50 protein-coding genes and 2 pseudogenes (2 of these 52 running past the window's edge) are annotated in these 57,549 nt (G+C 69.8%); 29 read left to right on the top strand and 23 right to left on the bottom strand.

Annotated elements, in window-relative coordinates; all coding sequences use genetic code 11:
* Positions 1-836, bottom strand: the 5' portion of a protein-coding gene (locus tag CLV67_RS38765; RefSeq protein WP_170154173.1) for an alpha-ketoacid dehydrogenase subunit beta. The gene continues 154 nt to the left of window position 1, outside the view; the window shows 836 of its 990 coding nt (coding positions 1-836); the start codon lies at positions 834-836; the stop codon falls past the left edge of the window.
* Complete coding sequence (gene pdhA, locus CLV67_RS38760) at positions 833-1,972, bottom strand: pyruvate dehydrogenase (acetyl-transferring) E1 component subunit alpha (RefSeq protein WP_106327725.1); 1,140 nt, start codon at positions 1,970-1,972, stop codon at positions 833-835. Before pdhA ends, CLV67_RS38765 begins: the two co-directional genes overlap by 4 nt.
* Positions 1,973-2,371: 399 nt before the next feature.
* On the opposite strand from pdhA, the gene CLV67_RS51365 reads away from it, so the two are divergent.
* Positions 2,372-3,676, top strand: a complete 1,305-nt coding sequence (locus CLV67_RS51365) for a hypothetical protein (RefSeq protein WP_146169463.1) — start codon at positions 2,372-2,374, stop codon at positions 3,674-3,676.
* A 14-nt stretch (positions 3,677-3,690) separates the two neighbouring features.
* On the opposite strand, the gene CLV67_RS38740 is transcribed toward CLV67_RS51365, so the two are convergent.
* From CLV67_RS38740 to CLV67_RS38730, 3 genes are read right to left on the bottom strand one after another with little or no spacing between them, the layout of a single operon-like run.
* Complete coding sequence (locus tag CLV67_RS38740; RefSeq protein WP_106327717.1) at positions 3,691-4,893, bottom strand: hypothetical protein; 1,203 nt, start codon at positions 4,891-4,893, stop codon at positions 3,691-3,693.
* 33 nt (positions 4,894-4,926) lie between these two features.
* Positions 4,927-6,591 carry a GTPase gene (locus CLV67_RS38735; RefSeq protein WP_106327715.1) on the bottom strand — a complete coding sequence of 555 codons (1,665 nt, stop codon included), beginning with the start codon at positions 6,589-6,591 and terminating at the stop codon, positions 4,927-4,929.
* Positions 6,588-8,390, bottom strand: coding sequence for a GTPase domain-containing protein (locus CLV67_RS38730; RefSeq protein ID WP_146169462.1), 1,803 nt, complete (start codon positions 8,388-8,390; stop codon positions 6,588-6,590). The genes CLV67_RS38735 and CLV67_RS38730 overlap by 4 nt, the downstream gene beginning before the upstream one ends.
* A gap of 289 nt (positions 8,391-8,679) precedes the next feature.
* Between CLV67_RS38730 and dnaK the strand changes: the two genes are divergently transcribed.
* The 4 genes from dnaK to CLV67_RS38710 all read left to right on the top strand — a co-directional run bounded on the left by dnaK (position 8,680) and on the right by CLV67_RS38710 (position 12,883).
* Positions 8,680-10,524, top strand: coding sequence for a molecular chaperone DnaK (dnaK, locus tag CLV67_RS38725; RefSeq protein ID WP_106327713.1), 1,845 nt, complete (start codon positions 8,680-8,682; stop codon positions 10,522-10,524).
* Positions 10,521-11,135 (top strand): nucleotide exchange factor GrpE, encoded by a 615-nt coding sequence (gene grpE / locus CLV67_RS38720; protein WP_106327711.1) that lies wholly within the window; start codon positions 10,521-10,523, stop codon positions 11,133-11,135. The genes dnaK and grpE overlap by 4 nt, the downstream gene beginning before the upstream one ends.
* A gap of 74 nt (positions 11,136-11,209) precedes the next feature.
* A complete protein-coding gene (dnaJ, locus tag CLV67_RS38715) occupies positions 11,210-12,418 on the top strand; it encodes a molecular chaperone DnaJ (RefSeq protein WP_106327709.1) in 1,209 nt (402 codons plus the stop codon).
* 21 nt (positions 12,419-12,439) lie between these two features.
* Positions 12,440-12,883, top strand: coding sequence for a heat shock protein transcriptional repressor HspR (locus tag CLV67_RS38710; protein WP_106327707.1), 444 nt, complete (start codon positions 12,440-12,442; stop codon positions 12,881-12,883).
* A 68-nt stretch (positions 12,884-12,951) separates the two neighbouring features.
* Here CLV67_RS38710 and CLV67_RS38705 read toward each other — a convergent pair whose 3' ends face one another.
* The 4 genes from CLV67_RS38705 to CLV67_RS38690 form a co-directional block, all read right to left on the bottom strand.
* On the bottom strand, positions 12,952-13,398 hold the full coding sequence (locus CLV67_RS38705; protein WP_106327705.1) for a hypothetical protein: 447 nt from the start codon (positions 13,396-13,398) through the stop codon (positions 12,952-12,954).
* A 184-nt stretch (positions 13,399-13,582) separates the two neighbouring features.
* Complete coding sequence (locus tag CLV67_RS38700; protein WP_239166505.1) at positions 13,583-14,734, bottom strand: cation:proton antiporter; 1,152 nt, start codon at positions 14,732-14,734, stop codon at positions 13,583-13,585.
* Positions 14,735-14,799: 65 nt separating this feature from the next.
* Positions 14,800-15,297 (bottom strand): cation:proton antiporter regulatory subunit, encoded by a 498-nt coding sequence (locus CLV67_RS38695; protein ID WP_106327701.1) that lies wholly within the window; start codon positions 15,295-15,297, stop codon positions 14,800-14,802.
* 10 nt (positions 15,298-15,307) lie between these two features.
* Positions 15,308-16,531, bottom strand: coding sequence for a sugar efflux transporter (locus CLV67_RS38690; RefSeq protein ID WP_106327699.1), 1,224 nt, complete (start codon positions 16,529-16,531; stop codon positions 15,308-15,310).
* A 147-nt stretch (positions 16,532-16,678) separates the two neighbouring features.
* Between CLV67_RS38690 and clpB the strand changes: the two genes are divergently transcribed.
* From clpB to CLV67_RS38665, 6 genes are all read left to right on the top strand, one after another.
* A complete protein-coding gene (gene clpB, locus CLV67_RS38685) occupies positions 16,679-19,258 on the top strand; it encodes an ATP-dependent chaperone ClpB (RefSeq protein ID WP_106327697.1) in 2,580 nt (859 codons plus the stop codon).
* 668 nt (positions 19,259-19,926) lie between these two features.
* Positions 19,927-20,946 carry a DUF3824 domain-containing protein gene (locus tag CLV67_RS38680; RefSeq protein WP_106327695.1) on the top strand — a complete coding sequence of 340 codons (1,020 nt, stop codon included), beginning with the start codon at positions 19,927-19,929 and terminating at the stop codon, positions 20,944-20,946.
* A 99-nt stretch (positions 20,947-21,045) separates the two neighbouring features.
* Positions 21,046-21,762 (top strand): hypothetical protein, encoded by a 717-nt coding sequence (locus CLV67_RS38675; protein ID WP_106327693.1) that lies wholly within the window; start codon positions 21,046-21,048, stop codon positions 21,760-21,762.
* Positions 21,763-22,133: 371 nt separating this feature from the next.
* Positions 22,134-22,502 (top strand): hypothetical protein, encoded by a 369-nt coding sequence (locus CLV67_RS51355; RefSeq protein WP_146169460.1) that lies wholly within the window; start codon positions 22,134-22,136, stop codon positions 22,500-22,502.
* Positions 22,503-22,559: 57 nt separating this feature from the next.
* Positions 22,560-22,937 (top strand): ArsR/SmtB family transcription factor, encoded by a 378-nt coding sequence (locus tag CLV67_RS38670; RefSeq protein ID WP_014440216.1) that lies wholly within the window; start codon positions 22,560-22,562, stop codon positions 22,935-22,937.
* A gap of 104 nt (positions 22,938-23,041) precedes the next feature.
* On the top strand, positions 23,042-23,716 hold the full coding sequence (locus CLV67_RS38665) for a class II aldolase/adducin family protein (RefSeq protein ID WP_106327691.1): 675 nt from the start codon (positions 23,042-23,044) through the stop codon (positions 23,714-23,716).
* Positions 23,717-24,017: 301 nt separating this feature from the next.
* Here CLV67_RS38665 and CLV67_RS38660 read toward each other — a convergent pair.
* The 3 genes and pseudogenes from CLV67_RS38660 to CLV67_RS38650 all read right to left on the bottom strand — a co-directional run.
* Positions 24,018-24,794: pseudogene (locus CLV67_RS38660) on the bottom strand (DedA family protein); the annotation flags it as partial.
* A 75-nt stretch (positions 24,795-24,869) separates the two neighbouring features.
* Positions 24,870-27,367, bottom strand: a pseudogene (locus CLV67_RS38655) (polynucleotide kinase-phosphatase).
* Positions 27,364-28,719 carry a 3' terminal RNA ribose 2'-O-methyltransferase Hen1 gene (locus CLV67_RS38650; RefSeq protein ID WP_106327689.1) on the bottom strand — a complete coding sequence of 452 codons (1,356 nt, stop codon included), beginning with the start codon at positions 28,717-28,719 and terminating at the stop codon, positions 27,364-27,366. The pseudogene CLV67_RS38655 and the gene CLV67_RS38650 overlap by 4 nt, the downstream one beginning before the upstream one ends.
* Positions 28,720-28,810: 91 nt before the next feature.
* Here CLV67_RS38650 and CLV67_RS38645 point away from each other — a divergent pair, with 91 nt between their 5' ends.
* Positions 28,811-29,299, top strand: coding sequence for a SigE family RNA polymerase sigma factor (locus CLV67_RS38645; protein ID WP_307833877.1), 489 nt, complete (start codon positions 28,811-28,813; stop codon positions 29,297-29,299).
* The gene (locus CLV67_RS38640) at positions 29,296-30,309 is read left to right on the top strand and encodes an LCP family protein (RefSeq protein WP_106327687.1); all 1,014 of its coding nucleotides are present in this window, start codon (positions 29,296-29,298) and stop codon (positions 30,307-30,309) included. The genes CLV67_RS38645 and CLV67_RS38640 overlap by 4 nt, the downstream gene beginning before the upstream one ends.
* A gap of 4 nt (positions 30,310-30,313) precedes the next feature.
* Here CLV67_RS38640 and CLV67_RS38635 read toward each other — a convergent pair whose 3' ends face one another.
* Positions 30,314-30,496 (bottom strand): hypothetical protein, encoded by a 183-nt coding sequence (locus tag CLV67_RS38635; RefSeq protein ID WP_106327685.1) that lies wholly within the window; start codon positions 30,494-30,496, stop codon positions 30,314-30,316.
* A gap of 347 nt (positions 30,497-30,843) precedes the next feature.
* Between CLV67_RS38635 and fbaA the strand changes: the two genes are divergently transcribed.
* Entirely contained in the window at positions 30,844-31,869 is a 1,026-nt protein-coding gene (fbaA, locus tag CLV67_RS38630; protein WP_106327683.1) for a class II fructose-bisphosphate aldolase, read from the top strand.
* 117 nt (positions 31,870-31,986) lie between these two features.
* On the top strand, positions 31,987-32,502 hold the full coding sequence (locus CLV67_RS38625) for a hypothetical protein (RefSeq protein ID WP_106327915.1): 516 nt from the start codon (positions 31,987-31,989) through the stop codon (positions 32,500-32,502).
* A gap of 10 nt (positions 32,503-32,512) precedes the next feature.
* On the opposite strand, the gene CLV67_RS52880 is transcribed toward CLV67_RS38625, so the two are convergent.
* The 3 genes from CLV67_RS52880 to CLV67_RS38610 are packed head-to-tail and all read right to left on the bottom strand — an operon-like array spanning position 32,513 to position 34,477.
* Positions 32,513-32,824: a hypothetical protein gene (locus CLV67_RS52880; RefSeq protein WP_203737251.1), complete on the bottom strand. Its 312-nt coding sequence runs from the start codon at positions 32,822-32,824 to the stop codon at positions 32,513-32,515.
* Between the two features lie 39 nt (positions 32,825-32,863).
* Complete coding sequence (locus tag CLV67_RS38615) at positions 32,864-33,262, bottom strand: hypothetical protein (protein ID WP_106327681.1); 399 nt, start codon at positions 33,260-33,262, stop codon at positions 32,864-32,866.
* 27 nt (positions 33,263-33,289) lie between these two features.
* Complete coding sequence (locus CLV67_RS38610) at positions 33,290-34,477, bottom strand: SLOG cluster 4 domain-containing protein (RefSeq protein WP_106327913.1); 1,188 nt, start codon at positions 34,475-34,477, stop codon at positions 33,290-33,292.
* Between the two features lie 57 nt (positions 34,478-34,534).
* Here CLV67_RS38610 and CLV67_RS38605 point away from each other — a divergent pair, with 57 nt between their 5' ends.
* On the top strand, positions 34,535-35,524 hold the full coding sequence (locus CLV67_RS38605) for an ADP-ribosylglycohydrolase family protein (protein ID WP_106327679.1): 990 nt from the start codon (positions 34,535-34,537) through the stop codon (positions 35,522-35,524).
* Between the two features lie 64 nt (positions 35,525-35,588).
* A complete protein-coding gene (locus CLV67_RS38600) occupies positions 35,589-36,011 on the top strand; it encodes a DUF3151 domain-containing protein (protein ID WP_106327677.1) in 423 nt (140 codons plus the stop codon).
* A 72-nt stretch (positions 36,012-36,083) separates the two neighbouring features.
* Here CLV67_RS38600 and CLV67_RS38595 read toward each other — a convergent pair whose 3' ends face one another.
* The 3 genes from CLV67_RS38595 to CLV67_RS38585 all read right to left on the bottom strand — a co-directional run bounded on the left by CLV67_RS38595 (position 36,084) and on the right by CLV67_RS38585 (position 40,305).
* Positions 36,084-37,829 carry a MinD/ParA family ATP-binding protein gene (locus CLV67_RS38595; protein ID WP_106327675.1) on the bottom strand — a complete coding sequence of 582 codons (1,746 nt, stop codon included), beginning with the start codon at positions 37,827-37,829 and terminating at the stop codon, positions 36,084-36,086.
* Between the two features lie 230 nt (positions 37,830-38,059).
* Positions 38,060-39,013, bottom strand: coding sequence for a diacylglycerol kinase family protein (locus CLV67_RS38590; RefSeq protein ID WP_106327673.1), 954 nt, complete (start codon positions 39,011-39,013; stop codon positions 38,060-38,062).
* A complete protein-coding gene (locus CLV67_RS38585) occupies positions 39,013-40,305 on the bottom strand; it encodes an adenylosuccinate synthase (protein WP_106327671.1) in 1,293 nt (430 codons plus the stop codon). The genes CLV67_RS38590 and CLV67_RS38585 overlap by 1 nt, the downstream gene beginning before the upstream one ends.
* 91 nt (positions 40,306-40,396) lie before the next feature.
* Between CLV67_RS38585 and purD the strand changes: the two genes are divergently transcribed.
* Positions 40,397-41,638, top strand: a complete 1,242-nt coding sequence (gene purD, locus CLV67_RS38580) for a phosphoribosylamine--glycine ligase (RefSeq protein WP_106327669.1) — start codon at positions 40,397-40,399, stop codon at positions 41,636-41,638.
* On the opposite strand, the gene CLV67_RS38575 is transcribed toward purD, so the two are convergent.
* Positions 41,628-42,209, bottom strand: coding sequence for a hypothetical protein (locus tag CLV67_RS38575; protein ID WP_106327667.1), 582 nt, complete (start codon positions 42,207-42,209; stop codon positions 41,628-41,630). The two genes, purD and CLV67_RS38575, sit on opposite strands and share 11 nt — an antisense overlap.
* Positions 42,210-42,387: 178 nt before the next feature.
* On the opposite strand from CLV67_RS38575, the gene CLV67_RS38570 reads away from it, so the two are divergent.
* Positions 42,388-43,536 (top strand): sensor histidine kinase, encoded by a 1,149-nt coding sequence (locus CLV67_RS38570; RefSeq protein WP_106327665.1) that lies wholly within the window; start codon positions 42,388-42,390, stop codon positions 43,534-43,536.
* A gap of 367 nt (positions 43,537-43,903) precedes the next feature.
* Positions 43,904-44,548, top strand: a complete 645-nt coding sequence (locus CLV67_RS38565; RefSeq protein ID WP_106327664.1) for a response regulator — start codon at positions 43,904-43,906, stop codon at positions 44,546-44,548.
* An 808-nt stretch (positions 44,549-45,356) separates the two neighbouring features.
* Here the strand turns inward: CLV67_RS38565 and CLV67_RS38560 are convergent.
* On the bottom strand, positions 45,357-45,809 hold the full coding sequence (locus tag CLV67_RS38560) for an SCP2 sterol-binding domain-containing protein (protein ID WP_106327662.1): 453 nt from the start codon (positions 45,807-45,809) through the stop codon (positions 45,357-45,359).
* A 127-nt stretch (positions 45,810-45,936) separates the two neighbouring features.
* Between CLV67_RS38560 and CLV67_RS38555 the strand changes: the two genes are divergently transcribed.
* From CLV67_RS38555 to purB, 3 genes are read left to right on the top strand one after another with little or no spacing between them, the layout of a single operon-like run.
* Positions 45,937-46,467 (top strand): ArsR/SmtB family transcription factor, encoded by a 531-nt coding sequence (locus CLV67_RS38555; RefSeq protein WP_106327660.1) that lies wholly within the window; start codon positions 45,937-45,939, stop codon positions 46,465-46,467.
* The gene (locus CLV67_RS38550; RefSeq protein ID WP_106327658.1) at positions 46,464-47,708 is read left to right on the top strand and encodes an MFS transporter; all 1,245 of its coding nucleotides are present in this window, start codon (positions 46,464-46,466) and stop codon (positions 47,706-47,708) included. Before CLV67_RS38555 ends, CLV67_RS38550 begins: the two co-directional genes overlap by 4 nt.
* A complete protein-coding gene (purB, locus tag CLV67_RS38545) occupies positions 47,705-49,126 on the top strand; it encodes an adenylosuccinate lyase (protein ID WP_106327656.1) in 1,422 nt (473 codons plus the stop codon). Before CLV67_RS38550 ends, purB begins: the two co-directional genes overlap by 4 nt.
* A 6-nt stretch (positions 49,127-49,132) precedes the next feature.
* On the opposite strand, the gene CLV67_RS38540 is transcribed toward purB, so the two are convergent.
* A complete protein-coding gene (locus CLV67_RS38540; protein WP_106327654.1) occupies positions 49,133-49,810 on the bottom strand; it encodes a S1 family peptidase in 678 nt (225 codons plus the stop codon).
* Between the two features lie 235 nt (positions 49,811-50,045).
* On the opposite strand from CLV67_RS38540, the gene purS reads away from it, so the two are divergent.
* Genes purS through purL form a run of 3 tightly spaced genes read left to right on the top strand, consistent with a single transcriptional unit; the run spans position 50,046 to position 53,469 of the window.
* Positions 50,046-50,300 (top strand): phosphoribosylformylglycinamidine synthase subunit PurS, encoded by a 255-nt coding sequence (gene purS, locus CLV67_RS38535; RefSeq protein ID WP_106327911.1) that lies wholly within the window; start codon positions 50,046-50,048, stop codon positions 50,298-50,300.
* Complete coding sequence (purQ, locus tag CLV67_RS38530; protein ID WP_106327652.1) at positions 50,297-50,998, top strand: phosphoribosylformylglycinamidine synthase subunit PurQ; 702 nt, start codon at positions 50,297-50,299, stop codon at positions 50,996-50,998. Before purS ends, purQ begins: the two co-directional genes overlap by 4 nt.
* 32 nt (positions 50,999-51,030) lie before the next feature.
* The gene (gene purL / locus CLV67_RS38525; RefSeq protein ID WP_239166507.1) at positions 51,031-53,469 is read left to right on the top strand and encodes a phosphoribosylformylglycinamidine synthase subunit PurL; all 2,439 of its coding nucleotides are present in this window, start codon (positions 51,031-51,033) and stop codon (positions 53,467-53,469) included.
* A gap of 60 nt (positions 53,470-53,529) precedes the next feature.
* Here the strand turns inward: purL and CLV67_RS38520 are convergent, their stop codons facing one another.
* Positions 53,530-55,107, bottom strand: a complete 1,578-nt coding sequence (locus CLV67_RS38520) for a carboxypeptidase-like regulatory domain-containing protein (protein WP_106327648.1) — start codon at positions 55,105-55,107, stop codon at positions 53,530-53,532.
* Between the two features lie 316 nt (positions 55,108-55,423).
* On the opposite strand from CLV67_RS38520, the gene CLV67_RS38515 reads away from it, so the two are divergent.
* From CLV67_RS38515 to purM, 3 genes are all read left to right on the top strand, one after another.
* Positions 55,424-55,783, top strand: a complete 360-nt coding sequence (locus tag CLV67_RS38515; protein WP_106327646.1) for a sterol carrier family protein — start codon at positions 55,424-55,426, stop codon at positions 55,781-55,783.
* Positions 55,784-55,883: 100 nt separating this feature from the next.
* The gene (purF, locus tag CLV67_RS38510; RefSeq protein WP_106327644.1) at positions 55,884-57,494 is read left to right on the top strand and encodes an amidophosphoribosyltransferase; all 1,611 of its coding nucleotides are present in this window, start codon (positions 55,884-55,886) and stop codon (positions 57,492-57,494) included.
* Positions 57,495-57,528: 34 nt separating this feature from the next.
* Positions 57,529-57,549, top strand: the start of a protein-coding gene (gene purM, locus CLV67_RS38505; protein ID WP_106327642.1) for a phosphoribosylformylglycinamidine cyclo-ligase. The gene runs 1,131 nt beyond the window's last position; only the first 21 of its 1,152 coding nucleotides appear in the window; its start codon is at positions 57,529-57,531; the stop codon falls past the right edge of the window.

Genomic DNA, 57,549 nt, shown 5'->3' with positions numbered 1-57,549 from the left:
GCGGCGATCTCGGCGCCGAGACCACCGTTGCCCTGTGCCTCGTGCACGATCACGGCGCGGCCGGTCCGCTTGACGGACTCGAAGATCACCGGGTAGTCGATCGGGGAGAGCGAGCGCAGGTCGATGACCTCCAGCTCACGGCCGTCCTCGGCCGCCGCGGTGGCGGCGTCGAGAGCCACCCGGACCATCGGGCCGTACGCGAGCAGCGTCGCGTCCGTGCCCGGCCGGAGCACCTTGGCCGAGTGCAGCGGGTACGCCTGGTCGAGCGGGGCGTCGAGGTCGACCTCGCCCTTCTCCCAGTAGCGCCGCTTCGGCTCGAAGAAGATCACCGGATCGTCGGAGGCGATGGCCTGCTGGAGCATCGTGTATGCGTCGGCCGGGTTGGAGCAGCTCACGACCTTGAGGCCGGGGGTGTGCGCGAAATACGCCTCGGGCGACTCGGAGTGGTGCTCGACCGCGCCGATGCCGCCACCGAACGGGATCCGGATGGTGATCGGCAGCCGCAGCTTGCCCCGGGAGCGGTAGTGCATCTTCGCGACCTGGGAGACGATCTGGTTGTACGCCGGGAACACGAAACCGTCGAACTGGATCTCGCAGACCGGCCGGAACCCGCGGATGGCCAGGCCGACCGCGGTGCCGACGATGCCGGCCTCGGCCAGCGGGGTGTCGATGACCCGGTCGTCGCCGAAGTCCTTCTGCAGGGCGTCGGTGATCCGGAACACGCCTCCGAGCTTGCCGACGTCCTCGCCCATGATCACGACCTTGGGGTCGTTCTCCAGAGCGCGGCGCAGGCCGTGGTTTAGGGCCTTGCCCAGGGTGGTCGTCTCAGCCATCAGTGCCCACTCCCCTCGAAGGACGCCTGGTACTCGGTGAAGGCGGCGCGCTGCGCGTCGATCTCCGGCGAGCCGTTGGGATAGACGTGATCGAAAAGGGTCACGGGTTGTGGATCAGGCATCGCCAGCACCCGCTCTCGCAGGTCGAGGGCCTGCTTCTGCGCGTCCGCGTCGACCTCGGTGAAGAAGTCCTTCTTGGCGATCTTCTGCTTGGTGAGGAAGGCCTTGAGCCGGCTGATCGGGTCCTTCGCCTTCCAGGACTCGACCTCACTCGCGATGCGGTAGCGGGTCGGGTCGTCGGAGCTGGTGTGCGCGCCCATCCGGTAGGTGTACGCCTCGATCAGGGTCGGCCCCTGGCCGTTGCGGGCATTGTCCAGTGCCGACCGGGTCACCGCGTACGTGGCCAGCACGTCGTTGCCGTCCACCCGGATGCCGGGGAAGCCGTAGCCGCCGGCCCGCTGGTAGAGCGGCACGCGGGTCTGGCGCTCCAGGGGCTCGGAGATCGCGTACTGGTTGTTCTGGCAGAAGAAGACGATCGGGGCGTTGAACACGCCCGACCAGACGAACGACTCGTTGACCTCGCCCTGGCTGGTCGCGCCGTCACCGAAGTAGGCGATCACGGCCTCACCCTCGGGCGTGCCGGTCTTGCCGTCCATCGTGACGCCCATGGCGTAGCCGGTCGCGTGCAGCGTCTGCGAGCCGATCACGATCGTGTACTGGTTGAACTTGAATTCGTTCGGGTCCCAGCCGCCCTGATCGACACCGCGGAACAGGCCGAACGGCATGATCGGGTCGATTCCCCGGCAGTAGAGGACCCCGTGCTCGCGGTAGGTCGGGAAGGCCATGTCCTGCGGGCGCAGCGCCCGGCCGGAACCGACCTGCGCCGCCTCCTGGCCCAGCAGGCTGGCCCAGATGCCCAGTTCACCCTGTCGTTGCAGAGCGACCGCCTCGGTGTCGAGGCGGCGGACGGTGACCAGATCCCGATAGAGGTCGCGATACTCCTCATCGGTGAAATCGACGGAGTACGTCGTCCCGTCGGCGGTCGTGACGCTGTCGACACGCTCGCCGTCGGGGGTCAGTAGTTGGACGAAGCCGCCGGCCGGGACATCGGTCCCCGCCACGCTCTCGCCTTTCGCCATCCGTGTCTCCTGTTTCCTCGTTGCGCCCGCGGCGGGTGTTGCCCGGCCACGCGGCTGACCTCTTCAAGGTGCCGCGCCTGGCCCGGGTCTGGGTTGCCGCGCGGCATACTCCGGCTGTCGCCGGGACGGCTGCCCTGGCCCCGCTGATCGGCGGTGGCGGCAGCGGCAGTGCCGTCGTCCCCATCCTGACAGAGAGAGTGAGCGGCGTTACAGCCTGCGTAGATCACGAATCCAGATTTCTGCGGTACATCGTTAAGGGTATTTGTCTGATTTAGATGCTTTTGTGCCAGCGATCCGGACGAATAGCCCACACGCGCCGCTGCCGAAAGCGCCATGCCTCGTTCATCCCCAATGACCGGAACGGATCCAAGTTGATCTTTTGGTTTGGGGGATCCACGCGTGCCGCACCTGCCCGACGACGACTATGCGCCGCCCCCCAAGGTGCTGCGCAAGCGCCTCAACGGGGTGTACCGCGAGGATCTGGGCTTCTCCGGCCCCACCCGGCGGTACGTGCTCACGGTCGCCATGCTCGTCGGCCTCGCCTCGGTGCCGACCCTCGCCGTCCTCACCACCGGATCCAGCGAGATCACCGGCGACGACCGGCCGGGGGCCATGGAGGTGCCGTTCCTCCCGCCACCCTCCACCGGTCCGGTGCGGCCCGCGCCCATCGATCCGGATCCCGCCCCAGCACCGTCGACGTCCCTTTCAAAATCACCACCACGTGGGTACGGCCAAAGCACCCGCGAACCCACGCCGGCCGGCCCGTCAGCCCCCGGGAGTGCCGAGAACCCTGACTCTGCCTCGCCCGGGAAGGGCTCGCCCTCCTCGACCAGTCCGGTGCCGTCCCGGACCAGCGCCACCTCTCGTCCGGCTCCGCCTCGCAAACCCACCGGCACCCGCACCGTGCCGCCTCGCGACGCCGCCTCACACCGGCCCGTGTCGCCCGGGGGCCCGCCCCCACACCGGCCCGACACGTCGCGCGATTCCGCTCCGGACCGTCATGTGGCGCCCCGGATTCCGGTCGTGCCGGATCTGCCGGTCGTGCCGGAGGAGGACCGGATTCCCGAGCCGGTGCTGCCCGGCGACTTCCCGACCGTGCCCGGCCTGCCCGAGGTGCCGGACGAGCCCGATTCCGACCGTCGTGAATCCGACCCGAACGGTTCCGGACGTCCGGAAAGGGGTACCCGCGACCGAGATGGGCGCAATGATCGCGCTCATTCCAACAATTCGGACGAGCCACCGGTGCAACCTCGTCGACGGAAACCCGCCTGCGAGAACGCCACCGCACCGCACGAGCGGTCCGGCCGGCGTCATACCGACCCCACGACCAGCAGCTCACGCCCGGCCGGGGACCCGCCCCGGCGCGACACCGAGTCGTCCCGTTCCGCAGTTCACGAAAGCCGGTCATCGGACCGGCCCCGGCACAGTCGGAGGTCAGCAGTGGCCGATCGCCCGTACAACATCCGCTCGTCCCGGATCCTGGAGCAGAATCATGGCGGAGGCGACCTCAACGTCGTGCGCCGGCTGTTGACCGACTCCAACTCCGAGGAGAACCGGCTCGCGAACCGGCCCTACCGCGGCCAGCACCGTGCCGAGCACACGAACTACCCGGACGAGCGCGGTGCCTCCTACGACCGCAGCTCCCGGGTCGGCCGGCACCACGCCGAACCCAACCCGGACGCCCCCTACATCAATCGCCGCTGACCCCACAGCCGGGGTCACTCGTCTCGGTTGGCCTCGAGCCAGGCGTCGATGGCGGCCGAGTCGCTCGGGTCGACACCCTCGGCGATGAGCTGCGCCACCGCCGCCGTGGCCGGGCTGCGTCGTTCGCCGGTGGTGTAGAGCCGGGCGAACTCCGGGATCAGCTCCTCCATCGCGGTCTCGATCTCCTGTGCCGCGGCCTCGGGCAGGCCGCGCCGCCGGGTCGCATACGCCGACCAGGCGCGGACCACCCGCGGCATCATGGCCGCGTCGTCCAGGTCGAGGACGGCCCGCCGGTGCACCCAGTCGAGCAGGAACAGTCCCGCGACGGCCGGGCTCCAGCGCAGCGGATCACCGCCGGGCAGGGTCATCGCGTGATCCAGCACGAGGCCGAGGCAGAAGTCGAGGGAGGCGCCGTCCGGCGTGACGGTCGAACCGGTGGGCAGCTCGAACCGGACCGCTTCCGGCGCGGCCAGGAAGTCCCGGACCAGGTCGGTGCCGTCCGGTCCGGCCGGTTCGGCGAGCGGCGGCGTGGTCACCGCCGGCAGCAGTGAGATCCGGGCCGCCGCCAGCGCCCGGTCGGTGGCCAGCGAACCGTCCGCCGGCAGATCGCCGAGCTCATCGGTGACCCGCAGGTGCCGGCCCACCTCGTCGCGGAGACGGCCCGGGTCCTCACTGCGGAACCAGGTCAGCTCATCGCCGGCACAGATCTCGCGCACCTGATCGAGCAGGGTGCCGGCCGAGGTGGCGACGAAAACGTCCTTGGTGATGCCGATGTTGTGGTCGACGAGAGCCACCACCGCGTGGTCCGGCCCGCCGTCGGAACCGTCGTCGTAGGCGAAGGTGACCAGGTAGGACGTCTGATCGCCGTAGACATCGCCGTACGCCCAGCAGCCGGTGGGCCGGACCCGCCCGAGCTGGGCGGCCCAGACCGGCGCGTCCGGGGCGTGACCCACCACGGCCGCGCCGTCGGCGTCCGGGACCAGCGCGGCGAACACCTCGCGGATGGTCGTGGTGGCCGGGCTGTCCGGATCGGTGGTCGCCGTGAGGAACCGGCCCACGAAGTCGCGGACCGCCTCGGCACGGTCGTCGAGGGCCACCGCGTAGACGCTGCCGAGCAGCGCGGTACCGAGCATCTCGGCGTCGAGCGCGCAGCCGAGTTTCGTGACGTCACGGGCTGCGTGCAGCACGGCGTCGTACACCGTTCGGGGCGCGGACATGCCGCGAGCCTACGCCCGCGGCACCCAGTGGACCTACTCCGAACGCACGACGCTGAGCGCTTCCCTCGCCTGGGCGTAGGCGTTGAGGACCTCCCGCACCGGAGCCACCACGTGCGCACGCCCGACCTCGGTGACCGACGCCCGCAAACGCTGTTCGGCCCGGCGTCGTGCCCGTCGCGCGCCGGCTTCGATGACCGGCTTGAGGATCAGCCACAGCAGCAGACCACCGGCCAGACCGGCGAGGAGCAGCAGGGTTGGCAACGGGACGACACCGACCTCGGGGTTGTCGAGTTCGGGCAGGCCGAGAGCGGACAGCGCGTACCCCAGGATGAGCCAGCCGAGTCCGGCCGCCGCGGTCGCGAGCAGCACCCACTGCAGGATGCCGACCACCCGCCACCAGACCGGTGGCTTCTCCAGGCCGAGGTCGGTCTGCGCGACGGCCCGGTCGAGCGCGTCCGGCAGGTCGGCGGCCTTGGATCGGGCCGCGCTGTTGAGCGCCGGGGACCACACCTCCGGCAGCGGTGCCGCGGCGCGGGACGCCACGGCGCGCACCGACAGGCCCACCGCCGACTTCTGCGCGGCGTCGGCCTCCGGCACCGAGGTACGCGGAACGACATCCGTGGACACCGAGTCGGTCTTGATCGGCTCGGCGAGGTGCAGCCGGCGCAGCGGGTCGGGCCGCAGCTTCCGCAGCCCCCGCACCAGCGGCCAGCCGGTCGCCGCCGCGGCCCGGTGCCGGTATGAGCCCGCGGTCGAGTCGGCCACGGCCGGCACTCCGGCGGAGTCGGCGAGCGCGTCGCACAGCTGCCGCACGGTCGTCCGGTCGACCTCGTCCTCGGCGGCCGGTGGCCCGATCATGGAGCCGAGTTCCTCGCCCACCAAGTCCAGGTCGGCGCTGAGCCGGCGCAGCGCGGCCTGCCGGTTCGCCACCGTGCCCTCCAGGGCGGTCCGCAGCTCGCTGAGCATGCCCGGCTGCTTGGCCGAGGTGGCGATGACGGGTGTCCCGGTGAGCCCGTCCTCGGTCAGGAGACGGGTCAGGTCGGCCAGGACCACCTCGGTGTCGCCGGGGCTGAGCCGGTCGGCCTGGTTGAGGACCACGATGGTGACCCCGGCGTGCGAGGCGAACTGGGAGAGGTACGCCTGGTGCAGCACCCGGTCGCCGTACTTCTGCGGATCGACCACCCAGACGATCTGGTCGACCAGGCCGAGCAGCCGGTCCACCTCGAGCTGATGAGCGCGTTCGATCGAGTCGAAGTCGGGCAGGTCGAGCAGGACCAGCCCACGCAGCGAGGCCTCGTCGTCGCCGTCCAGAGCGCTCTCCCGGACGAACCGCTGCCGCGGCAGCACGCCGACCCAGTCGAGCAGACGGTTCGCCGGTTCCAGCGGGCCCCAGACGACGGCGTGTGCTGTGCCGGTGGTCGGACGGCGTACGCCGACCGGCGACAGCTTGAACCGGGCCAGCGCGTTGAACAGGCTCGACTTGCCGCTGCCGGTGCTGCCGGCGAGCGCGACCACGGTGTGGTCGAGGGAGAGCGTGAGCCGGCCGCTGGCGCGTTCGACGAGCGTGTGGGCGGCCACCAGCTCGCCGTCGGGCAGGTAGGGGTCGGCCACCCGCAGGAACCGGGCCAGCGCCTCCAGCCGGCGGGTCAGGGAGTCCGCGTCGACAGAGTCGTTGCGTTCCTTCTGTACCAAGTTCATGACCCGGACCCGGTCAAAGCGAGTTCCTTCCTGGCGTTCTCCACCTCAGCGGCGGCTTGGCGCAGAAGCGTGCCATGCGACGTCTCGAGGCGTACCGGCGAGGTCCGTTCGGTGAATCGGGCGGTCTCGGCGGCGAACAGTTTCTCGACCCGGTCGAGCAGCTCGGTGCGGGCCTTGGTGGCGAGGGTGCGGATGGCCTGGTCGCCGAAGACGGCTTCGAGGACCTTCTGTGCGGCGACGGCACTGCCGGCGCCGGCAGCGACCTCCAGGCCGGTGGGGATGAAGGCGGTCGCGGTGAAGACCGCGATCATGACGGCGAGTCCGGCCCCGTTCACCGCGTACGCGGCACCGCGTGCCACCGCGCGCTTGTCGGACGCCTCGGAGCGGACGAGTTCGAGAACCCATTGCTGCCAGTCGCGGACCAGGCGGTCGGCGCGCTGCGGCAGGTCGGCGGACGCGTGCTGGAGGTCCGGTTCGAGCAGGGCGGCTCCGGCCGGGTGGGCCTGCCACGCGGCGTATGCCTGTTCGGCAGCGTCCGCAGCGACCCCGCGCAGGAGCGTGACCAGCTGGGACTCGAGCGCCACGCGCAGGTTCTGGCCGGGTGCGGCGCGCCCGCTGAGGGCGGCGAAGAACCGGTCGCGCAGGTGTCCCACCCGGGATTCGAGGTTACGGATCAGGTCACCGGTGCCGACGTACTCCTGCCAGCGGGCCAGGACCTCGCCGCGGAGCAGCCGGCCGTCGCGGAGTCCCTCCTCGACGGTGGTCCGGGCGGTGCGGTAGGCGGCTTCGACCCGCTCGTCGAGTCCCTGTGCGGTGCGGATCTGTTCGTCGGCGGCTTCGGCGAGCCCGTCGAGCGCCGGGCCGAGAGCGTTGAGCGCGCCGTCGAGGGTCTGGCGGACGACCGTGTTGCGGGCGCCGGCGTCCCCGGCCAGCTGGGCGAACCAGATCCGCATCGGCCCGATCGCCGAGTCGGGCAGGAGGCCGCGCTGATCCAATTCGGTCTCGGGCAGCACGAATAGCGGCGCGTTGCCGAGGTCTTTGGCGGTCAGCATCTCACCCAGGTGGGCGGCGATCTCGGCGACGGCGTCGACGGGGGTCCGGTCGAGGACCAGCGCGATCACCGTGCCGCGCAGCTTGGCGGTGGTCAGCAGTTCCCATGGGACGGCGTCGGCGTACCGCGCCGCCGTGGTGACGAAGAGCCACAGGTCGGCTGCCGCCAGCAACTGGGCGGCGAGTTTGCGGTTCTGGTCGACCACCGAGTCGACGTCGGGGGCGTCCAGCAGGGCCAGTCCCGGTCCGATCGTCGGTGTGGCGACCACCTGGAGGACGTCCGCCGCGGTGCTGGACTCGCCGGTGCGGGTCAGGCCGGGCAGCAGTCCGCCTCGGCCGAACCACTGGACGTCGTCGGGGTGGGTCACCAGCACCGGTGACCGTGTGGTCGGCCGGAGCACGCCGGCCGTACTCACCGGGGCTTGAACCAGGCTGTTGACCAGGGTCGACTTACCGGCTCCGGTGGACCCGCCGACGACCACCAGCAAGGGTGCGTCAAGGCGTGCCAGGCGTGGGAGCAGATAGTCCTCGAGCTGGGCGGTCAGGGCCGAACCGACTCGCCGGGCCTCGTCCGCGGAGGGGAGGACCAGGGGGTACGAGACCGCGCCGAGCGCCGAGCGCAATCGGCTCAGGGCCGTCGCCAGACGTCCGACAGCGGGTGGCGCTTCGACCGGTTCGGGGCGGTTTCCGTGGTTTTCCGGACGGATCGGGCTCGCCCCCGTACGCTCTGGTAGGCCACCTGTGGCCATGCTGACCTGGTTCTTCTCATCCGATTGGGCGGGGACGGCGGATAGGGCCGACGGACCGACCGCGTCTCCGTGCGTCGTCACGGGTAAAGCGTGCCTGATCTATGCATCCAGGACAACGGGTGCCGGTATGCCGTGACCTGACAGGTATGTGTCGGTGCGCTCTCTCAGCACCGCCTTGCGCCCGGGTGGCTCAACTTCGATTTGACGGTGTGCGAGGCCGTGGCATCATTGAGTCTGTTCCACTCAACCTTCGTACGCGAAACCAAGCTGTGAGAAGCGAGGACCACCCATGGCACGTGCGGTCGGCATCGACCTCGGCACCACGAACTCCTGCGTCAGCGTTCTGGAAGGAGGCGAGCCCACCGTCATCGCCAACGCGGAGGGCTCACGGACGACTCCGTCGATCGTCGCCTTCGCCCGCAACGGCGAGGTGCTCGTCGGTGAGGTCGCCAAGCGTCAGGCGGTGACGAACCCCGACCGGACCATCCGCTCGGTCAAGCGGGAGATCGGCACCAGCTGGTCGATGGACATCGACGGCAAGCAGTACAACCCGCAGGAGATCTCCGCGCGGGTGCTGATGAAGCTGAAGCGGGACGCCGAGGCGTACCTGGGTGAGCAGATCACCGACGCCGTCATCACCGTCCCGGCGTACTTTAACGACGCGCAGCGCACCGCGACCAAGGAGGCCGGCGAGGTCGCGGGTCTCAACGTTCTGCGCATCGTCAACGAGCCCACCGCCGCCGCCCTGGCGTACGGGCTCGACAAGGGCTCCAAGGAGCAGACCGTCCTGGTCTTCGACCTCGGCGGCGGCACCTTCGACGTCTCGCTGCTCGAGCTCGGCGACGGCGTCATCGAGGTCAAGTCGACCTCCGGTGACAACCACCTGGGCGGCGACGACTGGGACCAGCGGGTCATCGACCACCTGGTCAAGACCTTCCGCGGCGAGCACGGCATCGACCTCTCCCAGGACAAGATGGCCCTGCAGCGTCTGCGCGAGGCGGCCGAGAAGGCCAAGATCGAGCTGTCCGCCGCGAGCACGACCAGCATCAACCTGCCCTACATCACCGCGGGGGCGAACGGCCCGCTGCACCTGGACACGTCGCTGAGCCGCGCCGAGTTCCAGCGGATGACGCAGGACCTGCTGGACCGTTGCAAGGGCCCGTTCGAGGCCGCGATCAACGACGCCGGCGTCAAGCTCTCCGACATCGACCACGTCATCCTGGTCGGCGGCTCGACGCGTATGCCGGCCGTCACCGAGCTGGTGCAGAGCCTGATCGGCCGCGAGCCGAACAAGGGCGTGAACCCGGACGAGGTCGTGGCCGTCGGCGCCGCGCTCCAGGCCGGTGTCCTCAAGGGCGAGGTCAAGGACGTCCTGCTGCTCGATGTCACCCCGCTGTCGCTGGGCATCGAGACCAAGGGCGGCATCATGCACAAGCTGGTGGAGCGCAACACCACCATCCCGGCGCACCGCTCCGAGGTCTACACCACGGCCGACGACAACCAGCCCTCCGTGCTGATCCAGGTCTACCAGGGTGAGCGCGAGATGGCGGCGAGCAACAAGAAGCTCGGCACCTTCGAGCTCAGCGGCATCGCCCCGGCGCCCCGCGGCGTCCCGCAGATCGAGGTCTCCTTCGACATCGACGCGAACGGCATCGTGCACGTGTCCGCCAAGGACCTGGGCACGGGCAAGGAGCAGAAGATGACGATCACCGGTGGCTCCGCGCTGCCGAAGGAAGACATCGAGCGCATGATGCGCGACGCTCAGGAGCACGCGGACGACGACAAGAAGCGTCGCGAGGACGCGGAGACCCGCAACCTGGCCGAGCAGTTGCAGTGGCAGACCGAGAAGTTCCTGGCGGAGAGCGGCGACAAGCTCCCCGAGGACAGCAAGAACAAGATCGGTGAGGCCCTCGGCGAGCTGCGTGGCGCGCTGGGCGGCACGGACATCGAGAAGATCAAGTCGGCCCACGAGCGTCTGTCGCAGGTCTCCCAGGAGGCCGGTTCGGCGCTCTACTCGCAGGGTGAGGCGCCGCAGGCGGCTGCGGGCGGCGCTCCCGGCGGTGCGACCGGTGGCCCGGCCGCCGGCGGTGACGACGTGGTCGACGCCGAGATCGTGGAGGACGACAAGAAGTGAGTGCCAAGGACGACGACAACGACGGCCTCGAGGCCGAGCGGGAAGTCATCCAGGGCGAGATCGATTCGACGGCCGAGGAGACTCCCGCCGAGGAGCCGGTGCTGAAGAAGGCCGGCGCACACCGTGCACCCGAGGAGGACGAGGCCTCGGCGGCCGGGGACGGCAAGTCCGCCCTCGGTGCCGAGTTGGAGGCCCTGCGCAACGAGCTGGAGGAGCGGACCCACGACCTCCAGCGCGTGACGGCGGAGTACGCCAACTACCGCAAGCGGGTCGATCGCGACCGGGGTGCCGCGGCCGAGCAGACCACCGGCAAGGTGCTCACCGACCTGCTGCCGGTCCTGGACGACATCGACCGGGCCCGGGAGCACGGTGACCTGGTGGGCCCGTTCGCCTCGGTGGCCGAGCAGCTCACCGCGGTGACCGGCAAGCTGGGTCTGGCGGCCTTCGGGGAGAAGGGTGACCCCTTCGACCCCAATCGCCACGAGGCGGTCGCGCACCAGACGTCCGCGGACGTCGACGAGCCGACCTGCGTCGAGGTGATGCGCCGTGGCTACACACTGGGCGAGCGTCTGCTGCGCCCGGCAATGGTCGCGGTCGCCGATCCGGAGTGAGATCAGTGACCTGTGCCCCGCTCGCCGATCACCGGCGGGCGGGGCGTCGCAGACAAGTCGAGGAGGTGGACTGAATGAGCTCGAAGGACTGGCTCGAGAAGGACTTCTACGCCGTGCTCGGTGTAACCCGGTCCGCCTCCCCCGACGAGATCAAGAAGGCGTACCGGAAGCTCGCCCGCGATCTCCATCCCGACCGGAATCCCGGTAACAAGGAGGCGGAGGAGAAGTTCAAGGCCGCCTCCGAGGCCTATGACGTGCTCGCCGACGACAAGAAGCGCAAAGAGTACGACGAGATGCGCTCGCTGTTCGGCTCGGGCGCGTTCCGGCGCGGAGCCCGTACCGGCGGCGGTGGTACCCAGTTCGACCCGTCGGACCTGTTCGGCGGCTTCGCCGGCGCGGCCGGCGGAGCGGGGGCGGACCGGCGGTTCGGTGGCTCGGGCTTCTCCGACATCTTCAGCTCGATCTTCTCCGGTGGGCAGGCGGGTGGGCCCGGACCGGCCGGCGCCGCCCGGCGCGGGCCGCAGCGCGGGCGCGACGTGGAGACCGAGGTGACCCTCGACTTCGCGCAGGCCGTCCGCGGGACGACGCTGCCGCTGTCCCTGCGGACGCCGGGTGCCTGCGACACCTGCCGGGGCAGTGGCGCCAAACCGGGTACGACACCGCGGTCGTGCGCGAAGTGCCACGGCACCGGCCTGATCTCCAGCAACCAGGGTTCGTTCAGCTTCTCCGAGCCGTGCCGTGACTGTCAGGGCTCGGGCAGCATCGTGGACGAGAAGTGCCCGGAGTGCCGCGGCACCGGCGGGGTCACCAAGACCCGCACGATCAACGTCAGGTTCCCGGCGGGTGTGGCCGACGGCCAGCGGATCCGGCTCAGCGGCCGGGGCGAGCCGGGTGACCGCAACGGGCCGGCCGGCGACCTGTACGTGCAGGTCAAGGTCCGTCCCGACGACCTGTTCGGGCGCAGCGGCGACGACCTGACCCTGACCGTGCCGATCACGATCGCCGAGGCCGTACTCGGTACCGACCTCAAGGTGCCCACCCTGGACGGCCCGGTCACGCTGCGGGTGCCTCCGGGTACACCGAGCGGCCGGAAACTGCGGGCCCGCGGCAAGGGCGTGGTCCGCAAGGAGGGCCAGGCGGGCGACCTGATCGTCACGGTGGACGTGCAGATCCCGGCCGGGGTGACCGGCGAGGCGCGTGACGTGCTGGAGAAATTCGCGAAACTCACCCCGCCGCCGGCGCGGGAACGCATCGACGCCCGACTGCGCCGGGCTGCCGGTTAGGACCCTCCCGGGAGGTGGCACATGTATGAAGAGATCAGCATCTCGATGGAACAGGCCTCCGACGCGAAGGTTTTGATCATCTCGGTGGCCGCCCGGCTGGCCGGGATGCACCCACAGACGCTCCGGCAGTACGACCGGCTCGGGCTGGTGCAGCCCGGCCGGGCCGGCGGAGGTGGCAGGCGGTACAGCGAACGTGACGTGGCCCTGCTCCGCGAGGTGCAGCGGCTCAGCCAGGAGGACGGCGTCAACCTGGCCGGCATCAAGCGCATCATCGGCCTGGAGCAGCTGGTCAGCGACCTGCAGCAGCGGGTGGCCGAGCTGGAGCAGGAACTCGAGTCGGCGTACACCCGGATGGCCCAGATGGAGGCGATGAGCAGCCCGTACGCGGGCCGCGATCTCGTCCGTCAGGAGACCCACTCGACGGCTCTGGTGGTGTGGCGGCCGCGCAGGTCGCCGGACAGATAACGAACGGCGGCCCCTCATGAGGGGCCGCCGTCACTACGTGTAGTTATTGCCGCATCACTCCGGGTGACTCAGCGGCGATTGAACAGGCCCAGCCGGCGCGGGTAGCGCACCAGGCCGCCCTCCATCCAGTCGTGGTGGTCGAAGAGCTCCGGCCGGGTCATGAGGACCCGGCAGTTGTGCGCCCAGATCTGCATCGGCTCGTCGCCGACCTCCTCCGCGCGCTCGACGTACTTCTTGAGCCGGCGCTTGCGCTGCCCGCTCGCGTTCTGCCGCAGACCGTCCGCAGCGTAGATGTACATGCAGTGCTGTGCGAACCGGCGGGCCGGGCACTGCCGGTCCATCGCCAGTTCGAAGAGTGTCGGCCCGAGCACGTCGCCGGAGATCAGCAGATCCCAGTCTTTCGGCATCGTGTGCAGGGGAACCGACTCGGGGTTGTATGCCCATGCCTGCAACTCGTCAGGACGAGGATCGACAGGGTTCCCGAAACCGAGGAATGTAGCTTCACGCACGCTCACGCCGCCGCCTCACTCAACCGTTCGCAGTACGGCAAACGTCACCCGCTGGCCATAGTGGCGAACGTCCCAATACTCAGAGTCGTCGCCGCGCAACGGTAGCGTGTGGCGTCGTTCAACGGAAGTGTCAAGGCTTCACATTCAGATACCGGACAGTAACTTTGGGCTTTTTCAATGGAGACGCAGGTCACTCCGGTGATGGAAGAGGCTTCTGAGCTGCCCGTTGAGCTGCCATCCGTTTCCGGATCAACTCCTTGAACCAGGCGTAGTCGGGCAGTCGCGCAAGCAGCGGCCCGGTCACCACCGTGATCAACACGTAGGCCGTGGCGAGCGGGGCGAGCCGGGAATCAACGCCGTAGGCCACCGCGAGGCCGGCGATGACGACCGAGAACTCGCCGCGCGGCATCAGCGCCAGGCCGGCGCGGATCCGGCCGGGTAGCGCGATGTTCGCGCGGCGTGCCGCCAGGTAGCCGGTGAGGACCTTCGTGGCCATGGTGAGCAGGGCCAGGCCGAGTGCCGGCAGCAGCACCGGCGGGATGTCGGACGGGTTGGTGGAGAGACCGAAGAAGACGAAGAACACCGCGGCGAACAGGTCGCGCAGCGGCGTGAGCATCTGGGTGGCGTGGTGCGCCACCGGGCCGGAGATGGCGATGCCCACCAGGAACGCCCCGACCGCCTCGGACACCTTGAGCTCCCCGGCCACCCCGGCGATGAACAGCGTCAGCCCGAGCACGCTGAGCAGCAGTGCCTCCGGATCCTTCACCGACATGAACCGGCTGATCTCACCGCCGTACCGGATGGCCACGACCAGGACCGCGACCACCGTGACCACCGCGACGCTCAGGGTGCTGAGCCCGCTGGCCAGACCGAGCCCGGCCAGTACGGCGGTCAGCACCGGCAGGTAGAAGGCCATCGCGAGATCCTCGATGACCAGCACCGAGAGGATCACCGGGGTCTCGCGGTTACCGACCCGCCCCAGGTCGCCGAGCACCTTGGCGATCACGCCGGACGACGACACCCAGGTGATGCCGGCCAGCGCCAGTGCGGCCTTCCAATCCCAGCCGAGCAGCAGCGCGAACGCGGCCCCGGGCAGAGCGTTGAGCAGCATGTCGATCAGACCGGCAGGCGCTGACTGTCGCATGTTGCCGACCAGTTCGTCGGCGGAGTACTCCAGGCCGAGCATCACCAGCAGCAGCACCACGCCGATCTGGGCGCCGACCGCGGTGAACTCCTCGCTGGCACGCAGCGACACCAGACCGCCCTGGCCGAACGCCAGGCCGGCCAGCAGATAGAGCGGAATCGGGGACAGGCCGAAGCGACGGCCCAACCGGCCGAGCATCCCGAGGCCGAACAGCAGCGCGCCGATCTCGATTAGCAGGATCGTCGTGTGATGTTCCACCGCGGTCAGCCGTCGTCGTCGCCGGCCAGGATGGCGGTGACGCCGTCCAGGCCGTGCCGGGTCCCGACCGCCACCACCACGTCGTTCGCCTCGAAACGGAACTCCGGGCCCGGCGAGGCGATCACCTCACGGTCGCGGAGCACGGCCACGATGGAGGCGCTGGTACGGCTACGCGCCTGGGTGTCGCCCAGTTTCCGCCCCACGAACGGGGAGCCGGCCGGCAACGCGATCTGCTCCGTGAGCAGACCGGCCGCCTGCTGCCGGAGACCGGCGAGCTGGCCCAGCATGAGCGAGGCGCCGAGCACGTCGGCCAGCGCCTCCGCCTCGTCGTCGGTGAGCGGTATCGAGGCCAGGCTCGAGTCGGGATCGTCCACGTCGTACAGGACCAGGTCGCGCCGCCCGTTGCGATGCGACACCACCCCGACTGTCCGGCCCGATGAGGTCACCAGGTCATGGCGGACGCCGATTCCCGGCAGCGGAGTCTGTTCCACCCGTACGCGCACGATCTCTACGTTAGCCGTCAGTGCGTCCCGGCACGTCTTCAACAGGACGAAGTTCCGGTTCCGGGACCGCCGGGCGGGCGCGCGAGGCGGGCGGCCGGAACACCAGCAGCAGGATGAGGCCGAAAGCGGTCAGACCCAGATTCAAGCCGTACGCCAGACGGAAGCCGAACTCCTGGGCGAGGCCGAAGAGCGGCGCCGACAGGATCTGCCCGATCGGGAAGGTGTTGGCGAACATCGTGCTGGCCCTGCCCGGATAGCGGGGCATCAGGTCCTGGAAGTAGGTGATGCCCAGCCCGGAGGCGGCCGCGATCAGGACGGCGTTCGGGATCTGGGCGACCGCCAGCATCCAGACCGACGACGCGGAGTAGACGAGTGCCTGGTACAGGACTCCGCAGGCGGCGCCGACCAGGATGATCCGGCGCAGCGGGACCCGGGTGGAGAGCCAGCCGAAGCCGAGCATGAGCGGGATCTCCAGTGCCGCGCACAGACCGAGGATCAGGCCGACGTCACTGACCTCGCCGTTCAGCTCGGAGCTGACGAACAGCGGCATGGCCTGGACACTGAGCACCATGGAGGTCTGCATCGTGATGAAGCCGACCAGGATCGGGTAGACCACCCACGGCACCCGGCCGGAACCCTCCTCGCTGTCCCGGGACGCGGCCGGAGCCTCGACCTCGGGCAGCCAGCGGACCACGCACAGGGCCGCGATCAAATACATGACGGCCGCGGTGCCGTAGACGTACTGGAAGTCGCCGGCCTCCAGGAGGAAGGCGGCCAGTGTGGGACCGCCGACCCAGGCGATCGAGAAGACGGTACGCAGCGTGCTGATTCCCATGGCGGTTCGCTGGGGATCGTCGTTCTGGAGCACCTGACGGGCGTACGCGAAGGATTGTGGGAAGAGTGAGCCGGCGATCGCCATGGCCGTGGCGGTGAGCGCGAGCAGCACCCAGTAGTCCCGCACGAAGGCGGTGGCACCGCTGGCGGCACAGCCGGCGAGTGCCGCGACGATCAGCAGGGTGCGCCGCATCGGCCGGCGGTCGGAGACCCGGCCGATGGCCCAGGACACCGCCACGCCGGAGAGCGAGGCGGTCACGAGGAAGAAGGTGACCTGGAGCGGCCCGGCGTCGACCGCCGTGCTCAGGAACAGGCCGAGGAATGGCCCGACCACCGCGGTGGCGATGCCGACGGTGAGAAAGACCAGGCCGAGGGGGAGTAACCGGCGGTACAGCGACACGACTCCTGACGTTACGGGTTCTTTCCTGATAGCGGCGCGGGGTGGTGGTGACCGTCACCGTGTCACGAAGGCTGCGTGGGCGCGCTAAAGTTGAGCGCGCTACGCTCAAGTCTGCACAACCCGGTTGGGATCCGATCAGGGGAGCTCATGAACGCCGAACGCTGGACCACCAAGAGCCGCGAAGTGATAACCGCCGCGGCCGCCGACGCGGGTCGCCGCGGGCACGCCACGGTCGAGCCGTGGCACCTGTTGCAGGCGCTGCTGGACACCGGCGGTTCCACCGCCACCGCTCTGCTGCGAGCCGTCGGGGCCAACCCGGCCGACATCCGCCGGGCCGCGGTCCGGGTGATCGAGCAGCTGCCGTCGGCCCGTGGCGCGAGCACCGTCGAGCCCGGCCTCTCCCGCGAATTCGCGAACGCGGTCGGGTCGGCCGAGCTGATCGCCACGCCGCTCGGCGACGAGTATGTGTCGACCGAGCACCTGCTGGCCGGCCTGGCCCGGGTCGGCGGCGCGGTGTCCGAGCTGCTCAAGACCGCCGGTGCCACCGAGGAGGCGCTGACCGCGGCCTTCCCGCAGGTGCGCGGCGGGGACCGTCGGGTCACCACGCCCGATCCCGAGCAGACCTACAAGTCGCTGGAGAAGTACAGCGTCGACCTGACCTCCCTGGCCCGGGACGGCAAGATCGACCCGGTGATCGGGCGGGACGCCGAGATTCGCCGCGTCGTGCAGGTGCTGTCCCGGCGTACCAAGAACAACCCGGTCCTGATCGGCGAGCCCGGAGTCGGCAAGACCGCGATCGTGGAGGGCCTGGCCCAGCGGATCGTGGCTGGTGACGTTCCCGAGACGCTGCGCGACAAGAAGCTCGTCTCCCTCGACCTGGGCGCCATGGTCGCCGGCGCGCAGTACCGCGGCCAGTTCGAGGAGCGCCTGAAGAGCGTGCTCGAGGAGATCCGCAACTCCAACGGGCAGGTCGTGACCTTCCTCGACGAGCTGCACACGGTCGTCGGCGCCGGCAAGGGCGAGGGCTCGATGGACGCCGGCAACATGCTCAAGCCGATGCTGGCCCGCGGTGAGCTGCGGATGGTCGGCGCCACCACCCTCGACGAGTATCGCGAACACATCGAGAAGGACCCGGCCCTGGAGCGCCGGTTCCAGCCGGTCGTGGTCGGCGAGCCGACCGTCGAGGACACGATCGGCATCCTGCGCGGCCTCAAGGGACGTTACGAGGCGCACCACAGGGTGCAGATCACCGATGCGGCACTGGTCGCGGCCGCCAGTCTCTCCGACCGCTACATCAGCGACCGGTTCCTGCCGGACAAGGCGATCGACCTGATCGACGAGGCCGCCTCCCGGCTCCGCATGGAGATCGACTCCCGCCCGGTCGAGCTGGACCAGCTCCAGCGGCAGGTCGACCGGATGCGGGTGGAGAAACTCGCGCTGGAGAAGGAGACCGACCCGGCCTCGGTGGCCCGCCTGGAGAAGCTGGAACGCGATCTCGCCGATCGCGAGGAGGAGCTGACCTCCCTCAACGCCCGCTGGGAACGCGAGCGCGGCGGCCTGAACCGGGTCGGTGAGCTCAAGAAGCAGCTCGACGAGGCGAAGGCCGCCCAGGAGCGGGCCCAGCGCGACGGCGACCTGCTCGAGGCCTCCCGCCTGCTCTACGAGGTCATCCCGGCGCTGGAGAAGGAGATCGAGGTCGCGGCCGCCTCCGAGGAGGAGGACGCCGAGCCGCCGATGGTCAAGGAGGAGGTCGGCGCCGACGACATCGCCGAGGTCGTCTCCTCGTGGACCGGTATTCCGGCCGGCCGGATGATGGAGGGCGAGACCGCCAAGCTGCTGCGCATGGAGGAGACGCTGGCCGGCAAGGTGATCGGCCAGCGCGAGGCGATCGAGGCGGTGGCCGGAGCCGTACGCCGGGCGCGTGCCGGCATCGCCGACCCGGATCGGCCGACCGGCAGCTTCCTCTTCCTCGGTCCCACCGGCGTCGGCAAGACCGAGCTGGTCAAGGCGCTGGCCGGCTTCCTCTTCGACGACGAGCGGGCGATGGTCCGCATCGACATGAGTGAGTACGGCGAGAAGCACTCGGTGGCACGGCTGGTCGGAGCCCCGCCCGGCTACATCGGGTACGAGGAGGGTGGCCAGCTCACCGAGGCCGTGCGGCGCCGCCCGTACAGCGTGGTGTTGCTGGACGAGGTGGAGAAGGCCCACCCCGACGTCTTCGATCTGCTGCTGCAGGTGCTCGACGACGGCCGCCTCACCGACGGCCAGGGCCGGACGGTCGACTTCCGCAACGCGATCCTGGTGCTCACCTCGAACCTCGGCTCGGCCAACTCCGACTTCACCATGAGCGACGAGGAACGTCACGACGAGGTGCTGGCCGCGGTCCGGGCGCACTTCAAGCCGGAGTTCCTGAACCGGCTCGACGACATCGTGGTGTTCCACGCCCTCACCAAGGAGAACCTGGTCGCGATCGTCGACATCCAGCTGGCCCGGCTCCGGGCGCGGCTGGCCGAGCGGCGTCTCACCCTCGAGGTGACCCGGGCGGCGGCGGACTGGCTGGGCGAGCACGGGTACGACCCGATCTACGGCGCCCGGCCGCTGCGGCGGCTGATCCAGTCGTCGATCGGTGATCTGCTGGCCAAGGCACTGCTGGCCGGCAAGATCCGGGACGGTGACACCGTGTGGGTGGATCTGGGCGATGCCAAGGAAGGCCTCACGATCCGCTGAGCGGCGGATATGAAAGGGCCCCGAGTCTCCCCGGGGCCCTTTCACGTCTACTTGTCAGCCTCCCGCTGCCGGTAGGCCTGTGTCATCAGTACATCCGTGATGGCGTGCTCGCCGTCCGCGGACCAGATCCGTATGCCGTTGCGATGGAGTTGATACCGGACGTCTTTGAATCTCGTCCGGGTGTCGTCATGGTGAACGATGTCCAGGGTGTCGGCGTGGGGCATGGGACTCACCGGTCCTTGTCAGGTCTGGGGCGGCCGCGGTGTGGTCACGCGGCCGGCGTGATCGGAAGGGCGCCGTCAGCCGGTCTGCCTCGGCCCCGGATCGAAGTGCGCGGGGCGGGCGACTCGTGCGGGCACGGCGTGCCGCTGGAGCCTGTTGCTTCCAGGGGGACGCCACGTCATCGAAGTTTAGGGGGCCGCGTCCAGGGTTGCCGACCCCCGAACGAGCGATGGTTTGCGGTCATTTGGGGCCATCACTGCCTGATGTTGTCACATCGTCGCGAAGAGTGCGGCTCGGTCGCGGGATCTGGCGTCCGGCAGATACCGTGAATTGATCAATAGGAGGGCACCGTGACCGTACCGGCATTTCCGGTCCCGAATCCGGCGGCGCCGAGTCGCCCGGCGACGGTGACCATTTCATCAGCGCTCATCTTTCTCGTCGTCGCCATGCAGCTCCTGAGCGCCGGCGTGGTCATCGCGATCTCGGGCACGCTCGCCGAGGCGTACCAGGACGCCGTCGAGCTGGAGACCTCGCAGGCGGTCGCCGACATCGGCTCGATCGTCCGGATCACCTACATCTTCATGGCAGTCGTCTACGTGCTGATCGCGATCGGCATGACCACGCTGGCGCTGCTCAACAACCGGGGCAAGAACGCGTCACGGATCCTGACCTGGGTCTTCGGCGGTCTCGGGCTCTGCTGCAACTCGATCAGCCTGAGCCTCACGGCGGCGGGCGGGCTCGCCTTCAGCGGTGCCGGACAGGGGGTCGACCAGGGCCAGGTCGAGGAGCGCGTCGCCGAGGCGCTCCCGGGGTGGTTCAACGTGCTCATGACGACGAGCACCGCGCTGACCGTGCTCGGTCTTCTCGGCGCGATCGTGCTGCTCGCCCTCCCGCCCTCGAACGAGTGGTTCCGCCGGCCGGCCGCGTGGAACCCGGCGATGCCGTTCCAGCCGTACCCGGGACAGGCCGCCTACCCGGGACAGCCCGCGTATCCGGCACAGCCCGGCTACCCGCAGCAGCCCGGACAGCCCGGCACGCACGCCCAGCCGGCCTATCCGCCGCCGCCCAGCCACTTCGGATCCCCTCAGCAGTACGGCCAGCCGGGTGAGCCCGCGCCGGGACTGCCGACCACCTACACGCCGACCCCCGCGCCGGTGCAGTCGAACCCGTGGGCCCCGCAGCCGACCCCGTCGTCACCGGAGCCGCCGTCCGACCCGTGGGCCGCCCAGCCCGCCGCGGAGCCGCCGTCTCCTCCGGCGGCCGCCGAGCCGGCATCCGCACCGCCCGCTGCCGGGCAGCCGCCCGCCACAGAGCCTCCGTCCGCGCCGCCCGCCACAGAGCCGCCGTCGTCGCCGTCCGCCGCGGAGCCTCCGTCCCCGCCGCCCGCGGCGGAGCCACCGTCCCCGCCGTCCGGCGGTGACCAGGGCGGCGACCCGCCACAGCGGCCCGCCTCCGGCCCCTCCTGATCTCTTCCGGACCGGTCCATCCCGCGGGGTGGGCCGGTCCGCCCACTTACCGGCCCGGTACGCGATAGGTTCTTGCCAGCCGAACCCGCGGGAGCATCGATGTCGTACGCGATCCAGCCGCCGCCCGTCGCCGCGCCGCCGGCCACGCGCCGGCCCGTCGCCGTCAACATGGCGGCAGCCCTGCTCTGGACCATGGCCGCAGCCGGGCTGGTCTATGCGATCGGCATGGTCGCGGTCACTCCCGGGGTGGTCGGCCGATTCCGGGACGCGGTGGCCGGCTCCACCGTCGTGGACAACTTCGTCACCGTGATCTGGCTGGTCGCCGCACTGTCCCTGGTGCTGGGTCTGCTCGTGGTGGCCCTGTTCGTGGTGCTCGGCATCGCACTGCGCCGGGGTAGCCGGCTGGCACGCGGCATCACCCTGGGAGTGTGCGGACTCGGTCTGCTCACCGGATTCGGGACTCTGGCCGTGCTGGCGGTGCAGCGGGCCGGTGAGGCCACTCCCGGGACGCTGAGCGAGGCGTTGAACCAGGCTTACCCGAACGGATGGATCGTGCTGAACGTCGCCGTGGCCGCCGCTCAGGTGATCGCCTACCTCGTGGTGGGCGTCCTGGTGCTGACGGCGCCGAGTGCGTTCTTCGGCGGCGCTGCGGGTTATGTGACGCCGGTCAATTCCGTGTCACCCGAGTGGGGCAGCCCACAAACGAAGCCTTTTGTTACCGGCGGGTCCGAACACGATCAGTTCTCGGATGTGACCGCTTCGCCGAAGTCCACACCGAACCCAGAAGACGAGTACTGGTCACGACCGCACGAGTGAGCGGTTCCGTATCGACGACTGTGGGTCACACGAACGGGTACGGTCCGTTTCTGTCGCTGTCACCCGATCGGCTGTCCGGATAGATCTAGATCGGCCGGACGGTGGGTGTTTTCGCCCGTACGGACAAACGTGATTTGGTGCCTTCACAGGACCTTCACAGTCCAGCGACCAGGTGATCCTGAGGGTCGCCCGAGTACCGTGCAGGTGTTAGGTGCTTTGAGCAGCATCTATGGTCTGAGGAAGGGTCGAGATCGGATGCAGGATCGGTAAACCTTGTTTACAGAGGCCCCCAAAGTCCCGCGTCAATAGTTCCGTTCCGTCCTGCCGGGGCGAAAGATTCCGGTTTTCGTACAGCCAGTACGCTCGATGTCATGAGAGCACGGCACGACCTGGGTAAATTCATCACTGAATTGTCCGTCGCGCAGCGTGGCGTCGTGCTTTCATCGGGTCGTGGGGGTGGTGACGAACTGATGATCGCGCAGTGTGGCGTGATGGTCTCGACGCGTTCCGTGCCGAGTCATCGTCGAGGATCTGTGTGGCGAACAAATCGACGAATTGACAATGTGGTCCGCCTCACTCCGACGGCGGGGATCGAGACCTCGACACGGATGGGTAGCGACCAGATGGCGGCTGAGGCGTTGCAGGAGGCAGAGACCGAAGTCGTCATCGCACGAACGGTGGACCCGGGCGAAGGTGTCCGGTCGACCGACCCGGCGATCGATGTCGGCCTTACGGCCTGAAAGTTAGCCGGTTCGTTCCTGCTCACATGCAGGAGAATCGATGCAGTTGGTGGAAGGATGGAGATCGTGGGAACTGCGTTGGCGGAAATGACCATGCCTCAGATCTCGCCGCTTGCCGGCGAGCCTATTGAACGCGCTGACGCTGAGCGCCTGGCGGGAGTGCTTAAGGCGCTCGCCGACCCGGCTCGGCTACGGCTGCTGAGCCTCATTCAGTCCGCGACGGACGGCGAGGCTTGTGTCTGCGACCTGACGGCTCCCCTGGGCCTTTCGCAGCCCACTGTGAGTCATCACCTTCGGATCCTGACCGAGGCGGGTCTGCTCGAGCGGGAGAAGCGGGGAGTGTGGGCCTACTACCGGCTCGTGCCGACCGCGATCGCGACGATCGCGGACCTGTTGACCCCGCCGCGGAAGCGGGCCACCAAGAAGGCCCGCTGAATCGCAGAGCACGCGGCAACGCCTGGCGTCACTGACTATGGGGGCGTGACGCCAGGCCGAGGACCCCGGCCCACGGACGGGTCGGCGGACCTGAGGAGGAACGGGTGAACTACGTCCCCGGTGACCTGCGCGACCAGCTCGCGCATGTGGGTTACGACGTGGTGCAGGCGGGCCTCGTGTGTGGATCGGGCGGCAACCTGTCCGCCCGCATTCCCGACGAGGACGCCATCTGGGTGACCGCGAGCGGGACCTGGCTGGAACGGCTCAGCCGCAAGGATTTCGCCGCGGTGCGGGTCTCCGACGGGGCCCCGGCCACCGTCGGCGCCATCCCGCTGCCACGGATCGAGCCGACCAGTGAGCTGGCTCTGCATCTCGCGCTCTACCGGGCCAGGCCGGACGTCAACGCGGTGGTGCACCTGCATCCGCAGACGGCCCTGCTGCTCGACGCTCTGGGTGAGCACATCCGGATCGTGACCACGGACCATGCGTACTACCTGCGGCGGGTGTCGACCGTGCCGTTCCGGCTGCCGGGCAGCACCGAACTCGCCGCACTGACCGCCGCGATGGCGGCCGACGGCACCGACTGCCTGGTGCTCAGCCAGCACGGCTGTGTGGTGATGGGCGACTCCGTCGAGCTCGCGCACAAGCGGGCACGCAACCTGGAGGAGGCCGCGTCACTGACGTACAGGGCTCTGACGGCCGGTCGGCTGGAGAACCTCCGGGAGTGCCCGGAGGAGTTCCTGGACCGGCTCTCCGGGAACGCCGCCGTCACGGTGTGAGCAAGCCACGAAAAAGGCCGGCCCGACGGGCCGGCCTTTCGTGTTCTCCAGCTCAGCTCCGCGGCCACTGCTGGTCGTCGTAGGACTGGGGCGAGCCGTACTGCTGCGACGGGTACTGCTGCTGCGGCGGGTACTGCTGTTGGGACGGGTACTGCTGCTGGGGCGGGTACTGCGGCTGCTGCTGCGGCGGGTAGGCCGGCTGCTGGGGCGGGTACGCCTGCGGGGTGGGCTGGTAGCCCTGCTGCGGGTACGCGGGCTGCTGCGGGGCCGCCTGCTGCTGCTGGTGGTGGTTGTGGTCGAAGTGCTCGTGGTACTCCTCGCGGGCGGCGTCGGCGAGGCCCGCGACGCTCGCGGCGGCGACCACGCCGATCGCGGTGGCCGGCTCCGCGGTCTTCAGGCCGTGCTTCTTGGCCTTCCGCTCCCGGAGGATCTCGATGAGGATCGGCAGCACCGAGACCAGCACGATCAGGACCACGACCGGCAGGATGTAGCGGTCGATCTTGTCGCCGATGGCCGCGTAGATCTGCTCGGCCAGCAGGTAGCCGATCAGGATGATGCCGTCGGTCCAGAGGATCGCGCCGACCACGTTCCAGAGGAAGAACTGCTTGGCAGGCATGCCCAGGGTGCCGGCGACCGGGTTGAGGAACGTCCGCACGATCGGGATGAAGCGTGCCAGCACGACGGCCTTGGCCGGGCCGAACTTCTCGAAGTAGTACTCCGCCTTCTCGACGTACTCCTTCTTGAACAGTTTCGAGTCGGGCTTGTCGAACATCCGCCGCCCGTACTTGGCGCCCAGCCAGTGGCCGAACTGGGCGCCGATGATGGCACAGATCGGCGCCCCGATCAGCAGGCCGACGATCGAGATCTGGGCGCCCTCACCGAAGATCGAGTTGGCCACCTCGGAGGCAGCCACGCCCGCCAGGAACAGCAGGGAGTCCCCTGGGAAGAAGAAGCCGACCAGCAGGCCGGTCTCCGCGAAGAGGATCGCAAGGACACCCGGTAACCCGAAGGCGCTGAGCAGGTCCTTCGGGTCCAGCGGGTTCAGGGCGAGCGGCTCGGTGAGCGCTTGGATGTCCACGAGGAGCCAGGGTACCGGCCCACTCAAGGCCGGTACCTGTATGAATCCTGTGCACTCCGGGGAGTGACTCGACGGTCACAGCCTGGGGTCCACCGGCTCGGACTCCGCGGCCAGGATCGCGAAGACCAGCTCGTGCACCCGCCAGGCCGGCGCGCCCTCGGCCAGCCGGTCCAGTGCCGCCAGGCCGAGCCCGTGCTCGCGCAGCGCGAGGGACCGCTTCCGGCCCAGGTTGCGCTGCCGGAGGCGTTCCAGCTGCTCAGGGCGGGTGTACTCGGGTCCGTAGATGATCCGCAGGTACTCCCGGCCCCGGCACTTCACCCCCGGCTGTACGAGTCGGCCCTTACCGTCGTTCACGGCGAGCCCGGCCCACGGCTTGACCACCATGCCCTCCCCGCCCGCGCCGGTCAGTGTCAGCCACCACTCGGTCGCGGCCGCCTCGGACGCCGGGTCGGCCAGGTCGACGATCACCCGGCGGGTCGGTGTGAAGAGCCGCGGGTCAGCCGCCACCAGGCGATCGGCCAGCCCGAGATGCCAGTCATGGTCTTTTTTCGCGTACGAGACGCCGGCTCCGGCCAGGATCGCGAAGGGTGCCAGTGTGACCCCGTCGAGTCCGTCCGTCGGCTTCACATAGGCCCGGTACGCCGCCGAGTACCCGGCGATCTCGGCCGACCGCAGTTCCAGACGGTCCCGGAGCTCGGCGACGTCGTGACCACGTGCGACCACCTGCTCCAGCACCGACAGCGCGGCCGGCACAGGGCGGCCCGGCCGGCTGCGCCAACCCCGGCGTAGTGGTCCCGGATCAGGCCGCCCGCTTTCGCCGACCAGGGCAGCAGCTCGGCGTCGAGGAGAAGCCAGTCGGTGTCGAGCTCGTCGAAGATCGGTGCGGCCGCGGCCCGGACCCCGGCCAGCAGCGGCTCGTCCAGCTCGGGACCGAAGAACGGCCGGCCGGTCCGGGTCCAGATCGCGTCTCCGGTGCCGGAGGCCGAGACCCGCACCACGGCGCGGGAACCCATGTGCTTCTCCTCGCACACCACCCGATCCACCCCGGCGGCCCGCAGGTCGGCGAAGGCGGACGACGGGTGCTCGAGGTAACCGTCCACCGTCGAGCTGGTGCACGGGGCCATCGTGGGCGGAAGCCAGACCAGCGTCTCCGGGGCGACGGCGAACCGGCCCATGACCTCCAGGGCGGCGGCCGCGTTCTCGGCGGGAACGGTCGTCCTCCCGTACCCGAAATCGATGTGTTTCCGTCCGATGACGTCCGCGATGTCCAGCCCCTCGTCGCTCCGCGCGGGTGTCGTGAACAGTGGCTTGACCGGGGCGTAGTACTCCTTCGCGGCCGGGACCGCGACCAGCTCCCGCGACGGCCACCGCAGTGCGGTCAGCGCGCCGCCGAAGACGCAGCCGGTGTCCAGGCAGATGGTGTTGTTGATCCACTCGGGGACCGGCGTGGGCACGTGGCCGTAGACGACCGCCGCGGAACCGCGGTACTCCCGGGCCCACGGGTGGCGGACCGGCAGGCCGTACTCGTCGGTCTCGCCGGTGGTCTCCCCGTAGAGCGCGAAGCTCCGCACGCGGCCCGAGGCCCGCCCGTGGTACGCCTCCTTGAGCCCCGCGTGCGCCACCACCAGGTTGCCGTTGTCGAGCACGTAGTGGCTGACCAGGCCGTCGATGAAGGTGCGCACCTCGGCGACGAAGGCCGGGTCTTCGGTGGCGAGCTGTTCCAGGGTTTCCGGCAGGCCATGGGTGAGCTGCACGTTGCGGCCGTTCAGCTTGCGGGCCAGCTTGTTCTCGTGGTTGCCCGGCACACAGATCGCGTGCCCGGCCGCCACCATGCCCATCACCAGGCGCAGTACACCCGGTGAGTCCGGTCCGCGGTCGACCAGGTCGCCGACGAAGACGGCCTTGCGAAGGTCCGGGTGCACGGCGTCCACCGGACGGCCCCGGTCGTCGCGCACCAGCTCCCAGCCCAGCTTGACGAGCAGCGCCTCCAGTTCGGCGCGGCAGCCGTGCACGTCACCGATGATGTCGAACGGCCCGTGCTCGTCCTTGCGGTCGTTGAAGAGCTTCTCGTACCGGATCTCGGCCGCCTCGATCTGCTCCGTTCCGCGCAGCACATGGATCTTGCGGAAGCCCTCCTTGGCCAGCTGGTTGAGGGATCGGCGCAGGTCACGGTGCATCCGGGTGAGGACCTGACGGCCGAAGGTACGGTCCTCGCGCGCCTGAGTGCGCTCCCAGGCCAGCGCCTCGGGAACGTCCAGCACAATCGCCACCGGGAGCACGTCGTGCTCGCGGGCCACCTTGACCAGCCCGGCCCGTGCGTGCGACTGCAGGTTGGTGGCGTCGACCACGGTGAGCCGGCCGGCGGCGAGCCGCTTGCCGGCCACGTAGTGCAGCACCTCGAAGGCGTCCGAGGAGGCCGACTGGTCGTTCTCGTCGTCGGCGACCAGACCCCGGAAGAAGTCCGAGGAGAGCACCTGGGTGGGCTTCCAATGCGTACGGGCGAAGGTCGACTTGCCGGAGCCGGAGATGCCGACCAGGGCGACGAGGGACAGCTCGGGAACGTCGATGATCATGCGGAAACCACCTTGAACAGGGCGAGCTGGGTCGGGGCGCCGGTGGTCTCGTGGGACTCTCCGACACTGCGGATCGTGACGGTGTAGCCGTACTGATCAGCGATTCGAGACGCCCAGTCCGCGAACTCGGCCCGGGTCCACTCGAAGCGGTGGTCCGAGTGACGCATCCCGGTCAGCCCTTCGTAATGCACGTTGTACTCGACGTTCGGCGTGGTCACGATGACGGCGCCGGGCTTGGCGTGTCCGAAGACGGCCGTCTCCAGGGCGGGCAGCCGGGGCAGGTCGACGTGCTCGATGACCTCCATGAGCACCGCCGCGTCGAACCCCCGCAGCCGGTCGTCACGGTAGGTGAGCGCGGTCTGGATCAGCCGGATCCGGTCCTTCTGCCGCTCCGGCAGCCGGTCCAGCTTCAGCTTGCGAGCGGCGACCTCCAGCGTGCGGGTGGCCACGTCGGCGCCGACGATCTCGGTGAACCTCAGGTCCTTGGCCAGCGTGGTCAGCAGGGCACCGCCGCCGCAGCCCAGGTCGAGCACGCGGGACGCGTTCACCTCGGCCAGGGCGGCCAGGACCGCGTCCCGGCGCTGCTCGGCCAGCGGGGCCCGGCGGGCCACCGGCAGCTCGGACTCCTCCTCGGTCACCGGCTGGTCGGCCTCCAGCAGCTGCAGGGCGGTGGTCGCCAGCGAGCGGCGATGCGCCAGATAGCGGCGGGCGATCAGCACTTTCTCCGGATGCCCGGCCAGCCAGCCCTCACCGGAGCGCAGCAGCTTCTCGATCTCGTCCGGGGCGACCCAGTAATGCTTCGCGTCGTCGAGCACCGGCAGCAGCACATAGAGGTGGTTGAGCGCGTCGGCGACGCGCAGTTCCCCGGTCAGCAGCACGTCGACGTAACGGCTGCCGCCGCCGATCTCCGGCTCGAACGGGATCGGGGTGGCCGTGACCGACCAGCCCAGCGGCTCGAAGAGGCGGGTGACCAGGTCCGGCGTGCCGCGTAGCACCGGCACCCGGATCTCCAGCGGAATCGGGACGGCGGCCAGGTCCGGCCGGTCCTTCGAGGCGCCGCGCAGGGCACTGCGGAAGACCTTCGCGAGTGCACTGGAGAGCAGGCTGGAGGCGGCGTACGGGCGGTCGTTCACGTACTGGCTCAACTCGAAGGCGTCCTTCTGCGCCCGCAGCAGTTGCGGGTCGACGTCCAGCAGCAGGGCGGCGGTGCAGCGGTCCTCGTCCGCCTCGGGATAGAGGACGTACGCGGTACCGGTGGGCATGCCGAACGAGTGCACCTTGCCGGGGTGCTTGACCAGCAGATAGCCCAGGTCGGTGGCGGGCCGGTGGGTGGTCGTCAGAGTGAGCAGCACCAGACGATCGTGTCAGCGGGACACGAATCCGGCGATCGATTTGCGCGGCACCGCAATGATTCCCCGGTCCGTACCCGTCGTAGGAGCGGAGGTGACCGTGACCTACGAGGAATTCGCCGACAGCCGGCTGAGCGCGCTGCTGCGGTATGCCGTCATGCTGACCGGCGACCCCGCCACCGCACAGGACCTGGTGCAGGAGACCATGGTGCGCGTCCAGCTGAACTGGCGGCGGGTGGCCCGCAGCGACTCGCCCGACGGCTACGTACGCAGGATTCTCACCAACCAGTTCATCGATCTGCGGCGCGGGTCATGGTGGCGGCGGGTGCTGCTGCGAGCCGATCCCGATCCGGCCGTCCCGGTCGCCTCCGACCACGCCGACGAGAGTGCCGAGCGCGACCGCATGTGGAGCCTGCTGGCCAAACTCCCGCGCCGCCAGCGGGCGGCCCTCGTCCTGCGCTACTACGAGGACCTGCCCGATCAGGCGATCGCCGACATCCTCGGCTGCCAGGTCGGCACGGTCCGCTCGGCCATCTCGCGAGGGCTCGGCACGCTCCGGGCGGAATTGGTGGTGACCCCATGAGCCGGATCGAGGAAGAACTCCGGGCGACGTTCGCGCGGCACGAGGCGAGCGCCCCGGCCGCCGGGCCGGTGCGGACAAAGATCGATTTCGCTTGGGTACGTGCGAAGCGCCGCCGTGCCTGGCGGAGGACGGCCGGGGTGGCCGCCGCGGTGGTGTTCGCCGGGGTGTCCGCACCGGTCGTGCTGAACGGGCTTCGGCACGGGGGACAGCCGGTGGACACGCCGGCGGCCACGACCCCGGCGGCGCAGGGCGGTCCGCTCGACGTGCTCCTGATCGGCAGCGACCATCGCACCCGTTGGGCGGCCGGCGATCAGCGGGCCGACACGGTGATGATCGTGCACCTGGGCGCCGACCGGAGACACGGCTATCTGATCAGCCTGCCGCGGGGCGGGGCGCTGGCCGACGGCGAGAGACTCAACGAGACCCTGATGCGCGGGACGGCCGCCACCCGGGACGCGGTGGAGAACCTGACCGGCATCGAGCTGGACGCGACCGTGACGGTCGACTTCCGGGCGCTGCGGGCGGTCAGCGCGGCGGTCGGTGACGTGACCATGTGCGTCCGGGAGGGCATCGTCGCGCACTCCGGGCGCAAGGCCATTCCGCCGGGCTGCCAGGACATCGGCCCGGACGAGGTGGAACCACTCCTGCGGGGGAGATGGCAGCTGCCGAACGGGTCGTACGACCGGGATCACAACAACCGTGCGTACTTCCGGGCGCTCGCCGGCGCGGTGATGGCCGACGGGGTCGGCCTGTCCGAGTTGGAAGCACTGCTGACCCGCGCGGGAAAGGGCTTGCAGATCGACGGGGACCGGCTCGCGCTGTTGCGGGTTGCCGCTTCGCTCGACGAGCCCCAGCTGATCGGCATCGGGGTCACCAAGCCCAGCGGGCCTGAGGGCGGTCAGAGCGAGGCGATCTATCCCGGCGTCGGGCCGAGCCTCTACTCGGCGATCCGGGATGACAGGGTGGCCGAGTGGGCGGCGGCGCACCCCGAATACGTGGACCGGTGGTGACGGCTCAGCGGTAGTCGTCGTCGAACTCGACGATCCGGTTCTGTTCGTGAGCGTCCCACTCGTTGGCCTCGCTCACGACGGGCCGGTCGTCGAAGTCCTCGTCCTGCCATCCGGGGACCGTGGTCGCCTGCTCTGCCGCGTCACCCTCGGGAGTCTCCAGGGCGATCTCGCGCATCGGGTACGTCATCCTCGGCCCCCTTCGTCCATCGCCGACTTTCTCTCATGGTGCGCGCTCGCCGGGCCGGATGCCGGGCAATCCGGGTTCCGCTGCGACGACCTCGGCGCCGTTCGTTGCGACCGGTCGAGGCGGCGCCACTGAGCGCGAACAGAACTCCGGCACCACTAGCAGCGATGTGCCCCGAAAGTACGAACATGCCCCGACAGCGAGTGTCCCGTATGAGCCTTGTGTCGGGATCGACTGGCTGATTTTGAGGCGGTTTCCACTACGCACCGCAACTGCGGAATACTTGCCTGCTGGAGGACAGCGCGGTCCTGCCCTCTGCTGACCGTGAAAATGAGCAAGGAGCAAATCCGATGCCTATCGCTTCTCCCGAGGTCTACGCCGAGATGATCGATCGCGCCAAGGCCGGCGCTTTCGCCTATCCGGCGATCAACGTGACGTCCTCGCAGACCCTCAACGCGGCCCTGCAGGGCTTCGCCGAGGCCGGCAGCGACGGCATCATCCAGATCTCCACCGGTGGCGCCGAGTACGTCTCGGGCCCGACGATCAAGGACAAGGTCGTCGGCGCCGTGGCGCTGGCAGAGTTCGCCCACCACGTGGCGAAGCAGTACCCGATCAACATCGCGCTGCACACCGACCACTGCCCGAAGAACCACCTCGACGGGTTCGTCCGGCCGCTGATCGACATCTCCGCCGAGCGCGTCGCCAAGGGTCAGGCGCCGCTCTTCCAGTCGCACATGTGGGACGGCTCGGCCGTGCCGCTCGACGAGAACCTGCAGATCGCCGAGGAGCTGCTGGCCAAGACCGCGGCTGCCAAGATCATCCTCGAGATCGAGGTCGGCGTCGTCGGTGGCGAGGAGGACGGCGTCTCCGCCGCGATCGACGACAAGCTCTACTCGACCGTCGAGGACGGCCTGGCCACCGCCGCCGCCCTGGGCCTCGGTGAGAAGGGCCGCTACCTGACCGCCCTCACCTTCGGCAACGTGCACGGCGTCTACAAGCCGGGCAACGTCAAGCTCCGTCCGGAGATCCTCAAGGAGATCCAGGACGCGATCGGCGCGAAGTACGGCAAGGAGAAGCCGCTCGACCTGGTCTTCCACGGCGGCTCCGGCTCGCTGCTGTCGGAGATCCACGGCGCCCTGGACTACGGCGTCGTGAAGATGAACATCGACACCGACACGCAGTACGCGTTCTCGCGCCCGGTCGCGGACCACTTCTTCCGCAACTACGACGGTGTGCTCAAGGTGGACGGCGAGGTCGGCAACAAGAAGGCCTACGACCCGCGCGCCTGGGGCAAGCTCGCCGAGAACGGTCTCGCCAAGCGGGTCGTCGAGGCCTCGCAGCACCTCCGCTCGGCCGGCACCTCGCTCGGCAAGTAATTACCCGATTCGCCGACAACGGCCGGTCCCCTTCGGAGGGACCGGCCGTTCTCGTGTTGCGGGGTGACGCAGAGGGATGGGTACGATCGACCGATCAAGATCGGCGGGACGGTGGTCGTGCTCGGAATCGAGGGCTGGAAACCCGAGTGGCATCACGATGCCGAAGCCCTCGCCGCGACCCATCGACACATGTTCGTGCGGCTCATCGGCCGGAAACTGCGATCAAGCCAGTTGATGTGGGACGTCGCTCAACGTGGCTGGTTCGCTGACGGACCGGTGATCCTCGACTTCGGACTGAGTCGCGTGGAGATCACCCACCGTAAGTTCGACGAGTGTGCGATCACCTGGGATCAGATCGACACGATGCTGCCGGTCGACCTCTACGAACACTTCGACTGGCGCTCGGACCCGCACGCCGCACTGCGTAAGGCCCGGGGCCGGTCGCTGCGGGCCGTCAACGTCATCGAGCGGACGACCTCGGCCGACTGGCGGCCCCGGGTGCTGCATGCCGTCGAGTTCCTCTTCGACGGCGCGCGCCTCGCCGTCTACAACGCGATGGACGAGAACGGCATCACCGACGTCCCCGAGGGTGACCTGCCCGCAGCGCACTGGCGCCGCGTGCACGTCGCCTGATCAGCGGCGGTCAGTAACTGCCGCCGCCGCCACCGTCACCGCCGCCGCCCCAGGAGGAGCCGCCGCTGTCGCCGCCGCCCCAGGAGGAGCCGCCGCTGTCTCCGCCACTCCACCAGCCGCCGCCCCCGCTGTCGTTCGACGACGACGAGTTGTCATCCGAGGAGCCGCTGCTGCCGTCGACGTAGTAGGGGTAGCCCATGCCGCTGTGCGACCGGGAGCGGCGCCGCGACGAGCCGCCACGCAGGGAACGGTTGATCATCTTGGCCACGAGCCATACCGCGACCAGCAAGATGAGGACGATGAAGACCACGGTGAGATCCATGGCTGCAGTGTGCGGTAGCCGCGCCACTACAGCTACCGATCAGTAGCTGCTGCTGCCGCTGTCGGTGCTCCCGCTCGAAGAGCTGCCGCTGTCACTGGTCGAGGAACCGCCGTTGTCACCGCTCCACGAACCGCCGCCGTCGCTGCTGCCGCTGTCGCCCCACGAGCCGCCGTTGTCCCCGCTCCACGACGAGCCGTCACCGCTGGACGACGAGCCGCTGGACGACGAGTCGTCGTGCCACGTGCTGCCGGTGGAACCGTGGTGATGAGGGGAGTGCAAACCGGTGGCCGGCCAGGAGTTGCCGTACTGCCTGCGGGCGTCCCGGACCTGGAGGTAGGCGGCGCGGGCGTTTCGCCGGGCGATCCGCACAGCGGCCACCACGGCGAACACCGCGATCAGAATGCCCAGACCCGCTGGGACGAACAGCAACATCTCCATGGCCAGCAGTCTGCGACAACCACGCCATCACCGGGAGAGGGCGGCCATGGCTTCGTCCAGAGAGTCGGTGACGACGATCAGATGGGACTGGTCACCATGGGGCGAACGGGCCAGCAGCGGCCCGAGCAGGTCGGCGACCGGCAGCTTCGACCAGTGCTCGACGCCGAGGAACACATACGCCCCGGACGGCCCGTCGGTGGCGTAGAACGTCTTCGTCGCGGCCTGGAAGATCTCCTGCACGGTCCCGGCCCAGCCCGGCGCGAAGACGATCCCGCCACGGGCCAGCCGTAGGATCGAGTCCTCCCGCACCGCGTTGGAGAAGTACTTGCCGATCTGACCTGCGAAAAGATTGGCCGGCTCGTGGCCGTACAACCAGGTGGGCAGTGCCAGACCGCCGTGCCGCAGCCGCCCCGCCACGTCGAGTTCCGGCAGTGGATGCGCCCGGCGCACCGCCAGTGCCGCCGCCGTGTACGGCTCATGGTCCATGAACTGCGGAGACACCGCGAGCCGGTCGATCGCGGCGGCCAGCTCGGACTCCTCCGACGAGGCGAAGTAGGCGCCCAGGTTGGCCGCCTCCATCACGCCCGGCCCACCGCCGGTGACGATCAGACGACCGGCCCCGGCCAGGCGACGGGCCAGGGCGGCGGCCATCCGGTACGGCTCCGAGCCGCGTGGCGCCGCATGCCCGCCCATGATCCCGATCGCGCCGCCCGGCCCGTTCGCGTGCGCCCACTCGTTGAGCGCCTTGCCGAGCGCGTTGTCGATCCCAGCGTCGTGGAGCCGCTGGGCGAGCGCCTCCCGGATGTCCGGGACCGCGCCACCGTGCGCCACGAAGTGGTCGTAGACAACGGTGTCGTACATGCCGGAGAAGCCGTGCTCGGCGAAACCGGCGGACAGGTCCTCCGGGGTGTAGAGCAGGGCCGGATGGGTCGGGTACGGCCGTCCGTCGAACGGCGGGATGACGTGGGCACCACGCCGGATCAGGTCGATCTCCACCTCCTCACCGGCCAGATGACAGCCGACGAACATGGTGTCGCGTACGTCCACCCCGCTCAGGTCGGGTGGTTCACGGTCCAGACGGAGGCCGAGCACACAGAGACCGGCCAGGGTGTTCTTGGCCAGGTGCACCTCGAGTTCGGCTCGGGTCTCGATCTCGTCGGCGGTCGCGTCGAAGGGCGCGTCGCCGCCCAGAACTGGTTGCAGCGGATCGGGCATGTCGTCCATCTTGCTCGTACCGAGCACGTCGTTGACGACGAACCTAGAGTTGTCCGCATGCGTGCTGCCACGGGTTCACTTTTCGGTCTCGCCTACGGGGATTCGCTCGGAAAACCGACCGAGTTCCAGGAGTACGCGACGATCGTGGCCAGGTACGGTCCCGGCGGCCCACGGCAGCTGGTCGGTGAGCCGGCACTGGTGACCGACGACACTCAGATGGCGCTCGCGGTCGGTGAGGCGCTGCTCGAGGCCCATGCCATCACCCCGGACGAACTCGAGCCGGTGTTGCGGCGGCGATTCCTGGAGTGGGCCGCCAGCCCCGAGAACGACCGGGCGCCCGGCATGACCTGCCTGCGGGCGATCGGCAACCTGGCCGACGGCCGGCCGTGGACCCGGGCCACCCAGTCCGACTCGAAGGGCTGCGGGGCGAACATGCGGGTCACCCCCGTCGGCCTGATTCCGGGGCTGACCGACGACCAGCGGGCCGGGGCGGCGCAGTTCCAGGCTGCCCTGACGCACGGGCATCCGACCGGACTGGCGGCGAGCGAGCTCACCGCGTACGCCGTCCTCTGGCTCCGTGGCGGCCTCGCGCCGTCGGACCTGCTCGCGGCGCTGCGGGACCGCTGCGCCGAGCAGCGCAAGGTCTACCGCGGCGACTGGCTCGGTGAGCTGTGGCAGCGTCCCGCGGTGAGCTCGCCGGAGGAGTTCATCGCCCGCGGCTGGGACGAGTGCGCGGCCGCGCTGGACCGGGTGGAGGAGGCACTGGCCGGCGGCGACCACACCGGTGACCCCTGTCTGCGTACCGGCGCCGGATGGATCGCCGAGGAGGCGCTGGCCACCGCGCTCTACGTCTACCTGATCTCGCCGGACGAGCCGGTCGCGGTCGTCGGCCGGGGCGCGGCCTCGTCCGGCGACTCCGATTCGATAGCCTGCCTGGCCGGAGCCTTCGCGGGCGCGGCTCTCGGCCTGTCCGCCTGGCCGGCCGAATGGCAGACCCAGATCGAGTACGCGGACCGGCTCTTCCGCCTCGGAGCGGCCTGGGACTGAATATTCACCTCGCGAAACGCGACCACGACGGAATGATCGCGGCCCGGCCGGGTTGAATGAGGGCATGCAGAACCTCCTTCCCGAGCCGCCGGCCACCCGACTGCCCGCCGACGCCGAGGCCGACAAGGCCCTGGCCGAAGCCGCCGCCACGGGCTCCGAGCAGGCCTTCAAGGCGGTCGCCGCCAGATTCCCCTCCTACAGCGCCGCCTGGGCGCCCCTGGCCGCTGCGGCGCTGGCCGCCGACGAGCCGGTCACCGCGTACGCGTACGCCCGCACCGGATACCACCGAGGGCTCGACGCGCTGCGCCGCAACGGCTGGAAGGGGCACGGCCCGGTGCCCTGGTCCCACGAGCCGAACCAGGGTTTCCTGCGCTGCCTGCACGCGCTGTCGCAGGCCGCCGCCTCGATCGGCGAGGCGGACGAGGCGGCCCGGTGCGCCCAGTTCCTGCGTGACAGCGACCCGGCCGCTGCCGACGCCCTGACGTAGCCCAAGCCCGATCTTGTGAGGTTGCGGCTGCCATCGAGGCGCAACCTCACAAGATCTGTGAACAGGCGCCTCTCAGAGGCCGTCGGCCACGGCAGCCGCGATCTTGAGCCAGGCGTCCTTGGTTTGGCCCGAGAGCTCGCCGTAGCGAATCGGCTCACCCGAGTCGATCAAGCGCTCGTAGGGAGCCACCAGCACCGCCCGGGTTCGGGCCGCGAAGTGCTGCTGGATCCAGTCGAGGTCGATGTCCTTGCGGGTCGGCGGCATGGTGACGACAGTCACAGCCTGGCGGACGAGCCGTCGGCGTCCGCCCTGTTCCAGGTGGTCCAGCATTCGGGCGGCGGTCTCGGCCGAGTCGTTACGGGCCGACATCGTGATCACCAGCTGGTCGGTGGCATCCATCGAAGCCTGCCAGTTCTCCGCGCGGACGTTGTTCCCGGTGTCCACGAAGATCAGCTTGTAGAACCGGCTCACCACGTCACGGATCTCGGCGAACGAGTTCGCGGTCAGCATCTCGCCGGCCGTCGCCGACTCGTCCGACGCGAGCACGTCGAACATGCCCTCGCCCTGGGCACGCACATACTGCGAGAGGTCACCGACCCGCCCCTGCGCGCCCTGGAAGAGATGCAGATCACGCATCATGTCCCGGACCGTGCGGGCGTGGAAATCCTGCTGGGCACGCATGCCCAGGGTTCCCTGCGTCTCGTTGTTGTCCCAGGCCAGCACATACCCGCCGCGCTTCTGCCCGAACGTCATGGCCAGCAGTAGCACGGCCACGGTCTTCCCGGCGCCACCCTTCGGGTTCACCACGGTGACCTGCCGCAACCCACCGAAGTTGCGGCGGACCATCTCCACGTCCTGTTTGTACTCCAGCTCACGCTGTCCCGGAGCCAGCTTGACCAGGCCGAACATGCCCTTCTGGAGCATCGCCCGCGCACCCATGGTGGCGGACTGCTGCGCCGGACGAGCCAGCCGCCGGCGTGCGAACTCCTCAGCCGTCGGAGTGGCCTCGGCGATCCAGTTCAGCTCCTGGAAGGGGTCCGCCTCAGCAGGCCGCGGAGCATCCTCGACCGGCGGAAACGACTCGGCCGGGGCTGACGACTCGACCGGCCGGAACGATTCGACAGGGGTGGGCGGATACGGATTCGGCAGCCCTGGCGTCGCCTCATGGACGGCCGGTTGCGGGGGTTGCCGCAACTCCGGCGCGACGGGTGCGTCGGTCCGGGTCTCAGCCGCGGGTCGCGGCGGTTCCGGTGCATGCAAAGGCTGCTGCGGTACGGGGGAAGCGTGCCCAGCCGGCCACGAGTCCGGCGTCGGGCGCGCCGCAACGGGCTGCGAAGTGACCGAAGGCCCCGGCTGCGGCACGACCGGCTGGGCCGGCTGCGAAGAACCCGAAGGCGGCGGCTGGCGAGAAAGCGAAGGGACCGCCGGCGCCGGCTGCGGCACGACCGGCCGGGTCGCCGGCGGCGTGGCCGCGTCCCGCGATGCCGGGACCGCCGGGACTTCCGGTCGGCCAGGCGGCTGCGACCAGGGCGTCACCGTGTGTCCCTCAGCGGGAACGGCCGTATCCGGGCGTTCGGCGACCGGCACCCGCGGCACCGGCACGTGCACGCCAGGTGGCAGGGGCGGACCGTCGGCCGGCCGGAACACCCCCGGCTCGACCTGGACCATCCCGATCGGTGGCGTCCGATCGGCCAGTGGCACGGCACGGCCGTGCACCGGCGTCTCGGGCTCGTCCGCCCAGAACGGCTCGACGTCCCGGGCGGGCGGAGCGGGCTCGGCTCCCGGGACATAGACACGGTCGGCGTTCTCGTCCGCCACGGATGAGACCTCCGGTATCACGAAATCTTGACTGAAGTGCCCGTCCAGAGTTGCACGGCCGTCAGATTCTGTCGCGTACGGTCCCGTGCGGCAGTGGCCCGGGAAGTGTCCCGTACATACGTTTGTTCAACCCGGCACGACTCGTGAGACCCGACATAGGACGAGAAACCCGGAGAAACGGAATCGACCCCGGCTCCATCGGGAACCAGGGTCGATCTCGGAGAACGGCGTCAGCTCGCGTAGACCGCCCAGGCGCCCGCCTCGGTCCACCACGACCGCTTGCGGCTGGTGGAACCGGCCACCCCGTCGTCGAGGAACTGAAGATCACCCCCACGCGGGAGTACGGAGACCGCACGGCCCCGGGTGCGGCGCACCTCCACCCGTACCCGCGTGTTCTTGAAAAGCTTCTTGACCACGACAGGAACCGCCACCGCGACCTCGACCCGGCCGTCGGTGGGGTCGCCGTCGGCGAGCAGCCGCAGACCGTCGAACTCGGCGTAACCGGCGCTGTTGCCGATCACGCAGGCCAGCACCGGCTCCTCGCCGTCGGTCAGCACGGCGTCGTCGACCTCCACCCGGCCCCGCCACGGCACGGCCCGGCCGTTGTCGTCCGAGCCGCCGAGCAGCGCCCCGTCGAGCGTCACCGAGCCGCCGTCGTTGCGGAGCAGGTCCAGTCGGCGGACCGTGCCGTTCAGCACGGCCGCGGCCACCTCGGCGGGTGTCCGCGGAAGGCCGAGCTGAGCCGCCAGATCCTCGGTGTTGCCCGGGTCGAGCGGCAGGATCGCGATCGGCGGCAGGTCCGGAACGGTCCGCTGCGCGGGCAGATCCTCCGGGCGCTTGCTGGGCGGCGGCGCATAGCGGCGCACCAGGCGGCGCATCACGGCACGCAGCTGCCCGTCGGTCGCGCTGGCCACCACGAGGCGCAGCTTGGTGTCCGCATCGGGCCAGGTCAAACCGTCCGGCCGGGCCGGACCGTCGAACCGGGCCAGCACCTCGTCGATCTCGGCGTCCGAGCCGGCCAGCACGGTCTCCACCCCGGCCCCGGCCTCCCGCAGCGCGTCCGCGCAGGCGAGCACCGGGGTCCGCGGGGTGGCGCAGACGGCGTTGCAGCCGCCGCAGCCCGAACCGCAGCCGTCACCTTCACCCGAGCCTTCGGCCAGGCTGAGCAGTACGACGTCGAACATCAGACCCCGCCGAGCACCGAGTGCCGCTCGATGACCGCCTCGCGGCCGGGGCCGACGCCGACGATCGAGATCCGGGCGCCGATCCGGGCCTCGACGAACTCGACGAAGTCCTGAGCCTCCTGCGGGAGGTCCTCGAACTTGCGGCAGCCGGAGATGTCCTGCTTCCAGCCGGGCAGGGTCTCGAAGATCGGGACCGCGTGGTGGAAGTCGGTCTGGTTGACCGGCATCTCGTCGTGACGGACCCCGTTGACCTCGTAGGCGACACAGACCGGGATCTCGTCGAGCCCGTCGTAGTTGTCCAGCTTGGTCATGGCGAAGTCGGTGACCCCGTTGATCCGCTGCGCGTACCGGCCGATCACCAGGTCCAGCCAGCCGATCCGCCGCGGGCGGCCGGTGGTGGTGCCGTACTCGTGACCGACCTCACGCAGGTAGTCGCCGAACTTGTCGTGCAGCTCGGTCGGGAAGGGGCCCTCGCCGACCCGGGTGGTGAACGCCTTGAGCACTGCGACCACCCGGTCAATCCGGGTCGGCGGGATGCCGGAGCCCGTACAGGCGCCGCCAGACGTCGCATTCGAGCTGGTCACGAACGGGTAGGTGCCGTGGTCCACGTCGAGCAGAGTGGCCTGGCCGGCCTCACAGAGCACGACCTTGCCGCCGTCGATGGCCTGGGAGAGCTCCAGCGCGGTGTCCGCCACGTACGGCCGCAGCCGCTCGACGTACGACAGAAGCTCCTGAACGACGTCGTCGACCTTCGCACCGGTCCGGTTGTAGATCTTCGACAGCACCTGGTTCTTGAAACCGAGGGCCGCCGTGACCTTCTGCCGCAGGATCGACTCGTCGAAGAGGTCCTGCACGCGGATGCCGACCCGGTTCATCTTGTCGGCGTAGGTGGGGCCGATGCCGCGGCCGGTCGTGCCGATCCGGCGCGAGCCGAGGAACCGCTCGGTGACCTTGTCGAGCGTGCGGTTGTACGAGGCGATGACGTGCGCATTCGCGCTGATCCGCAGACGGGACGTGTCGATGCCGCGGGCCTCGAGCCCGTCGATCTCCTGGAACAGCACGTTGAGGTCGACGACGACACCGTTGCCGATCACCGGTACGACCCCCGGGGAGAGGATTCCGCTCGGGAGGAGGTGGAGCGCGTACTTCTCACCGTCGATGACGACGGTGTGGCCCGCGTTGTTGCCACCGTTGAACTTGACCACGTAGTCGAGCCGGTCACCCAGCAGATCCGTGGCCTTACCCTTGCCCTCGTCGCCCCACTGGGCGCCGACCAACACGATCACCGGCACTTTTAGATATGCCTTTCCCCAAGGTCGTACCTGGAGGAGCCCGGGTACTGCCGAAGTTTACGCGACGGCCACCTAGGTAGGATGGGCCGTCGTGCGCGTACTTCTGATCGGCTCCGGTGGGCGCGAGCACGCGCTTGCCGTCGGCCTCTCCGCCGACCCGTCCGTCGACTTCCTGGCCGCAGCCCCGGGCAACCCGGGCATCGCCCAGCATGCCGAGCTCCATGAAGTGAAAGCCACCGACCCCGCCGCGGTCGCCGCGCTCGCCGTCGAGCTGAGCGCGGACCTCGTCGTGATCGGCCCGGAGGCCCCGCTGGTGGCGGGTGTCGCCGACGCCGTGCGGGCCAAGGGCATCGCCTGCTTCGGGCCCAGCGCTGCCGCGGCCCGGCTGGAGGGCTCGAAGGCGTTCGCCAACGAGGTGATGGCCGCTGCCGGGGTCCCGACCGCCCGCTCGTTCGACTGCTCCTCCGTTGCCGAGGCCAAGACTGCCCTCGAGGAGCTCGGCACGCCGTACGTGGTGAAGAACGACGGCCTGGCCGCAGGCAAGGGCGTGATCGTGACCGACGACCTCGAAGAGGCCCTGATCCACGCCGAGGCGTGCGGCAAGGTCGTCATCGAGGAGTTCCTGCCCGGCCCCGAGGTCTCCCTCTTCGTGGTCACCGACGGCACCGCGGTCGCGCCGCTGATGCCCGCGCAGGACTTCAAGCGCCTGCTCGACGGCGACGAGGGCCCGAACACCGGCGGCATGGGCGCCTACGCCCCGCTCGACTGGGCTCCGGCCGACCTCACCGAGCGTGTGCTCCGCGAGACCGTCGAGCCGACCCTCGCCGAGATGCGCAAGCGGGGCACCCCGTTCACCGGCCTGCTCTACGTCGGGCTCGCGCTCACCCCGGACGGCCCGAAGGTGATCGAGTTCAACGCCCGCTTCGGCGACCCGGAGACCCAGGTGGTGCTCGCCCTGCTCGAGACGCCGCTGGCCGGCCTGCTGAACGCGGCCGCCACCGGCACGCTCGCCGAGCACGGGCCGCTGAGCTGGAAGTCCGGCTCGGCCATCACCGTCGTCGTGGCCAGTCACAACTACCCGGGCGTGCCCCGGACCGGCGACGTGATCGAGGGTGCCGAACGGCCCGGCGTCATCCACGCCGGTACCGCCCGCAACGCCGACGGCGCGCTGGTCTCGGCCGGCGGCCGGGTGCTCAGCGTGACCGCGACCGGAGCCGACCTGGCGGGCGCCCGCGAGGCCGCCTACGCCCTGGTCGACGGGATCCGGCTCGACGGCGCCCAGTTCCGCACGGACATCGCCCTGCGCGCCGTCGAGGGGCGCATCACGCTGTGACGAGAGCCGGCCGCGAGGCGTCCCGCAGCAGCGTGACGGAGAGCCACAGGACGCCCGCGGACCCGGCGACCAGCCCGCCCAGATAGGCCCACTCCGGGACGGACGTGCGCAGCGCGGCCGTGCACAGCCCGACGACGTACAGCGCGAGCGCGCCGCGGGGCAGCACACCGGCACGCCACGACGCGACACCGAACAGCAGCACCCCGACCATGAAGATCAAGGCCACCACCAGGAAGTACGGCCGTCCCGGCCCGGTGAGCACGGCCTCCCGGGCCGCCGCGTCCAGATACTGCAGGACCGCGTGGGTGAGGAACTCGATCGCGAAGAGCCCGCTCAGGCCCAGGTGATTGAGCACGAACCCGGCCAGGCCGAGCCGGCCCGTCTCCCGCCTCTGGCACAGGTACAGCGCTGTCAGCGTGAGCAGCAGCATCGCCGTGGCGGGCGGGGCCAGAGCGTGGGTGAAGGCGTTCTCCGGTATCAGGCCGGCCCGGCGGGCGACAGCGACCAGGGTGAGGACGCCGCCGGCCAGCCCGGCCAGGGCGGCGAGACGGTAGAGGGATCTATCGGACACGGTACGGCTCCTTGGTTCCGGCTTCGATGCCGGAAACGTTGGCCGGGCCACCCTCGGCGGGGACAGTGCCGCGCGGCGCATCTTCGCCGGACAGTGACGTCCGAACGGCACATGACCTGTGGCCAGACATCGACGGCAGCGGTGGTCCGGCCAGGTCGGCGTCACCTAGCGTGGCGTCATGGCTGTTGATGCTCCGCCACTGCGCTGGATGGCCTCGCTCCTCTACATCGCAGTGATGCTCACCGGGATCTACTACGTCGGCGCCGGACTGGCCCCCGACTGGTCGGGCCGTGAGCTCGCGATCTTCCTCGCCGGGCTGGCCGCGCTGCTGGTCGTCGAACAGGTGGACTGGCGGCGGCCGCGGTCCCGGAACTGGGCGGCATCCCTGCTGCTGGTCCGGATGGTGCTGCTGGAGGTGGTGCACTCCGCCGACGGCGCGGGATTCTCCCGGGCCCTCTACGTGCTGGTGCCGTTCTTCGCGTACCTCTACCTGGGTCGAGCCGCCGGAATCAGCCTGGCGGCCGTCTACGTCGTCGCGGCCCTGATCCGGGCCAGCGCGGTCACCGGTGGGAAGCCCGATCCGGAGGTCGTCTCCGACCTGTTCATGCTCTTCATCGGGCTGGCACTGACGGTGGCCACCGCGTCGATCGCTACCGAACAGCGGCGCAGCCGGTTGCAGGCGGAACGCCTGGTCGAGGAGCTGACCGCGACACAGCAGCGGGTCGCCGAGCTGAGCGCCGCAAGCGAGCGCAACCGCCTGGCCCGCGACATCCACGACAGCGTCGGCCACCATCTGACCGCCATCAGTGTGCAGCTCGCGAAGGCCGAGGCGTTCCGCGAGCGGGACCCGTCGACAGCCGACCGTGCGGTCGCCGACGCGCGCCGGACCGCCGGACGTGCCCTACGGGAGGTACGCGAGTCCGTCGGCGCCCTCCGAGCCGAGCCGTTCTCCCTGGCCGCAGCCCTGTACGCGCTGGTCGAAGGCCTGGACGACCCGGACTTCCGGGTGGTCCTCGACGTCGACGGCCCGGACGTGCCCGGCCGCGCCGGCCCGGAGGCGCTGTACCGGGTCGCCCAGGAGGCACTGACCAACGCCCGCCGGCACGCCGACGCGGGCCTGGTCCGGGTGGCGTTCCGCAACGCCGGGGACGACGCGGTGCTCGAGGTGGAGGACGACGGCCGCGGTTTCGAGCCGGACGCCACCTCCGGCGGCGGCCTGTCCGGGATGCGTGAGCGCCTGGCAGCCTTGGGCGGGACCGTGCGGGTCGAATCGAGTCCCGGCCAGGGCACGCGGATCACGGCAAGCGTCCCGGCGGCGGCCCGGTGAGCGGCGGGTTTCTGGCCGTGGTTCGGTGCGCGGCGGGGTTCTGGCGGCGGCCCGGTGGGTGGCGGGGTTCCGGCGGCGGTTCGGTGGGTGGCGGGGTTCCGGCGGTGACCAGGTGCGTGGCTTTGCTGGTGGGCCGGTGAGCGGCGCGGCTTCGGCGGCGGCCCGGTGAGCGGTGCGGGTCCTGGTGGCGGTGGCAGGCCCGGTGGGGTGCGGCTTTTGGTGGGCCGCGGCTCTTTGGTGGGGGTGGCTTCTTGGTGGGGTGCGGCTTTCTTTAGTGGGGTGCGGTTCTGGTGGGTGCGGTGAGTGATGGGGGTTCCGGTGGCGGCGTGGGTTCTGGTGGCGCGATGAGGATTCCGGTGGCGGCGCGGTGAACGGCGAGTCGGTTCGTGTGCTGGTCGCCGATGACCAGGCTCTGATCCGGGAGGGCATCGCATCGCTGCTGAGCATCGAGCCGGGCATCGAGGTGGTGGGCACCGCGGCGGACGGCCGTGCCGCCGTCGAACTGGCCCTCGCCACCACACCAGACGTGGTGCTGATGGACGTCCGGATGCCGGTCCTGGACGGGTTGCGGGCCGCTGAGCTGCTGCGCGAGCGACTGCCGGCCTGCCGGGTGCTGATGCTGACCACCTTCGACGACGAGGAGTACGTCGTCCGGGCACTGCGGGCCGGGACCGGTGGCTACCTGCTCAAGGACCTGCCGCCGAAGGACCTGGCCCGGGCGATCAGGCTGGCGAGCGCGGGCGTCGACCAGCACGACAGCGCGGTGCTGCAGCGGCTCGTCACGGCCCTGGACCGGAGTCCGGTGGCGGCGACACCCCGCGTAGACCTGACCGATCGGGAACAGGCGGTCCTACGGCTGATCGCCCGAGGCGCCACCAACCGTGAGATCGCGGCGAGGCTCTTCGTGAGCGAGGGAACGGTCAAGAACCATGTCTCGAACATTCTGTCCCGCCTCGGCCTCCGCGACCGAACCCAGGCCGCGATCTACGCCCGAGACCGCGGACTCCTCTGACGCCGCCACACCGACCTACCCTGCCCCGCCCGGCCGTACCTCGCCCGGCTGTACCTCGCCCGGCCGTACCTCGCCCCGCGTCGATCTTGTGAGCTTCCGCCGCCCGAGGCGCCCGAAGTCCACATGATTTGCGGCCTCGTTCGGTGCCGTCTTCCTTCCGCGCCGATCTTGTGGACTTCCGCCGCCTGAGGCGCCCGAAGTCGACATGATCTGTGGCCTCGTTCGGTGCCGTCTTCCTTCCGCGCCGATCTTGTGGACTTCCGCCGCCCGAGGCGCCCGAAGTCGACATGATCTGTGGCCTCGTTCGGTGCCGTCTTCCTTCCGCGCCGAACTTGTGGACTTCCGCCGCCCGAGGCGCCCGAAGTCCACATGATCTGCGGCCTCGTTCGGTGCCGCCCTCTCCACACGTCGATCTTGTAGGTTTCGCCGCACGAGGCGCCCGATTTCCACATAATCTGCGGCTTTCGCTCCGCGCTTCCGCGCTTCCGCGCTTCCGCGCTTCCGCGCTTCCGCGCTTCCGGCACCAGATCTTGTGGGCTTGCGCCGCCTGGGGCGACCGAAACTCACAAGGTCTGACGTGGAGGTGGTGAGTGCAGGTGGCGGTAATGCGGAGGTGGTGGATAGCGACGGTGTGTTGCGGTGGTGCATGGGACGGTGTGTTGCGGTGGTGCATGGGCGGTGGTGCGTTGCGGTGGTGCATGGGCGGTGGTGCGTTGCGGTGGTGCATGGAAGCCATGCGTCGCGGTGGTGCATGGCGGCGGTGGGGCGAGATGGCGGATTGCGGTGGAGAAGGTGAGATGGGGCGGGGTCAGCCCTTGGGGATGTCGAAGAGCTTGGGGATGCTCGTGGCCAGGGTGACGTCGCCCTTGGTTTTGATCTTGCCGGTCATGAACAGCATCACCGGGTTGCCGGTGCCGGAGACGATCTTGAGGAAGGTCAGGCCGTCCATGGTCATCGCCAGCTTTGGGTCGCGGACCGGGGTGCTGGTCACGGTGCAGGTCGCCTTCTCGATCACCGTCTCGTAGGTGTCCGAGGCGCCCTCGGGGCCGCCCGTGATGATCCAGTGGATCACGGTGGCGGTGTCGCCGGCCCGGTCGGCGCGGAAGAGTGTGGGCATCCGGTTGAAGACCTCGTCGAGGATCTTTGTACGCCGCTCCGAGCCCATCACCTCAGTGATCTTGGAGTCCGGCGTCGACTTGACGAGCTGAGTGAACTCCTTCGGGCCGATCGCGGAAAGCGCCTCGGGGCTGAAATCAGTCATCAGTAAGCCTTTCGGAATGCCGGTTTACCCGCCGGTAACTTTAGCGAGAATGCCGCGTGTTCGTGCAGTGTGCCACTCCCAAATAACCATTGGACAGTTGGGGGAGTGCGTCCTTAGACTGCCCAACATGTCTTTGGGAGGCGGCGAGACGGCTGCGCTACGAGCGCTGGCCCACCCGGTCCGGCTGCAGATCATGTCGCTGCTGACCGGCGCGGAGATGACCGCGGCCGAGGTCGCCCGCGAGCTCGGGCTCACCCACGCCAACGCCAGTTACCACCTGCGCAACCTTCTCTCCGGCGGCCTGATCGTGGTGGCCGGCGAGGAGAAGATCCGCGGTGGCGTGGCCAAGAGATACCGGTACGACGTACACAGCGAGCCCCGCGCGCCCTGGTCTGACGAGCAACGCCGCGCTGAGCTCGCCACGCTCGCCCACGAGCTGATCCGGCGCAGCGCTGACGCCCGCTTCGTCGAGGGCGCGGGTCTGTTCGCCGACGGTGACTTCTGGGTCGAGCCCGATGTCTGGCTGAGCATCCGCGACCGGATCTCGGAGGCCGTTGACGACCTTCACCGGGCTGCCCGGCCGCCACGTACTCCCGGCACTGTCCGCACCAGCACGACGGTCGGCATGTTCCAGCTGCGAGAGGAGGCGGCGGAGTGAACGCGCTCGCGCCGCTGCGGCACATCCCGTACCGATTCCTGCTCGCCGGCCGCACCGTCAACGCGCTGGGCAATTCGTTCGCGCCGATCGCCCTCGCCTTCGCCGTCCTCGACCTGACCGGTTCGGCCCGTGACCTGGGCCTCGTCGTCGGCGCCCGCACCCTGGCCAACGTGCTGTTCCTGCTCTTCGGCGGGGTGCTGGCCGACCGGCTGCCGCGGCACCTGCTGATGGTCGGGTCGAACGCCGCCGCGGCGGCGACCCAGGCGGCGGTCGCTGTCCTGGTGCTGACCGGGTCCGCGACGATCCCGCTGCTGATTGCCCTGTCGGTGGCGAACGGTGTGGCCAGCGCGGTGGCGCTCCCGGCCAGCGCGGCACTGTTGCCGTCGACCGTGCCCGAGAGGATGCGCCTGCAGGCCATCGCTCTCAGCCGGATCTGCCTGAACAGCGCGATGGTCCTCGGCTCCCCGATCGCCGGCGTGGTGGTCGCGTCGACCGGCCCCGGTGTGGGGATCGCCGTCGACGCGGCCGCGTTCGTCGTCGCCGGGTTCTGTTTCGCTCTGGTCCGGGTCCCCATGCCGGCCCGGTCGGGGGAGCGCTCGAACGTGCTCGCCGACCTGCGGACCGGGTGGTCGGAATTCCGGTCCCGCACATGGCTGTGGGTGGTGGTGGTCGGATTCTCGCTGCTCAACGCGGCGTGGACCGGTGGGCTCTACGTGCTAGGCCCGGCCGTTGCCGACCAGACCATCGGCCGCCCGGCCTGGGGGCTGGTGCTCGCCGCCGAGACTGCCGGAATGCTTCTCGGAGCGGTGCTGGCCATGCGCCTGAAGTTGCGCCGGCTGCTGCTCGTCGGAGTGGTCAGCTGTTTCGGCATGGCGCTGCCGCTGTTCGTGCTGGGCGGCTATCCGCAGCTCTGGGCGCTGTTCCTGGCCATGTTCGTGACCGGTCTGACACTCGAACAGTTCGGGATCGCCTGGGAGACCACGATGCAGGAACACGTGCCCGCCGACCGGCTGGCGCGCGTCTACTCGTACGACATGGTCGGCTCTTTCGCCGCGATTCCCCTGGGGCAGGTGGTGATCGGCCCGATCGCCGAGGTGACCGGTCTTCGGACGGCCCTGATCGGGGCCGGAGTGGTGGCCGTCGTCGCGGTGCTGGGCATGCTGGCCAGCCGTGACGTACGCACCCTGCGTCACCGGCTGCCGGAGGACGGGCCGCGGCCCGTGACAGAATCGGTCCCGTGACCATCCCGAACGTGCTCGCCGCCCGGTACGCCTCCGCCGACCTCGTCACCCTCTGGTCCCCGGAGGAGAAGATCCGGATGGAGCGCAAGCTCTGGCTGGCGGTCCTCAAGGCCCAGCGTGATCTCGGCGTCGACGTGCCCGACGGCGCCGTCGAGGCGTATGAGGCGGTGCTCGACCGGGTCGACCTCGAGTCGATCGCCGCGCGTGAGCGGATCACCCGGCACGACGTGAAGGCTCGCATCGAGGAGTTCTCCGAGCTGGCCGGGTTCGAACAGATCCACAAGGGAATGACGTCCCGCGACCTCACGGAGAACGTCGAGCAGCTGCAGATCCGTGCGTCGCTCGAGCTGATCCGCGACCGGGTGGTGGCCGCGCTGGCCCGCCTGACCGCGCTCGCCGTCGAGCACTCCGACCTGGTGATGACCGGACGCTCGCACAACGTGGCGGCGCAGGCCACCACGCTCGGCAAGCGGTTCGCCTCGGCCGCCGAGGAGCTGCTCATCGCGTACGAGCGTCTCGATGATCTGATCGGTCGTTATCCGCTGCGTGGCATCAAGGGCCCGGTCGGCACCGCGGCCGACCAGCTGGATCTTTTCGACGGCTCGTTCGAGAAGGCCGCTGACCTGGAGAAGAAGGTGGCCGCGCACCTCGGCTTCAACCGGGTGCTGTCCAGCGTCGGCCAGGTTTACCCGCGGTCGCTCGACTTCGACGTGGTCTCGGCTCTCGCCCAGATCGTCGCCGGCCCGTCGTCGCTGGCCACCACGATCCGGCTGATGGTCGGCCAGGAGCTGGTCACCGAGGGGTTCAAGCCCGGTCAGGTCGGCTCGTCGGCGATGCCGCACAAGATGAACACCCGGTCGTCGGAGCGGGTCAACGGTCTCGCGGTGATCGTCCGCGGTTACCTGTCGATGGTCGGTGAGCTGGCCGGCGACCAGTGGAACGAGGGTGACGTCTCCTGCTCGGTGGTACGCCGGGTGGCCCTGCCGGACGCGTTCTTCGCCACCGACGGGCTGTTCCAGACGTTCCTCACCGTGCTCGACGAGTTCGGGGCGTACCCGGCGGTGATCGGTCGTGAGCTGGACCGCTTCCTGCCGTTCCTCGCCACCACGAAGGTGCTGGTCGCGGCGGTGCGCAAGGGCGTCGGCCGGGAGGTCGCGCACGAGGTGATCAAGGAGCACGCGGTCGGCATGGCTCTGGCCATGCGCGAGAAGGGCGCGGCGGTCAACGACCTGTTCGACCGTCTCGCGGCCGACGAGCGCCTCAGGCTGTCACGAGCCGAGATCGACACCCTGGTCGCGGACCGGGCGGCGTTCGTCGGAGCGGCACCGGCGCAGGTGCGTGCCGTCGCCGACCGGGTCGCCGAGATCGTTGCTCAGCACCCGTCAGCGGCGGCGTACGCACCCGCGCCGATCCTTTAGCCCCGACTAGACGCCGGCCACCGAGGTGATCCACGCCCGGTTGTAGGCGACGCTGCCGTAGTACTGGCGGCTCTGGCCGTCCGCGGTCGACGCGACGCCCACCTGGGCTCCGTTGTAGACCTGCGGGCCGCCCGAGTCGCCACGCCACGCGTTGCCGTTGATGCGCGTGCTGCCGATCGCGCGGCCGCCGTACGCGTCGGTCTGGTTCGTCGAGGTGACCTGAACCGTGGCGGTCTTCAGCGTGGTCGACGCCGAGCAGCCGGAGTAGCAGGTCATGCCCCAGCCGTAGATGTTGTTGGTCGAGCCGACCGGCGGGTACGCGCTGGACAGCGGCATGTAGCTGGTGCTGACCGAGCTGCTCAGGCGCAGCAGGGCGAGGTCGTAACGGGTCGAGGTGGCGGACACGGACCGGGTGACGCCGCCCGAGGTGCGGTTGACGCTGCCGACGCGTACCGACATCGTCCCGTTGACGCAGTGCCGCGCGGTGAGCACGTAGTTCGCCGAGATGATCGTGCCGGAGCAGGTGAAGCTGCCGTTGCTCAGGACCGCTGCGGCCCAGGGCGCGGAGGAGACGGTGCCGCCTCCGATGATGTACGGGGTAACGGGCTCGTCGGCGTGGGCTGCGGCGGGGGCGACCAGTGCGGTGATGGCGCCGGCCACGGCGGCGAGGAGTCGAATGCGCACGTCGAGATCTCCTTCTGGGGAAAGTTAATCGAAATCGACGAATGCAAACTACGACGCGACGGCCGTCCGCCCCAGAGTTCAATTGATACATATCACTGGAGGATGGTCCGGCGGCACGCGTGCATGCCCAGCTCAACTGACGCTCGGGTCGGGCTGCCGACACCGGCCCCCGGCTTGTGCGCGGGCCCCACCGGGTAGGCTTCGGGCTGCTTACACCTATCAGTCAGGAGTGCCCGTGGCTCGCGTCGTGGTCGACGTCATGCTCAAGCCGGAGATCCTGGACCCGCAGGGTCAAGCGGTGGCGAATGCGCTGCCCCGGCTCGGCGTCACCGATGTCTCTTCTGTCCGCATCGGCCGCCGGATCGAGATCGATTTCACCGGGGAACCCGACCTTGACCGGGCCCGTGAGATCGCCGACAAGCTGCTCGCCAACCCGGTGATCGAGGACTTCGAGATCCGCGTCGAAGGCGTTGCGGCGGAGGTCGCCTGACCATGCGGATCGGTGTGGTCACCTTCCCGGGTTCGCTCGACGACGGGGACGCCGCCCGCGCCGCCCGGATCGCCGGAGCCGAGGCGGTCCGCCTCTGGCACGGCGACCCGGACCTGCACGGCGTCGACGCGGTCGTCCTTCCCGGCGGGTTCTCTTACGGCGACTATCTGCGCTGCGGCGCCATCGCCCGGTTCGCGCCGGTGATGGAGTCCATCATCGACGCCGCGCGGGGCGGTCTGCCCGTGCTCGGCATCTGCAACGGTTTCCAGGTCCTGTGCGAGGCGCACCTGCTGCCCGGCGCCCTGACCCGGAACCAGCACCTTCACTTCCGCAACCGCGACCAGTGGCTCAAGGTCGAGTCCACCAACACCGCCTGGACCAACGGCTTCACCGCCGGTCAGGAGATCCTGATCCCGGTGAAGAACGGCGAGGGTTGCTTCGTCGCGGACACGAAGACTCTGGACGCGCTCGAGGCCGAGGGCCGGGTCATCGCCCGCTACATCAAGGGCAACCCGAACGGCTCGCAGCGCGACATCGCGGGCATCACCAACGAGGCCGGCAACGTCGTCGGCATCATGCCGCACCCGGAACACGCCGTGGAGGCGTTGACCGGCCCGTCGCTGGACGGCCTCGGCTTCTTCACCTCAGTCCTGCGCAGCCTGGCGAAGGACGGTCAGCTCGCAGGGGGACAACAGTGACGACGCAGCAGAGCGGTTTCGCTGCGACCGACGTGCTCGCCACCGGCTCCGACGAGCCCGACACCGTCGAGCGGGCGGAGAAGTCCCCGGACGAGCTCCAGCCCTACACCGACCTGGGCCTCAAGGACGACGAGTACGCCAAGATCCGTGAGATTCTCGGGCGTCGGCCGACCGCGTCCGAGCTGGCGATGTACTCGATCATGTGGAGCGAGCACTGCTCGTACAAGTCGAGCAAGGTGCACCTCAAGCAGTTCAGTGAGAAGGCCCCGCCGAACACTCGCATGCTGGCCGGCATCGGCGAGAACGCCGGTGTGGTGCAGATCTCCGAGAAGATCGCGGTCACCTTCAAGGTCGAGTCGCACAACCACCCCAGCTACGTCGAGCCGTACCAGGGTGCGGCCACCGGTGTCGGCGGCATCGTCCGCGACATCCTGGCGATGGGTGCCCGGCCGATCGCGGTGATGGACCCGCTGCGCTTCGGTGCACACGATCACCCCGACACCGCCCGGGTGCTGCCCGGTGTCGTTGCCGGCATCGGTGGCTACGGCAACTGCCTGGGCCTGCCGAACATCGGCGGCGAGATCGTCTTCGACCCGTGCTACCAGGGCAACCCGCTGGTCAACGCGCTCAGCATCGGTGTCCTGCCGGTCGAGCGGCTCCAGAAGAAGGAAGCCACCGGCACCGGCAACATCGTCGTGCTGCTCGGCGCCCGGACCGGGCGTGACGGCATCGGCGGCGTCTCCGTGCTGGCCTCGGCCACCTTCGACGAGGAGGCCGAACAGCGCCGTCCGTCGGTGCAGGTCGGTGACCCCTTCATGGAGAAGCTGCTGATCGAGAGCTGCCTCGAGCTCTACGACGCCGGTCTCGTCTCCGGCATCCAGGACCTCGGCGGCGCCGGCCTCACCTGCGCGCTCACCGAGACCGCCGCGGCGGCCGGCACCGGCATGCGGGTCTGGCTGGAGCGGGTCCCGCTGCGCGAGGCCTCGATGTCGCCGACCGAGATCCTGGCCAGCGAGTCGCAGGAGCGGATGCTCCTCATCGTCACCCCGGAGAACCTCGACGCCGTGCTCAAGGTCGCCGAGAAGTGGGGCGTCTGGGCCACCGCCATCGGCGAGGTCACCGCGGCCGCCGCCGACGGCACCCCGGGCCGCCTGCTGATCACGTGGAACGACCACGTCGTCGTCGACGTGCCGCCGGGTTCGCTCGCCGACGACGGTCCGGTCTACAACCGGCCGATCCGCGAGCCGAACGACGTGATGCTGCTGCAGGCCGACCGGGCCGAGACGCTGCCGCGTCCCACGACCGGCGACGCACTGCGGGAGACCGTGCTGCGGATGGCCGCGTCGCCGAATCTCTGCGACAAGACCTGGGTCACCGAGCAGTACGACCGGTACGTGCTCGGCAACACGATCCTGGCCCAGCCGGAGGACTCCGGCGTGCTCCGGATCGACGAGGAGACCGGCCTCGGGGTTGCGCTGTCCGTCGACGGCAACGGGCGGTTTGCGCGCCTCGACCCGTACGAGGGTGCGAGGCTCGCGCTCGCCGAGGCGTACCGGAACGTCGCCGTCACCGGCGCCGAGCCGGTCGCGGTGACCGACTGCCTCAACTTCGGCTCGCCCGAGGACCCGCACGTGATGTGGCAGTTCGCCGAGGCCACCCGTGGTCTCGCCGACGGCTGTCTGCAGCTGGGCACCCCGGTGACCGGCGGCAACGTCAGCTTCTACAACCAGACCGGCGCCGCCGCGATCCACCCGACCCCGGTGGTCGGCGTGCTCGGTGTCTTCGACGACGTGGCCCGCCGCGTCCCGATGGGCTTCCCGCGGCCGGCCAAGGCCGGTGGCGACCTGCTCTTCCTGCTCGGCGAGACCCGCGTGGAGCTCTCCGGCTCGGAGTGGGCCTGGGTGACTCACGAGCACCTCGGCGGCCGCCCGCCGAAGGTCGACCTCGCAGCCGAGCAGGCGCTCGGCAAGGTGATGGCCCAGGCGTCGAAGTCCGGCCTGGTCAGCGCCGCACACGACCTCTCCGACGGCGGCCTGGCCCAGGTGCTCGTGGAGAGCACGCTGCGCCACGGCGTCGGCGCGAAGGTGACGTTCCCGGAGGACGGCAACTCGCCGTTCGTCCACCTGTTCAGCGAGTCGGCCGGCCGTGCCCTGGTCGCCGTGCCGCGCGGCCACGACAAGGCGTTCCTCGCCCTCGTGGCCGAGCACGGTGTTCCGGTCACCCCGCTCGGTGTCACCTCCGAGGAGGCGGCGCTGCAGGTGGAGGGCCAGTTCACCATCCCGCTGGACGAACTGCGTGAGGCCTGGTCGTCGACGCTGCCCAACCTGTTCGGCGGCACCGCCGAGCTGGTGAATCGGCACGCCGGCGAGGAGGAGGCCGCACCGGTGACCTCCGGTGAGGTTCGCTCGGTGACTCTGGAGCTGAGCCCGCAGGCTCCGGGTGGGCCGATCGACCCGCCCGCCAGCGCCTGATCAGCACATAGAAGAAGGGCCCCGCGCGGATCGCGCGGGGCCCTTCTTCATGGCGTCAGATCAGTCGTCCATCCAGTCCCGGTTCGGGCGCTGGGGGTTCTTGTTGCCGTAGTTGCCGGCACCCTGCTGCGGGTAACCGCCCTGCTGCTGGTCGTAGCCGCCGCCGTAGTTACCGCCCTGCTGGGGGTAGCCACCCTGCTGGGGCTGGTCGTAGCCGCCCTGGTCGTAGCCGCCGCCGTAGTTGCCACCCTGCGGCGGGTAGCCCCCCTGGTCGTAGCCAGCCTGCGGGCCGTAGCCACCGGCGTCCTGACCGTTCCAGCCCTGGTCGTAGCCACCCTGCTGGGGCTGGTCGTAGCCGCCCTGGTCGTAGCCGCCGCCGTAGTTACCGCCCTGCTCGGGCTGGTACATGTTGGTGTGCTCGTCGTACCGCTGGGGCTGCTCGGGCTGGTACATGCTGGTGTGCTCGTCGTACCGCTGGGGCTGGCCGCCCTGAGCGCCGTAGCTGCCGCCGCCCTGCTGCTGCCCGTACGTCTGGGTAGCCCCGTAGTTGCCGCCGCCGTAGTTGCCACCCTGCTGCGGGTCGTCCCACTGGTTGCCGCCGCCGGCGTAGCCGCCGCCGGGAGGCAGCGGAGCGCCGTACGGGTCCGGGAACTCGTCCTCGACCGGCTGCTGCCGGTGGATCATCGTGGGCGCGTCGGCGAGGCCGGCACCGAGACCGCCACCCATGCCGGCGGCCGGAGCGATCATCGTGGCGTCACCACCGCGGCCGACGCCGGCCGGCGCGGCCACCCGGGTGGCGTCGAAGCCGCCGGCGCTCGCCGGGACCGCCGTGCCGAGGCCGGTGTCCGAGCTGAGCTCGTCGGCCCGCTTACGACGCATCATGACCAGCACCATCGCGCCGATGCCGGCCGCGACGAGCAGGCCGCCCATCGCGATCAGCAGCCAGTTGGTGCCGTCGTCGTCGGTGGTGTTGGCGGCCTCGTCGGGGTCCGCGCCCAGGTTGATGCCCTGGGTCTCCTCGTCGGTGGTCTCCTCGTCGTCGACCGGCTCGGTCGCCGCGGCGCTGGCGGAGGAACTCGCGGACGGTGTCGGCGAGGTCGCCGCAGCCGTCTTCTTGAGGGTGAGCGGGACGTTGACGGTCCGGCCGGCACCGCCCTGCACGCTCACGTTCGCGGGCTCGAAGCCCTCCTTCGCCGCGGCGATCTGGATGTTGCCGGCCGCGATCGGCTGGGAGTCCGAGGAGGTGAAGGAGTAACCGCCGTCGCCGTCGGTGGTGGTCTGGTACTGGTGACCCGCGGAGTCCTTCATCACCACCTGCACGCCGGAGACCCGGGCTCCGCCGTTGTCCTTGATCCGCCCGGACACCTGCCGGACGGTCGTCGGAGCGGCGGGACCCTCGACCTTGACGGTCTCCGTGTCCTGGGCGGACTCACCGTTGGCGCGTTTCGCGCTGACCGTGATGGTGACGTCCCGCGACTGGCCGGCGGCCACGTTCGGCGCGGTCAGGGTGACGTCGAAGTCTTTGTTGCCGTCGATCCGCTCGCGCGAGTTGCAACCGCAGTTCATCCCGCTGACGGTGATCTCCAGCTGCGGATCGCCCTGTTCCCCGGGATTGGGGTCACTAACGGTAAACCGCATGGTTACAGTAGAGCCGGAAGCGACGGTCGTTGGTGACACCCGCTCGATGCTCACGGTCGGGTTGTCTGCCAGGGCAGGAGCTTGTATCCCGGTCAATACCCCGACTACCAGTGCCAGGAACGCACCGGCCTGGGCCGTCCGGGCTCGTAGGTGCGTTGTCACGTCCACCGCCTTCCGGTCGCGCGGTCCCCGGTTCCTTCGATGTCCGGTGGATCCCACGACGTGTACACCGTCGGCAACTATGCCTTGTCGTATGTCACTTACGCGACCCAGGGCGGTGTGCCGTTCTCCTCAACTCGGGTCGTATCGTCCCGACATGTCTTCTCCGCACAATAAATCCGAGTCGGTGGCCGAGGCGTTGGACGCGCTCGACCGGGGTGTCGAGCCGGACCGCATGGTGCTGCGTGATGCCGTGCGAGCACTGCTGACCGAGTTGTCCCGACGGGCGCCTGGCCGTTCGGTGGAGGTGCGAGTTCCACCTTTCGGTGCGATTCAGTGCGTCCCCGGCCCGCGGCACACCCGTGGCACACCGCCCAATGTGGTCGAAACGGATCCGAAGACCTGGCTGCTCGTGGCCACCGGCCGACTCGGGTGGGACGACGCGTTGCGTGACGGTCGTCTCCGGGCCAGTGGGATCCGGACGGATATCACCGAGTACCTGCCGCTCTCGGGCTGACGAGCCCGGGTGCCCTTCCCGCGGGCTCGCGTACACTGGTCGGTCGGATGGACCAGCCAGTTCGCGGTCCATGCAGACCCCGACATGAGGGAGCGAGCAGGTGCCCCGAGGCGACGGCCGTTTGACCGACGATCTCGACCCCCAGGAGCGCGGCCCCCAGGATGCCTGCGGCGTCTTCGGCGTCTGGGCCCCAGAGGAAGAGGTCGCCAAACTCACCTACTTCGGGCTCTACGCACTCCAGCACCGGGGCCAGGAGGCTGCCGGCATCGCGGTGAGCGACGGGTCCGGCGTGGTGGTCTACAAGGACATCGGCCTGGTCTCGCAGGTGTTCGACGAACCGACGCTGGCGAGCCTTCGCGGCCACCTCGCGATCGGCCACGCGCGCTACTCCACCACCGGTGGATCCAACTGGGAGAACGCCCAGCCCACGATCCGCGCCACCCCGGCCGGCACGACCATCGCGCTGGCGCACAACGGCAATCTGGTCAACACCGCCGAGCTGGCGAAGGAGGTCGCCGACCGCGGCCTCGAGGTGGGCGACTCCACCTCCGACACCGCCCTGGTCACCACTCTGCTCGCGGGCCGTCCCGACCTCTCGGTCGAGGCCGCCGCGATGGAGCTGCTGCCGACCCTGCGCGGTGCCTTCAGCTTCGTCTTCATGGACGAGCACACCCTCTACGCCGCGCGCGACGCCCAGGGCGTCCGCCCGCTGGTACTCGGCCGGATGGAGCGGGGCTGGGTGGTCGCCAGTGAGACCGCCGCCCTCGACATCACCGGCGCCAACTTCGTCCGCGAGGTCGAACCCGGCGAGATCATCGCGATCGACGAACACGGTCTGCGGTCCAGCCGCTTCGCGGCTCCCGATCCCAAGGGCTGTCTCTTCGAGTACGTGTATCTGGCCCGCCCGGACACCACGATCGCCGGCCGCAACATCTACTCGGCTCGTGTCGAGGTGGGCCGCAAGCTGGCCAAGGAGCACCCGGTCGAGGCGGACCTGGTGATCGGTGTGCCCGAGTCGGGCATCCCGGCCGCGATCGGTTACGCCGAGGCGTCCGGTATTCCGTACAGCGCCGGCTTCATGAAGAACGCCTACGTCGGCCGGACCTTCATCCAGCCGTCGCAGACCATCCGTCAGCTCGGCATCCGGCTGAAGCTGAACCCGCTGCGCGAGGTGGTCCGCGGCAAGCGGATCGTCGTGATCGACGACTCGATCGTCCGCGGCAACACCCAGCGCGCCCAGATCCGCATGCTGCGCGAGGCCGGCGCATTGGAGATCCATGTCCGGATCTCCTCGCCGCCGGTCAAGTGGCCGTGCTTCTACGGCATCGACTTCGCGACCCGGGCCGAGCTGATCGCCAACGGCCTGGAGCTCGACGGGATCCGCCGCTCGATCGGCGCCGACAGCCTGGGGTACGTCTCGCTCGACAACCTGATCCAGGCGACCGAGCAGCCGAAGTCCCGGCTCTGCATGGCCTGCTTCGACGGGGAGTATCCGATCGAGCTGCCGGCCGGTGACCTGATCGGCAAGCACGTCCTGGAGGGTGTCGGCCGCCGGGCGTCGATGCCGGGCGCCACCGATGAGGCGGCCACGGCCGCCGTCGCCGACCTCGAGGCGGGCTACGAGGCCCGCGAGCACGCGACCGACGACCGTCCGGCAACGGAGCCGCTGGTCGCCAGCCCTGGCGGCGCGACCGCGCTGCACCACCCGTGACCTTGAGTTATACAGAACCGCTAAGGGGAGAACCGTGACCCACGTGTCCGAGCGC

The sequence above is a fragment of the Actinoplanes italicus genome, assembly GCF_003001815.1.
Taxonomy (GTDB): domain Bacteria; phylum Actinomycetota; class Actinomycetes; order Mycobacteriales; family Micromonosporaceae; genus Actinoplanes; species Actinoplanes italicus.
Note: the sequence above shows the minus strand (reverse complement) of the source record. Positions and strands in the feature narration are given on the sequence as shown.

Excerpts from the sequence above, each read along its gene's own strand:
- pdhA (WP_106327725.1), bottom strand. The coding sequence starts at position 1,972 with ATGGCGAAAGGCGAGAGCGTGGCGGGGACCGATGTCCCGGCCGGCGGC.
- CLV67_RS38740 (WP_106327717.1), bottom strand. The coding sequence starts at position 4,893 with ATGTCCGCGCCCCGAACGGTGTACGACGCCGTGCTGCACGCAGCCCGT.
- CLV67_RS38735 (WP_106327715.1), bottom strand. The coding sequence starts at position 6,591 with ATGAACTTGGTACAGAAGGAACGCAACGACTCTGTCGACGCGGACTCC.
- CLV67_RS38730 (WP_146169462.1), bottom strand. The coding sequence starts at position 8,390 with ATGGCCACAGGTGGCCTACCAGAGCGTACGGGGGCGAGCCCGATCCGT.
- dnaK (WP_106327713.1), top strand. The coding sequence starts at position 8,680 with ATGGCACGTGCGGTCGGCATCGACCTCGGCACCACGAACTCCTGCGTC.
- dnaJ (WP_106327709.1), top strand. The coding sequence starts at position 11,210 with ATGAGCTCGAAGGACTGGCTCGAGAAGGACTTCTACGCCGTGCTCGGT.
- CLV67_RS38710 (WP_106327707.1), top strand. The coding sequence starts at position 12,440 with ATGTATGAAGAGATCAGCATCTCGATGGAACAGGCCTCCGACGCGAAG.
- CLV67_RS38700 (WP_239166505.1), bottom strand. The coding sequence starts at position 14,734 with ATGCTCGGCCGGTTGGGCCGTCGCTTCGGCCTGTCCCCGATTCCGCTC.
- clpB (WP_106327697.1), top strand. The coding sequence starts at position 16,679 with ATGAACGCCGAACGCTGGACCACCAAGAGCCGCGAAGTGATAACCGCC.
- CLV67_RS38680 (WP_106327695.1), top strand. The coding sequence starts at position 19,927 with ATGCAGCTCCTGAGCGCCGGCGTGGTCATCGCGATCTCGGGCACGCTC.
- CLV67_RS38675 (WP_106327693.1), top strand. The coding sequence starts at position 21,046 with ATGTCGTACGCGATCCAGCCGCCGCCCGTCGCCGCGCCGCCGGCCACG.
- CLV67_RS51355 (WP_146169460.1), top strand. The coding sequence starts at position 22,134 with ATGAGAGCACGGCACGACCTGGGTAAATTCATCACTGAATTGTCCGTC.
- CLV67_RS38670 (WP_014440216.1), top strand. The coding sequence starts at position 22,560 with ATGGAGATCGTGGGAACTGCGTTGGCGGAAATGACCATGCCTCAGATC.
- CLV67_RS38640 (WP_106327687.1), top strand. The coding sequence starts at position 29,296 with ATGAGCCGGATCGAGGAAGAACTCCGGGCGACGTTCGCGCGGCACGAG.
- CLV67_RS38635 (WP_106327685.1), bottom strand. The coding sequence starts at position 30,496 with ATGACGTACCCGATGCGCGAGATCGCCCTGGAGACTCCCGAGGGTGAC.
- fbaA (WP_106327683.1), top strand. The coding sequence starts at position 30,844 with ATGCCTATCGCTTCTCCCGAGGTCTACGCCGAGATGATCGATCGCGCC.
- CLV67_RS52880 (WP_203737251.1), bottom strand. The coding sequence starts at position 32,824 with ATGGATCTCACCGTGGTCTTCATCGTCCTCATCTTGCTGGTCGCGGTA.
- CLV67_RS38615 (WP_106327681.1), bottom strand. The coding sequence starts at position 33,262 with ATGGAGATGTTGCTGTTCGTCCCAGCGGGTCTGGGCATTCTGATCGCG.
- CLV67_RS38610 (WP_106327913.1), bottom strand. The coding sequence starts at position 34,477 with ATGCCCGATCCGCTGCAACCAGTTCTGGGCGGCGACGCGCCCTTCGAC.
- CLV67_RS38605 (WP_106327679.1), top strand. The coding sequence starts at position 34,535 with ATGCGTGCTGCCACGGGTTCACTTTTCGGTCTCGCCTACGGGGATTCG.
- CLV67_RS38600 (WP_106327677.1), top strand. The coding sequence starts at position 35,589 with ATGCAGAACCTCCTTCCCGAGCCGCCGGCCACCCGACTGCCCGCCGAC.
- CLV67_RS38590 (WP_106327673.1), bottom strand. The coding sequence starts at position 39,013 with ATGTTCGACGTCGTACTGCTCAGCCTGGCCGAAGGCTCGGGTGAAGGT.
- CLV67_RS38570 (WP_106327665.1), top strand. The coding sequence starts at position 42,388 with ATGGCTGTTGATGCTCCGCCACTGCGCTGGATGGCCTCGCTCCTCTAC.
- CLV67_RS38560 (WP_106327662.1), bottom strand. The coding sequence starts at position 45,809 with ATGACTGATTTCAGCCCCGAGGCGCTTTCCGCGATCGGCCCGAAGGAG.
- CLV67_RS38555 (WP_106327660.1), top strand. The coding sequence starts at position 45,937 with ATGTCTTTGGGAGGCGGCGAGACGGCTGCGCTACGAGCGCTGGCCCAC.
- CLV67_RS38520 (WP_106327648.1), bottom strand. The coding sequence starts at position 55,107 with ATGCGGTTTACCGTTAGTGACCCCAATCCCGGGGAACAGGGCGATCCG.
- CLV67_RS38515 (WP_106327646.1), top strand. The coding sequence starts at position 55,424 with ATGTCTTCTCCGCACAATAAATCCGAGTCGGTGGCCGAGGCGTTGGAC.